This window comes from Aeromonas salmonicida subsp. salmonicida (genome assembly GCF_001643305.1).
GTDB lineage: Bacteria > Pseudomonadota > Gammaproteobacteria > Enterobacterales > Aeromonadaceae > Aeromonas > Aeromonas salmonicida.
The window spans coordinates 114,949-170,985 of record NZ_LSGW01000044.1 but is presented as its reverse complement, the minus strand read 5'-3'; the positions used below and the strand labels follow the sequence as shown (position 1 = coordinate 170,985).

The 56,037-nt window shown below is 59.9% G+C and carries 53 protein-coding genes, 2 tRNA genes, 2 pseudogenes and 1 other annotated feature (2 of these 58 cut by a window edge); of the genes and pseudogenes, 33 read left to right on the top strand and 24 right to left on the bottom strand.

Annotated elements, in window-relative coordinates; genetic code table 11:
* The 8 genes and pseudogenes from AXW79_RS04310 to AXW79_RS04275 all read right to left on the bottom strand — a co-directional run.
* Positions 1-1,492, bottom strand: the 5' portion of a protein-coding gene (locus AXW79_RS04310; protein WP_005311849.1) for a methyl-accepting chemotaxis protein. It extends 680 nt beyond the left edge of the window; only the first 1,492 of its 2,172 coding nucleotides appear in the window; the start codon lies at positions 1,490-1,492; its stop codon lies beyond the left edge, outside the window.
* 72 nt (positions 1,493-1,564) lie between these two features.
* Positions 1,565-2,137 carry a chemotaxis protein CheW gene (locus AXW79_RS04305; RefSeq protein WP_005311851.1) on the bottom strand — a complete coding sequence of 191 codons (573 nt, stop codon included), beginning with the start codon at positions 2,135-2,137 and terminating at the stop codon, positions 1,565-1,567.
* A gap of 12 nt (positions 2,138-2,149) precedes the next feature.
* Entirely contained in the window at positions 2,150-4,051 is a 1,902-nt protein-coding gene (locus tag AXW79_RS04300; protein ID WP_005311853.1) for a HAMP domain-containing methyl-accepting chemotaxis protein, read from the bottom strand.
* Between the two features lie 15 nt (positions 4,052-4,066).
* Entirely contained in the window at positions 4,067-6,280 is a 2,214-nt protein-coding gene (locus tag AXW79_RS04295) for a chemotaxis protein CheA (protein ID WP_005311854.1), read from the bottom strand.
* 26 nt (positions 6,281-6,306) lie between these two features.
* The gene (locus tag AXW79_RS04290; protein WP_005311856.1) at positions 6,307-6,633 is read right to left on the bottom strand and encodes an STAS domain-containing protein; all 327 of its coding nucleotides are present in this window, start codon (positions 6,631-6,633) and stop codon (positions 6,307-6,309) included.
* A 14-nt stretch (positions 6,634-6,647) separates the two neighbouring features.
* Positions 6,648-7,016 (bottom strand): response regulator, encoded by a 369-nt coding sequence (locus AXW79_RS04285; RefSeq protein ID WP_017412489.1) that lies wholly within the window; start codon positions 7,014-7,016, stop codon positions 6,648-6,650.
* Positions 7,017-7,025: 9 nt separating this feature from the next.
* Positions 7,026-8,239: pseudogene (locus tag AXW79_RS04280) on the bottom strand (methyl-accepting chemotaxis protein).
* Between the two features lie 267 nt (positions 8,240-8,506).
* Positions 8,507-9,595 (bottom strand): ketoacyl-ACP synthase III, encoded by a 1,089-nt coding sequence (locus AXW79_RS04275; protein ID WP_005311861.1) that lies wholly within the window; start codon positions 9,593-9,595, stop codon positions 8,507-8,509.
* A 238-nt stretch (positions 9,596-9,833) separates the two neighbouring features.
* On the opposite strand from AXW79_RS04275, the gene AXW79_RS04270 reads away from it, so the two are divergent.
* The 7 genes and pseudogenes from AXW79_RS04270 to AXW79_RS23565 all read left to right on the top strand — a co-directional run bounded on the left by AXW79_RS04270 (position 9,834) and on the right by AXW79_RS23565 (position 15,173).
* On the top strand, positions 9,834-10,775 hold the full coding sequence (locus AXW79_RS04270; protein WP_005311863.1) for a LysR family transcriptional regulator: 942 nt from the start codon (positions 9,834-9,836) through the stop codon (positions 10,773-10,775).
* A gap of 129 nt (positions 10,776-10,904) precedes the next feature.
* Positions 10,905-11,513: a LysE family translocator gene (locus AXW79_RS04265; protein WP_005311865.1), complete on the top strand. Its 609-nt coding sequence runs from the start codon at positions 10,905-10,907 to the stop codon at positions 11,511-11,513.
* A 190-nt stretch (positions 11,514-11,703) separates the two neighbouring features.
* A pseudogene (locus AXW79_RS04260) lies at positions 11,704-13,573 on the top strand (peptidase U32 family protein).
* A 180-nt stretch (positions 13,574-13,753) separates the two neighbouring features.
* Positions 13,754-14,083: a DHCW motif cupin fold protein gene (locus AXW79_RS04255; protein ID WP_005311867.1), complete on the top strand. Its 330-nt coding sequence runs from the start codon at positions 13,754-13,756 to the stop codon at positions 14,081-14,083.
* 39 nt (positions 14,084-14,122) lie between these two features.
* Positions 14,123-14,374, top strand: coding sequence for a DUF1272 domain-containing protein (locus AXW79_RS04250; RefSeq protein WP_005311869.1), 252 nt, complete (start codon positions 14,123-14,125; stop codon positions 14,372-14,374).
* Between the two features lie 133 nt (positions 14,375-14,507).
* Positions 14,508-14,798: a methyltransferase domain-containing protein gene (locus tag AXW79_RS23570; RefSeq protein ID WP_227534446.1), complete on the top strand. Its 291-nt coding sequence runs from the start codon at positions 14,508-14,510 to the stop codon at positions 14,796-14,798.
* A 132-nt stretch (positions 14,799-14,930) separates the two neighbouring features.
* Entirely contained in the window at positions 14,931-15,173 is a 243-nt protein-coding gene (locus AXW79_RS23565; protein ID WP_227534445.1) for a hypothetical protein, read from the top strand.
* Here AXW79_RS23565 and AXW79_RS04240 read toward each other — a convergent pair.
* Both AXW79_RS04240 and AXW79_RS04235 read right to left on the bottom strand, forming a co-directional pair.
* Positions 15,146-15,640: a methylated-DNA--[protein]-cysteine S-methyltransferase gene (locus tag AXW79_RS04240; RefSeq protein WP_005311871.1), complete on the bottom strand. Its 495-nt coding sequence runs from the start codon at positions 15,638-15,640 to the stop codon at positions 15,146-15,148. The two genes, AXW79_RS23565 and AXW79_RS04240, sit on opposite strands and share 28 nt — an antisense overlap.
* Positions 15,627-17,213 (bottom strand): AlkA N-terminal domain-containing protein, encoded by a 1,587-nt coding sequence (locus tag AXW79_RS04235; protein ID WP_017412487.1) that lies wholly within the window; start codon positions 17,211-17,213, stop codon positions 15,627-15,629. Before AXW79_RS04235 ends, AXW79_RS04240 begins: the two co-directional genes overlap by 14 nt.
* 170 nt (positions 17,214-17,383) lie before the next feature.
* Here AXW79_RS04235 and AXW79_RS04230 point away from each other — a divergent pair, with 170 nt between their 5' ends.
* Positions 17,384-17,785 (top strand): VOC family protein, encoded by a 402-nt coding sequence (locus AXW79_RS04230; protein ID WP_005311875.1) that lies wholly within the window; start codon positions 17,384-17,386, stop codon positions 17,783-17,785.
* A 69-nt stretch (positions 17,786-17,854) separates the two neighbouring features.
* Here the strand turns inward: AXW79_RS04230 and AXW79_RS04225 are convergent, their stop codons facing one another.
* The 4 genes from AXW79_RS04225 to AXW79_RS04215 form a co-directional block, all read right to left on the bottom strand.
* Complete coding sequence (locus tag AXW79_RS04225; RefSeq protein ID WP_005311876.1) at positions 17,855-19,333, bottom strand: carboxypeptidase M32; 1,479 nt, start codon at positions 19,331-19,333, stop codon at positions 17,855-17,857.
* A 132-nt stretch (positions 19,334-19,465) separates the two neighbouring features.
* The gene (smrA, locus tag AXW79_RS04220; RefSeq protein WP_005311878.1) at positions 19,466-20,047 is read right to left on the bottom strand and encodes a DNA endonuclease SmrA; all 582 of its coding nucleotides are present in this window, start codon (positions 20,045-20,047) and stop codon (positions 19,466-19,468) included.
* A 174-nt stretch (positions 20,048-20,221) separates the two neighbouring features.
* Entirely contained in the window at positions 20,222-20,407 is a 186-nt protein-coding gene (locus AXW79_RS21825) for a DUF3149 domain-containing protein (RefSeq protein ID WP_085941496.1), read from the bottom strand.
* A gap of 57 nt (positions 20,408-20,464) precedes the next feature.
* A complete protein-coding gene (locus AXW79_RS04215; RefSeq protein ID WP_005311881.1) occupies positions 20,465-21,427 on the bottom strand; it encodes a TraB/GumN family protein in 963 nt (320 codons plus the stop codon).
* A gap of 70 nt (positions 21,428-21,497) precedes the next feature.
* On the opposite strand from AXW79_RS04215, the gene AXW79_RS04210 reads away from it, so the two are divergent.
* A complete protein-coding gene (locus tag AXW79_RS04210) occupies positions 21,498-21,830 on the top strand; it encodes a DUF1904 family protein (RefSeq protein WP_005311886.1) in 333 nt (110 codons plus the stop codon).
* Positions 21,831-21,948: 118 nt separating this feature from the next.
* On the opposite strand, the gene AXW79_RS04205 is transcribed toward AXW79_RS04210, so the two are convergent.
* From AXW79_RS04205 to AXW79_RS04175, 7 genes are all read right to left on the bottom strand, one after another.
* A complete protein-coding gene (locus AXW79_RS04205; RefSeq protein WP_011899018.1) occupies positions 21,949-22,782 on the bottom strand; it encodes an SDR family oxidoreductase in 834 nt (277 codons plus the stop codon).
* 101 nt (positions 22,783-22,883) lie between these two features.
* Positions 22,884-24,320, bottom strand: coding sequence for an OprD family outer membrane porin (locus tag AXW79_RS04200; RefSeq protein WP_011899017.1), 1,437 nt, complete (start codon positions 24,318-24,320; stop codon positions 22,884-22,886).
* Positions 24,321-24,828: 508 nt separating this feature from the next.
* Positions 24,829-26,772, bottom strand: a complete 1,944-nt coding sequence (locus AXW79_RS04195) for a methyl-accepting chemotaxis protein (RefSeq protein WP_011899016.1) — start codon at positions 26,770-26,772, stop codon at positions 24,829-24,831.
* Between the two features lie 95 nt (positions 26,773-26,867).
* Complete coding sequence (locus tag AXW79_RS04190; protein WP_005311894.1) at positions 26,868-27,767, bottom strand: DMT family transporter; 900 nt, start codon at positions 27,765-27,767, stop codon at positions 26,868-26,870.
* A 100-nt stretch (positions 27,768-27,867) separates the two neighbouring features.
* Positions 27,868-28,914: a PQQ-dependent sugar dehydrogenase gene (locus AXW79_RS04185; RefSeq protein ID WP_005311896.1), complete on the bottom strand. Its 1,047-nt coding sequence runs from the start codon at positions 28,912-28,914 to the stop codon at positions 27,868-27,870.
* Positions 28,915-29,178: 264 nt separating this feature from the next.
* Positions 29,179-29,255: transfer RNA gene (locus AXW79_RS04180), tRNA-Arg, on the bottom strand.
* A gap of 50 nt (positions 29,256-29,305) precedes the next feature.
* Positions 29,306-30,460, bottom strand: a complete 1,155-nt coding sequence (locus AXW79_RS04175; protein ID WP_005311897.1) for a flagellar assembly protein FlgT — start codon at positions 30,458-30,460, stop codon at positions 29,306-29,308.
* A 194-nt stretch (positions 30,461-30,654) separates the two neighbouring features.
* On the opposite strand from AXW79_RS04175, the gene AXW79_RS04170 reads away from it, so the two are divergent.
* Both AXW79_RS04170 and AXW79_RS04165 read left to right on the top strand, forming a co-directional pair.
* Complete coding sequence (locus tag AXW79_RS04170; protein ID WP_005311899.1) at positions 30,655-31,275, top strand: FlgO family outer membrane protein; 621 nt, start codon at positions 30,655-30,657, stop codon at positions 31,273-31,275.
* A 16-nt stretch (positions 31,276-31,291) separates the two neighbouring features.
* Positions 31,292-31,720 carry an LPP20 family lipoprotein gene (locus tag AXW79_RS04165; RefSeq protein WP_005311901.1) on the top strand — a complete coding sequence of 143 codons (429 nt, stop codon included), beginning with the start codon at positions 31,292-31,294 and terminating at the stop codon, positions 31,718-31,720.
* A gap of 70 nt (positions 31,721-31,790) precedes the next feature.
* Here the strand turns inward: AXW79_RS04165 and pheA are convergent, their stop codons facing one another.
* Positions 31,791-32,963 (bottom strand): prephenate dehydratase, encoded by a 1,173-nt coding sequence (gene pheA, locus AXW79_RS04160; RefSeq protein ID WP_005311903.1) that lies wholly within the window; start codon positions 32,961-32,963, stop codon positions 31,791-31,793.
* A gap of 38 nt (positions 32,964-33,001) precedes the next feature.
* Positions 33,002-33,124, bottom strand: a sequence feature (Phe leader region).
* A 170-nt stretch (positions 33,125-33,294) separates the two neighbouring features.
* Here pheA and AXW79_RS04155 point away from each other — a divergent pair.
* The 21 genes from AXW79_RS04155 to galE all read left to right on the top strand — a co-directional run bounded on the left by AXW79_RS04155 (position 33,295) and on the right by galE (position 51,112).
* Positions 33,295-33,891, top strand: a complete 597-nt coding sequence (locus AXW79_RS04155) for an HAD family hydrolase (RefSeq protein WP_034282456.1) — start codon at positions 33,295-33,297, stop codon at positions 33,889-33,891.
* Between the two features lie 31 nt (positions 33,892-33,922).
* Positions 33,923-34,201, top strand: a complete 279-nt coding sequence (locus AXW79_RS04150) for a DUF6482 family protein (RefSeq protein WP_005311907.1) — start codon at positions 33,923-33,925, stop codon at positions 34,199-34,201.
* 44 nt (positions 34,202-34,245) lie between these two features.
* The gene (locus AXW79_RS04145; protein WP_011899015.1) at positions 34,246-35,106 is read left to right on the top strand and encodes an adenine nucleotide alpha-hydrolase family protein; all 861 of its coding nucleotides are present in this window, start codon (positions 34,246-34,248) and stop codon (positions 35,104-35,106) included.
* Positions 35,107-35,211: 105 nt separating this feature from the next.
* Entirely contained in the window at positions 35,212-35,760 is a 549-nt protein-coding gene (locus AXW79_RS04140; protein ID WP_005311910.1) for a DUF3157 family protein, read from the top strand.
* A gap of 189 nt (positions 35,761-35,949) precedes the next feature.
* The gene (locus AXW79_RS04135; RefSeq protein ID WP_005311912.1) at positions 35,950-36,579 is read left to right on the top strand and encodes an outer membrane beta-barrel protein; all 630 of its coding nucleotides are present in this window, start codon (positions 35,950-35,952) and stop codon (positions 36,577-36,579) included.
* 183 nt (positions 36,580-36,762) lie between these two features.
* A complete protein-coding gene (locus AXW79_RS04130) occupies positions 36,763-37,707 on the top strand; it encodes a YbgA family protein (RefSeq protein ID WP_005311915.1) in 945 nt (314 codons plus the stop codon).
* A gap of 61 nt (positions 37,708-37,768) precedes the next feature.
* Complete coding sequence (locus AXW79_RS04125; protein ID WP_005311917.1) at positions 37,769-38,668, top strand: MerR family transcriptional regulator; 900 nt, start codon at positions 37,769-37,771, stop codon at positions 38,666-38,668.
* On the top strand, positions 38,665-40,086 hold the full coding sequence (phrB, locus tag AXW79_RS04120) for a deoxyribodipyrimidine photo-lyase (RefSeq protein WP_005311919.1): 1,422 nt from the start codon (positions 38,665-38,667) through the stop codon (positions 40,084-40,086). The genes AXW79_RS04125 and phrB overlap by 4 nt, the downstream gene beginning before the upstream one ends.
* Position 40,087: 1 nt before the next feature.
* Entirely contained in the window at positions 40,088-40,516 is a 429-nt protein-coding gene (locus AXW79_RS04115; RefSeq protein ID WP_005311921.1) for a nuclear transport factor 2 family protein, read from the top strand.
* Positions 40,513-41,247, top strand: a complete 735-nt coding sequence (locus AXW79_RS04110; RefSeq protein ID WP_005311923.1) for an SDR family NAD(P)-dependent oxidoreductase — start codon at positions 40,513-40,515, stop codon at positions 41,245-41,247. The genes AXW79_RS04115 and AXW79_RS04110 overlap by 4 nt, the downstream gene beginning before the upstream one ends.
* Positions 41,244-42,503, top strand: a complete 1,260-nt coding sequence (locus AXW79_RS04105) for an NAD(P)/FAD-dependent oxidoreductase (RefSeq protein ID WP_005311925.1) — start codon at positions 41,244-41,246, stop codon at positions 42,501-42,503. Before AXW79_RS04110 ends, AXW79_RS04105 begins: the two co-directional genes overlap by 4 nt.
* A complete protein-coding gene (locus AXW79_RS04100) occupies positions 42,500-43,252 on the top strand; it encodes a DUF1365 domain-containing protein (protein ID WP_005311927.1) in 753 nt (250 codons plus the stop codon). The genes AXW79_RS04105 and AXW79_RS04100 overlap by 4 nt, the downstream gene beginning before the upstream one ends.
* Positions 43,253-43,373: 121 nt before the next feature.
* On the top strand, positions 43,374-44,630 hold the full coding sequence (locus AXW79_RS04095; RefSeq protein ID WP_005311930.1) for an SAM-dependent methyltransferase: 1,257 nt from the start codon (positions 43,374-43,376) through the stop codon (positions 44,628-44,630).
* 2 nt (positions 44,631-44,632) lie between these two features.
* On the top strand, positions 44,633-45,112 hold the full coding sequence (locus AXW79_RS04090; RefSeq protein WP_005311932.1) for a DUF2878 domain-containing protein: 480 nt from the start codon (positions 44,633-44,635) through the stop codon (positions 45,110-45,112).
* Positions 45,109-45,327 (top strand): TIGR02450 family Trp-rich protein, encoded by a 219-nt coding sequence (locus tag AXW79_RS04085; RefSeq protein ID WP_005311934.1) that lies wholly within the window; start codon positions 45,109-45,111, stop codon positions 45,325-45,327. The genes AXW79_RS04090 and AXW79_RS04085 overlap by 4 nt, the downstream gene beginning before the upstream one ends.
* Complete coding sequence (locus AXW79_RS04080; protein ID WP_011899013.1) at positions 45,284-45,826, top strand: chalcone isomerase family protein; 543 nt, start codon at positions 45,284-45,286, stop codon at positions 45,824-45,826. Before AXW79_RS04085 ends, AXW79_RS04080 begins: the two co-directional genes overlap by 44 nt.
* 14 nt (positions 45,827-45,840) lie before the next feature.
* Positions 45,841-46,383, top strand: a complete 543-nt coding sequence (locus AXW79_RS04075) for a DUF3833 domain-containing protein (protein WP_005311938.1) — start codon at positions 45,841-45,843, stop codon at positions 46,381-46,383.
* 131 nt (positions 46,384-46,514) lie between these two features.
* Positions 46,515-46,982, top strand: a complete 468-nt coding sequence (locus AXW79_RS04070; protein ID WP_005311940.1) for a Dps family protein — start codon at positions 46,515-46,517, stop codon at positions 46,980-46,982.
* Between the two features lie 217 nt (positions 46,983-47,199).
* Entirely contained in the window at positions 47,200-48,849 is a 1,650-nt protein-coding gene (hcp, locus tag AXW79_RS04065; RefSeq protein WP_005311942.1) for a hydroxylamine reductase, read from the top strand.
* 134 nt (positions 48,850-48,983) lie between these two features.
* Positions 48,984-50,003, top strand: coding sequence for a hybrid-cluster NAD(P)-dependent oxidoreductase (locus AXW79_RS04060; protein WP_005311943.1), 1,020 nt, complete (start codon positions 48,984-48,986; stop codon positions 50,001-50,003).
* An 83-nt stretch (positions 50,004-50,086) separates the two neighbouring features.
* A complete protein-coding gene (galE, locus tag AXW79_RS04055; RefSeq protein WP_005311945.1) occupies positions 50,087-51,112 on the top strand; it encodes a UDP-glucose 4-epimerase GalE in 1,026 nt (341 codons plus the stop codon).
* 180 nt (positions 51,113-51,292) lie between these two features.
* Here galE and AXW79_RS04050 read toward each other — a convergent pair whose 3' ends face one another.
* Positions 51,293-52,042, bottom strand: a complete 750-nt coding sequence (locus tag AXW79_RS04050; protein ID WP_005311947.1) for a DsbA family protein — start codon at positions 52,040-52,042, stop codon at positions 51,293-51,295.
* Between the two features lie 198 nt (positions 52,043-52,240).
* Here AXW79_RS04050 and AXW79_RS04045 point away from each other — a divergent pair.
* A tRNA-Ser gene (locus tag AXW79_RS04045) sits at positions 52,241-52,328 on the top strand.
* A 208-nt stretch (positions 52,329-52,536) separates the two neighbouring features.
* Here the strand turns inward: AXW79_RS04045 and AXW79_RS04040 are convergent.
* Positions 52,537-56,037 carry the final stretch of a GH36-type glycosyl hydrolase domain-containing protein gene (locus tag AXW79_RS04040; protein ID WP_011899008.1) on the bottom strand. The gene runs 5,010 nt beyond the window's last position, so only the last 3,501 of its 8,511 coding nucleotides appear in the window; its start codon lies off the right edge, out of view; the stop codon is at positions 52,537-52,539.

Sequence of the window (56,037 nt, the reverse complement as noted above, 5' to 3'; positions counted from 1 at the left end):
TCTGGGCGTTGTCTGTGTTCTGGTTGATACTGGCACTCATCTGCTCTATGGAGGCGCTGGTCTGCTCCATGCTGGATGCCTGCTCGCTGCTCGACTGGCTGATGGATTGGGCGGTGGCGCTGACTTGCTCAGAGGCGCTGGAGAGGTTGTCAGAAGCCCCTCTTACTTCTGTGACTATGTTGGTCAGCGAGACTATGGTCTGATTGAGGGAGTCCTTGGTGGTGCCGAACACACCGGGATAGTCGGCCTCGATCGTCTGGGTCAGGTCGCCCCTGGCCAGGCATTGCACCACCCTGATGACGTCGTTGAGGCTGGTGTCTATTACCTCGGCAATATGATTGATGCCTTCCCCCAGTGTCTGGAAGAAGCCGCTCTTGCCGGTCAGGTCCATGCGGCGGTGCAGCTCGCCCTTGATCACTGCCTGCACTATCTCCGACATTTCCCGCTCGATAGCGACCTCTTTGGTGCGATCCGACCACTCGACCACGGATCCCAACCGCTCGCCATCGTCGCCAAACACAGGGTTGGCGATGAGGGAGAAGGTGCGCCCGCCGAGCAGTATCTGGGTTTGGTAGGTGTTGTTCAGCTTGGCCAGCATGCTGCGTTGATGGCCGGGATTTTTGTGGAAGCTGTCGATGTTGGCACCCATCAGGGTGGCAGAGTTGAAGCTGTAGAGCTCTTTTTTAATGTCGGACTCGGCCTCGCTCAGCATTGCCCTGACAGACTCGTTCATGTAGATGATGTTGAGGTCTGTGTCGGCAATCATCACGTTGGTAGTTGCGCCATCGAGCGCCTTCTTGACCCGCAGGCTTTCGGCGGCGGCGAGCTTGGCCGCAGTGTTTGCCGCTTTCACCTCGTTTTCGATGGCGATCTCCTTGGTCCGGTCGGCCCACTCCACCACTGAACCGAGTCGCTCCCCGCTGTCGTTGAAGACTGGGTTGGCAATGAGGGAGAAGATGCGGCCACCGACCGAGATCTGCGCGCGGTAGGTCTTGTCCAGCTTGGCCAGCATGCTGCGCTGGTGGGACGGATCCTTGTGAAAGGTATCTATGTTCTTGCCCATCAGTTGTCTGGTGTCGAAGTTGGGCAGATCCTTGCGGATGTCGGATTCCGCCTGCCCCAGCATGGCGAGCACGGCTTCATTCATATAGACGATGTCGAGGTTGTTATCGGCGATCATCACATTGGTCGAGGCGCCATCCAGCGCCTTGCGTACTCGCAGGTTCTCGTCATAGAGCGCCTGATTGTCACTGATGGTAGTGAGGCTGCTGCTGAGCCGCTGCCCCAGCAGCGTGATCACGGCATTGAATTCCTGACAGAGTTCCCGCAGTGGGCCGCTGAGTGTGCCCGGTTCAAGCTGGGTTGGCAGGTCACCCTGCGCTATCCCTTGCTGCAGGGTGCGTGTGGCGCCTATCAGTTGGGTCAGTTCTGTTTGCAACAAGGCATGCGCGCTGCCGTTGCCGAAGAGATTGCCAAAGAATGATTGAGTCATGAGCCTTATCCTTGTGCGACATGCCATTGCTGTGTGGTGTGAGCGTCACCCTTGCTGTTTTTAATACCCTGCTTAAGGGGTTTGCACTCTGTGCTCCAGCTGTCGTTCCTGCTGCTGGGTCAGTTCGCTGAGTTGTGCCATTTCGTCGATGGAGAGCACCTTCTCGGTATTGATGAGAATGACGAACTTGCCATTCACCTTGCCCATGCCGGTAATGAAGTCGGCCCGGATGTGAGCCCCGAAGCTGGGGGGCGGCTCTATCTCGTCGCAGGGAATGGTCAGCACCTCAGATACCGAATCCACTACGACGCCGATGTCCTGATTGCCATGCTCCGAGTCATCCGGGTGTATTCCTTCGATGATGACGATGCAGCTGCGGCGAGTGATGCTGGAAGGGGCATTGCCAAAGCGGGCATTGAGATCCACCACTGATACCACAGCTCCCCTGAGATTGATCACGCCCCGGATGAAGCTTGGCATCATGGGGATAGGAGTGATGTTGCCGTACTCGATGATCTCTTTGACCCCGAGAATATTGATGGCAAACATCTCGCCATTGATCAGGAATGTCAGGTATTGGGCGTCGCCCTGATTGTCATGGGCCAGTGTGCTGGGGGGCGCGGCCACTTCGGTTGACATGCTCATGGGTCTCTCCGGTTAAAAGCGGACAAAGTCGGCTTCGTCAACCAGGGGTTGCGGCGCCGTGTTGCCGTGCAGCGGGTGTTGGGCAGGCATGACAAACTTGCCTCTGGGGGCCGAGCCTCTGTGTGAGTTGTCACTCGGCTTTGAGGGCTTGGCTAGGTTTGCCAGCGAGAAGAAATCCATGGTTTGCTGCAGCTCGTTGGCCTGGGAGCTCATCTCCTCGGCGGTGGCGGCGAGTTCTTCGCTGCTGGCCGCGTTCTGCTGGGTCACCTGGTTAAGTTGACTCATGGCCATGCTGATCTGGTTGGCGGCGCTGGCCTGTTCGCCGGATGCCGCATTGATCTCCTGCACCAGATCGGATGTCTTGCGAATGGAAGGCACTATCTTGTCGAGCAGGCTGCCTGCCTTTTCCGCGGTATCGACGCTGCTGGAAGAGAGCTCGCCTATCTCCTGCGCTGCTATCTGGCTGCGTTCGGCCAGTTTACGCACCTCGGCGGCCACCACGGCAAATCCCTTGCCGTGTTCACCGGCCCGTGCCGCCTCAATGGCGGCATTGAGTGTCAGCAGATTGGTCTGGTAGGCGATGTCATCGATGATGCTCACCTTGCGGGCGATCTGTTGCATCGCCGCCACGGTTTGTTGTACCGAGCGACCCCCTTCGGTGGCTTCAAGCACGGCGCCGCTCGCCATGTTGTCGGTATTCTGGTTGATGCTGGCACTCATCTGTTCGATGGAGGCGCTGGTCTCCTCGACGCTTGCGGCCTGTTCGCTGGTGGCCTGGCTGAGGGATTGGGCCGTGGTACTGACCTGATTGGAGGCGTTGGTGAGGTTGTCGGCGGCGTTGCGCACCTCTTCGATAATGGCGGTCAAGGCGTCTATGGTGCTGTTGAGGCCATCCTTGGTCTGACCAAAAATGCCCGGGTAGGGTTGTTCAATTTTCTGGGTCAGGTCTCCCTGAGACAGGGCGGTGGCGATGCGCATCACATCCTTGAGGCTGGTGTCAGTAACATTGGACAACTGGTTCAGCAACTCGGACAGGCGCTTGATGTACCCCTGCCGGTTGTCCAGCGCTATCTTGTAGCTGAAATCCCCCTTCTCGACGGCCGCTGTGACCAGGGTTTCAATGTCGTTGATGAGAGAGGTCAGCTTGTTGACCATGTTCTGCATGGCCATCAGCAGTTGGCCTGCTTCATCATGGGCACCAATGGTGATGGTGACATCCAGATTGCCTTCTGCCAGATGGTTGGCTACCTGCAGCGCCTGATTGATGGGGGCAATGATGCTGCGGATGAGGACGATGCCAAACCAGGCCGCTGCCACTATGCCTGCCGTTATCACCCCCATCATGGTGAGCAGCATGGTGTCATACCAGGATTGGGCCTGCTCATATTCGGATTTGGCGACATCCAGTTGCAGGTTGACCAGCTCGGTTATCTTGTTGCCGATGGGGTCGATGGAGCCATAAAGTTTGCCGTCAAAGTCATTGAGCGTACCTGTGATGACACCGCGTTGGGTTGAAAGAAATTGCTCCAGCTGGGAGATATCGCGATCCGCCGCGCTGAACAGGCTGCCCGCCTCTGCTGACAGTTTCTGTTCTGCACCCGTTAATTCGGTGGACTGATAGTGCTGCCACTCCTGCTTGATCTGCTGCTGGGCTTGCTGGATATGTTGCAGCGCCTCTTCGGCACTGGTGAGGCCCGCATTGGCCTTGTTGACGTTGTCTATGATGGCGACGGCGTAATTGTCGGAGATGGTTTTCAACTGCTTGAGCGGCACCACCCGGTCGTTATACACCCGCTGCAGACCCTTGTTGCTGCTCTGCATGTTGTAAAGTCCCAGCCCGCCCACCGCCAGCAGCACGCATAACAGGCAGAGCAAGATGGTGAGGCGCATTTTAATGGTGGAGTTTTTGAACATGACTGGCTCCTGGCGTTAATTGGCTCTTGGTTGGGTTTGCATGCGAGGAATGGCGTACTGGCTCAGCTGGCCTAGCTCTTGATCGATGGCATGTTGAATGAGGGAGGGGATGTCCAGGATCAGGGCGACCTCGCCACCCCCCAAAATGGTGGAGCCACTGATCCCCTGCAGGCGCTGAAACAGCTTGCCGAGCGGCTTGATGACGGTCTGGAACTCCCCCAGCAGCTCGTCGACCACCAGCCCGGATTTCTTGCCGCCGTGACTGACGACGACGATGTTTTCCCTGCGTCCTCTGGCCCCCTCGACGTCGAAGTAGTGCTGAAGCCTGACAAATGGCAGTACCTCGCCACGCAGATTGATGTAGTTGCGTCCCTGGGTGTCATCCAGTGCACTCTGGGTCAGCTCCACGCATTCGATCACCATGTCGAGCGGGATGACGTAATGGGTGGTGCTGACTCGAACCAGAAAACCGTCGATGATGGCCAAAGTCAGTGGCAGCCTGATTTGAACCCGGGTGCCTTGTCCCGGCTTGCTGTCCAGCTCGACGCTGCCGCGCAGGGCCGTGATGTTGCGTTTGACCACGTCCATACCGACGCCCCGGCCCGAGAGGTTGGTAACGGCCTCGGCGGTAGAGAAGCCTGCCTCGAAGATGAGCTGATAGATCTCCTGATCCGTCAATGTTGCGCCGGCGGCCACCAGCCCCCGCTCCTGCGCCTTTTGCAGGATCCTTGCCTTGTTGAGTCCGGCACCGTCGTCCAGGATCTCGATGACGATGCTGCCGGAGTCGTGATAGGCGTTGAGAGTCAAGGTGCCTCTTGCCGGTTTGCCTGCCGCGAGGCGCTGCTCGGCCGACTCTATGCCGTGATCCATGGAGTTGCGAACCAGATGCATCAGGGGATCGCCAATCTTCTCCACCACAGACTTGTCGAGCTCGGTATCTCCGCCCGTGATGACCAGCGCAATGTCCTTGTTCAGCTCGTGGCTGACATCCCGTACGACCCGCTGGAAGCGGTTGAAGGTGTCGCCGATGGGCACCATGCGCAGGTGCAAGGCCCCGTCCCGGATCTCTTCAACCAGCATGGCAATGGTGGAGTTGGCCTCCTGCAGCTGGCTGTCCCGCGAGCGCTGTGCCAGCAGGCTGGCACCCGAGCTGGCGACCACCAGCTCGCCGACCAGATTGATCAGCTCATCCAGTTTGTCGGCGTGCACCCGAACATAGCGTCCCTCCTTGTTTTTGTTCTCCTTGTTCTGGTTCTGTTTCTTGAGCGCCGCATCCACCACGACTCCGTCGACTGCGCCCTGAGCGACCAGTATTTCTCCCAGCTTGCTGTTCTCTGTTCGCTGGTCGTCATGCTGAGTTTGCAGGCCCAGTGCCAGTTCGCTAGCCGTCAACGCTCCTGTCTTGACCAGCAGTTGCCCCAGCATGTCGTTGTCTTCCGGCAATTCATTGATGAGGTCTATGTATTCAGCAATCTTGCTATGCGGGGGCAGTATGGTGATGCGGCAGTCGTCACGTACGAATTCAAACACATCGCTCAGGGTGCTCTTGTCGGCCTGGGTATCGACATCGAGTTCATAGCCGAGGTAGCAGGTTTCCGGATCAAAATGTTCCCAGTCGGGCAGGGTATCGTGGAGGGTTTCGATGGCGCAGAGGGTGCCGATGGTGCCGAGATAACGTAAAAACGAGGTGGGATCCATACCGTTACGCAGCACATCCGGGCCAAAGCGCAGGGAGATGTGCCACAGGGAAGTGGCGCTGGTGTGCCCCTCCTCCTTGCTGACCGGGTCTGGGATGGTTGACGCAGTGCGCTCCGGCAGCTGGCTCTGGCTGGCAGTTTGATGTCTGGCCAAGTTGAGCCTCAGCTGAGCGTCTTGCGCCAGTTCATCGTCCCCTGGCGCCGACCCTAGCTCTGCAACCAGATAGACCAGCCGCTCGATATGATCCCGGCTCTCCAGCAGATCCTTGATGAGCGCAGTCGTGATCCCCAGTTGCTGATTGCGCACCTGATCGAGCAGATCCTCGACTATGTGGGTAAAGCTGACGATGGGCTGCAAGCCGAACAGACCAGCGGAGCCCTTGATGGTATGTGCCGCCCGAAAGATGGCACCGATCAGCTCGCTGTTCTCCGGGTCGTTTTCCAGGGTCAGCAGGGAAGACTCCATCTCTTCCAGCAGTTCGCGTGCCTCGGCTATATAGGTTTGCAGGGCCTGATCAAGATTGATGCTCACGAATGCCTCCTTGTCACTGGGACTGCCTAGGCGTGATCTGCGTGGGGAATAAGGGTGGGATCGCCAAAGAAAGCAGCCAGCTGGCACAGCTCCAGCGCATCGAGCACCGCATGGCTATGCATGACCAGATGCAGCGGAGAATCTCCTTGCTGCATCGTTTTCTTGGCGGCCAGCAGCAGTTGCAGTCCGGCGCTATCCATCTCGGATACCCCAGAAAGATCCAGCTCCAGCGCCTGCTGGCGGTAGAGCAGGGGCGTGAGTGCCTGCTTGAGCTCGGCGGCGGTATAGATGGTCATCTCCCCCGATATTTTGACCAGGGTTTTGTGCTCACCCGTCTCTATGTGTAGCGGCATGGTCGCCTCCAGGCTCAGGGCATGATGAGTTTGGCGACGGCCGCCAGCATCTGGTCTGGCTGGAACGGCTTGACCACCCAGGCTTTGGCCCCGGCGGCTTGCCCTTCCTGCTTCTTGCTGTCCTGGGATTCCGTGGTCAGCATGATGACGGGGGTGAACTTGTAGTTGGCCAGTTTCTTGGCCTCCTTGACGAAGCTGATGCCGTCCATGTTCGGCATGTTGACGTCACTGATGATGAGATTGATCTTCTTGCCGTCGAGTTTTCTGAGGGCATCCTTGCCATCGCAGGCTTCCATCACCTCGTATCCGGCTCCCTTGAGTGTCATGCCGACCACTTGGCGAATAGTTGCCGAGTCATCCACGATCAGGACTGTTTTGGGTATAGTTGTCTCCTAGAAAAAAGTGACGTCTGTATTGCTGGATGCGTTGACCACAGTGGCTTGGCGGCGGCCGTGGTGAATGTTGCGTTGTTCATCGGTGGCATAGGAGAGCTCCATCTCAGCCAGCTGTCTGCATCGATCTGGAGGGGGCCGGATTGATGGGGCCGGTTGCGGGAAGAAACCAGGTGGTCATAGAGACTGTCCATGTTCTGGCGTACGTGGTTGAGTATTTGACTGACCCTATCCTGGAACTGTAACGACACTATGACATCGGAGATCTCCCTGTGGATCCCTGCGCTCTCGCTCTGCAGCAAGACGGCTGATTCCGACAGGCTGGTGGTAGCCATACGAAAGCGCTCCAGTACTTGCTCGATGGCGCGTTCAGAGTCGCTGACCGCGGCTTGGTCTCGTGCGGCGGCGCTTTCTGCTATCTGGAAGGCGCGGCCGATACCTGTGTTGATGGTGTCGACCTTGTCCGTCATCTTTTGGGCCGTCTCGCTGGAGAGGCGTGAGAGGGTGCGGACTTCGTCGGCCACCACGGCAAAACCACGACCTGCCTCACCAGCCCGCGCGGCTTCGATGGCGGCATTGAGCGCCAGCAAGTTGGTCTGGGAGGCTATCTTGGCCACGTCGAGCGCCATGGTATTGAGTTCTATGGTGTAGGCGGTAAGGGTCTTGATCTCTGCCAGCATGGCGTCGCGATTGGCCTGCGCCGAATGCATGATGGTGAGCACTTGATTGAGCTGGGCCTGACTCTCGGCCAGTACGGCGGCCATACCTGCCGACTTTGCCCCCCCCAGATCCCCGGCAGCATCGTGTGAGGCGGCTACTGCCTCTTCCAGCTTGGTGGTGAGCCCCGCAAAGCGCTGGGTCAAATCGATCATGGCCTCTTCGGTTTGCAGTCGAGAGTTTTCAATCTGTTGTGACCAGATGGGGACGGCCTTTTCACACACCTGCTCGAGCCCGATGATGGAATGGTTGAGCTGGGTTGCTGACCAGGTATGAGCCTGCTCCTCTTCGTGGGGTCTTGACTCCTGCTTGTTGTGATAGTGGTGTGAGTTCCACACGGCGGCGCCCAGCGCCAGCGCGCCGTTGGCAAGCAGATAAGGCAGGGGGCTGCCGGCCAGCACCAGCAAGAGGGTGCTGAGCAGGCCTATGCCCAGACAAGATGCCCAGCTCACCGGGTCCCAGAATGCAGTGGTCTCTGCCGTTTTGTGATCTGTCATACGCGAACTCATCCCTGCACGTGAGTTGAGATGGGAACCCGCCGCTCTCCCGCTGGTGACAAGAAGGATGAGCTGCGCCTGAACCCATAGTTACAAATGGCTCAGTAAGGTTAGCGCAAAAAAAGTACTTGGTTGCGAATTGGTCTTATTCGGGGGGGAGTACTGAGAAAACTGGAATATGGATGCGGTAGCGTGGTGATGATCTAACGAGCGGGAAGGCGGTAAAGGGAGAAGAGAGGAGCCTGATGATCAGGCTCCCGATGAGGATCAGGCCTGGTTGGCGTGGGCCTTCTGGCAGCCTTCGACGGCGTGGGCAATCAGCTCCAGCGCACTCTGGTCGCACGGGGGCAGTTCGGCATCGCATTGGCCGACAGGAGTAACGCGATCGCCCCATTTGATGATGGCGGCGCCCCAGGTCAGACCGGCACCGAAGGCGGCGGTGAGCAGATAGGAGTTCGGCTTGACGCGGCCTTGCTCCAGCGCTTCGCACAGGGCGATAGGCACGGTAGCGGCGGAGGTATTACCGTAGTTTTCGATGTTGACCATCACCTTTTCCATGGGGGCGTTCATGCGCTTGGCCAGAGTCTCGATAATGCGAATGTTGGCCTGGTGCGGCACTATGAGATCGACCTGTTCAGGATCTATGCCAGCTTGAGCCAGCACTGAGCTGGTGGCTTCTCCCATGCCGCGCACGGCGCGTTTGAAGATCTCTGGCCCTTCGAAGTTGAAGGTGAAGAGGCCATCGACATCGGCAAAACGCACTCGATCGGTACCAAAGTTCGGGACGTGCAGTATCTCCCGTGCTTCACTGTCACAGCCGAGCTTGTTGGCGATAAGGCCGCACTCCTGCTCGCTTGCTTCGATCACTACGGCACCTGCGCCATCACCAAACAGCACGGCAGTGTCCCGGCGTGCCCAGTCCAGCAGATAGGTCAGGCGCTCGGCGCCGATCACCAGCACCTTCTTCATCATGCCGGTTTGCACCAGCGAGGTGGCGACGGAGAGGGAGTAGACGAAACCGGTACAGGCGGCGTTGAGGTCGAACACGGCGGCGTTGACGGCGCCGAGCTTCTTCTGCACCGCAGAGGCCGCGCTCGGCAGCAGATTATCCGGGGTGGCTGTGGCCAGTATGATGCCATCGAGATCGCTGGCGTCGAGACCGGCACAGGCGAGGGCGCGACGACCGGCCAGGGTGGCGAGATCCGAGGTGCTGACATGGGAGATCCGGCGGGCCTTGATACCGGTACGCGGATAGATCCACTCATCCGACGTATCCATGATGGTGCTGAGGTCATCGTTGGTCAGCACAGAGGGAGGCAGACATTTGCCCCAACCGGTGATATTGGCGTATTTCATCTTGTTACCGCTTCTCAAAGTGGATCGCCCGCGGGCGGAAAATCGCGCAATTATGCCGCACGAGACAACCACTGTCATCTTGTGGTCATCGTTATCTGAAGGGTTACCTGAGTGGTCATCTGGCTGCAAGGCGGCTCGACAGGTGGCGTCTGTGGCCGAAAATAGCGGGAAATTTTGCTTAAAACGAAAGACGCCTCTGCCCTAAGATAGGGCTTTCCACCACGGATGGGGTCACCCCTTGCACAAAGCCAATCTCAACCTGTTGCCGACCCTCAAGGTGTTGCTGGAGACCCGCAACATCAGCCGGGCGGCGGAGCTGTTGCACCTGAGCCAACCTTCCATCAGCAAGCAGCTCGGCCAGTTGCGCAACGAGTTTGGTGATGAACTGCTGGTGCGTGAAGGGCAACGCTGGTTGCTGACGCCCAGGGCCGAGACGTTGGCGGCTCAGCTGTCTGACTCCCTCTGTGCGCTGGAGCGGCTCTATGAGGCGCCCGGGTTTGACCCTGGCCGCTGCGAGCGGGTATTCAGACTCGCCTCATCCGATTACGTGGCCCAGCATATTCTGCCGGATATCTGTGCGGCGCTGGCCAGGGAGGCGCCCCTGGCTGCGCTGGAATACAGTCTGTGGGACAAGCGCCAGCTGCCACAGTTGTGGCAATCCGAGCTGGATCTGGTCTCCACTATCACGGATCTGGTGCCGGAGCAGATCCGTGGTCTGCATCAGGGAGAAGATCGGCTGGTGGTGTTGATGGGCAGCCACCACCCGTTGGCGGGCAATCCTCTAGGCCTGGATGAGTATCTCGCCTGGCCCCATCTGCAGGTGAGTGGCGGCGGAGACAAGGACAGCCCGGTAGAGCAGGTATTGGCGCCGCAGGGGCTGCTTCGGCGCTGGTTTGCCCGTGTGCCTTTCTTTCAGGCTGCGGTGGAGGTGTTGCTGCGCACCGATTGCCTGATGACGACGCCTGCCCATATTGCCTGGCAGCTCTCCCGCGAGCACGGGCTCACCTTTCAGGATCTGCCGTTTGCGACTCGATCCCAGCAGTATCATCTGCTGTGGCATCAGCGCCATCATCAGGACCCTGCCCACAAGTGGTTTCGCGAGCTGGCTTACCCCTTCTTGCGGGAGCACCTGCAGCGCACCATTGCCGAGAGTCGCAAGCTGCTGGTTCGCGCTCGCTAGCCCAGTCAGTTGTACCAGGCTATAGCTATTGGCTATGGAATCTATTCACAACTTTCACTTCTGGCATAACAAGCCGCCCCTTACCCTGAGCCCAGGTATTTACATTCAGCGTGCAGACAAGGAAAGGGTATGGAATTGACGAGTTGGCTGGCACTGGCCGCGATCTGTGTAATGGGAGCCATCAGCCCGGGGCCGAGTCTGGCGTTGATCATTCGCAACACTGTGCAGGGTGGGCAGGGGCACGGAGTGGCGACCGCCCTCGGTCACGGCTTTGGGGTGGGGATCTATGCGCTTATTACTGCGCTGGGGCTGTCGGTGCTGATCACCCAGACACCGCTGCTGTTTGATCTGATCCGCTACGGCGGCGCCGCGTTTCTCGCCTGGCTCGGCATCAAGGCGTTGCTTGCCAAGCCCGTCAGCGCCAAGACCGAGGAGGTGGTTCATCAACTGCGTGGCCGTCAGGGGGCATTCGAAGGCTTTATGGTGGCCTTTCTCAACCCCCAGCTCGCCATCTTCTTTATCGCCCTGTTCAGCCAGTTTGTGCGGGCCGACACTGGCTGGAACGAGGGGGGGATCATGATGCTCACCGCAGGCGGCATAGATGCTGTCTGGTACGTGCTGGTGGCGCTGGTACTCTCTCGCGGCCCAGTGCTGGCCTGGCTCAAGGCCAAGTCCTTTGTCATCGACAAGGTGAGCGGTCTGGTGCTGCTGGGGCTGGCACTCAAAGTAGTGCTCTGAGGTTCGCTTGTCAGCGGCTCGCGCCATGAGGGCTGGGCCGCTGAACGATTTCCCGGCTCCACGGGCGGGACTGCGAGCGTCAGACGTTCAATCCTGTATTTCGCGGTGATCTTAAGCGGGATCAAGGCAAATCCAGGGTGACTGGCCTAGAGTGACGGGCATTTTCTGTCTGCCGATAGATTCAGAGACCATGCATCCACAGACTCATCACCACACACTGAAGCGCCTCGAACTGCTGGCTCCGGCCAAGAATCTCGCCTACGGCATCGAAGCGATCAACCATGGCGCCGATGCCGTCTATATAGGCGGCCCTGCCTTTGGTGCCCGCAGCGCGGCGGGCAACTCCCTCGACGATATTGAAGCGCTGGCGCGCCATGCCCACCGTTTCGGCGCCCGGGTCTTTGTCGCCTTCAACACCTTGCTGCACGATCACGAACTGGAGCAGGCCCGGTGCCTGACCCACCAGATCTACCAAGCGGGGGCCGATGCACTTATCGTGCAGGACATGGGGCTGCTGGCGCTCGATCTGCCGCCCATAGCGCTCCATGCTAGTACCCAGACCGACAACCGCACGCCACAGAAGGTGAAGTTTCTGCAGGATGTGGGCTTCTCTCAGGTGGTGTTGGCGCGCGAACTGTCCCTTGCGCAGATCCGCGAGATAAGCGCAGCGACCAATGTGCAGCTGGAGTTCTTTATCCACGGCGCGCTCTGTGTCTCTTACAGCGGCCAGTGCAATATCAGCCATGCCCGTACCGGCCGCAGCGCCAATCGTGGCGAGTGTGCCCAGCTCTGCCGGCTGCCCTGTTCGCTGCAAAAGCCCGATGGGGAAGTGCTGGTGGCCGACAGTCACCTGTTGTCGCTCAAGGACATGGATCAGACCGACAATCTGGAGGCGCTGATCGCGGCAGGCATTCGCTCCTTCAAGATTGAGGGGCGCCTCAAGGGGCTCGATTACGTCAAGAACGTCACCGCCTGGTATCGCAAGAAGCTCGACGCCATTCTCGACAGCCGCTCCGATCTGGTGGCTGCCTCGGCGGGTCGTTGCAGCTACAGCTTCGAGCCGGATCCGAAAAAGAGCTTCAACCGTGGCTCTACCGACTACTTCCTCCATGGTCGTCAGCAGGGGATCGACTCCACCCCAGAGCCCGAAATATGTGGGTGAACCGCTGGGGCGTGTCACCAGAGTCACCAAGGATGGCATCGAGATCGACGGCAAGCAGGTCACTCTCAACAACGGCGACGGTCTAGGCTTCTTCAAGCCGAACAAGGAGCTGGTGGGGATGCGCCTCAACAAGGTGGAAGAGAGGGCAGGACGTAAGCAGTTACTCTTCTCCGAGTCCATTCCTGGTCTGAAAGTGGGCACAGAAATCTACCGCAACCACGATCAGGCATTCAGCAAGATGCTATCAAGCGCGAGCGCGGATCGTCGCATCCGGGTCGATATGCAGCTCTCTGAATGCGACGAAGGGATCCGGCTCGATCTCACCGATGAGCAGGGCATCAGCGCCACCGTCCTGCTTCCCTGCGACAAACAGCCTGCCGACAATCCGGAGCGGGCGCGGCAACAGGCACGCGACCAGCTTGGCAAACTCGGCAATACCCTGTTTGTGGCGCGCAAGATTGAGTTGGCATTCACTTACCCGCTATTCATCGCCGCGTCCATGCTCAACGGTCTGCGTCGGAATGGCATAGCCGCGCTGGAGGAGGCTCGTCTTGCCAGCTACCAGAGGCCCGAGCGGCGCATTGCCCTGCGGGATGTCAGCTATCCCCAGCACCGCCTCTCCTACCTTGGCAATGTGCTGAACAGCGCGGCCGAGCAGTTCTTCCGCGAGCACGGGGTCGAGCGCATCGCTCCCGTCTATGAGGCGAACAAGGAGGAGGGAGAAGTGGTGCTGATGATCACCAAGCACTGCATCCGCTACAGCCAGAACCTCTGCCCGAAAGAGGTGCCCGGCCTCAAGGCTGAACCGCTGGAGCTCAAGATGGGCAAGGACAGCTTCCGCCTGCGCTTTGACTGCCACCGCTGCGAAATGCAGGTGATGGGGAGCCTCAAGCGTTAATGGCCCATCAAGATACCAGACGGGGAATGCCACAGGAGTGGGTTTGATGGCAGTATAAGACGCTCGAGAGAGGGCCCGCTTGCCCGAGATGCCGCGGTCAATGGCTGGCATGGCGATGCCTTCTGTGGGGGCAAGCGAGTCGTCCTTGGGATCCCCGTTTTTTCGACAAATGGAGTTGTGATGGAAATCAAAGACCTGCCGTTTTGCACGACCCGTTGGGCCGATATCGAACCGACCGAGCACAAGGGGGAAACCGGCGTCGCCCGTTGGCATACCCAAACCTTTGGTGCGCTGCGGGTTCGGATGGTTGAATATTCTGCTGGCTATCTGGCGGATCACTGGTGCAGTAAGGGCCACGTCCTGCTCTGCATCGAGGGAGAGCTGCACACAGAGTTGCAGGATGGCCGCGTCTTCACCCTGACGGCGGGCATGAGCTATCAGGTAGCCGACAACGCCGAGCCCCATCGATCCTTCACCGAGCAGGGCGCCAGGCTCTTTATCGTCGACTGAGCCGCTCACCTTCTTCTGCTGCCACTGAGGCCAACCACCATGCTCGAACTCAGGCCCAACTGTGAATGTTGTGACAAGGACCTGCCCGCCGACACCGGGCTTGCCTATATCTGCTCTTTCGAGTGCACCTTCTGCGCCGATTGCAGCGAGCACTATCTGCAACTGACTTGCCCCAACTACGGCGGCGAACTGGTCAGGCGTCCCCGCCGCCCCACGGCCAAGCTGGCGAACAGTCCGGCTTCCATCAAGCGAATATTCAATCCAGCCCTGAGAAACAAGAGAGATAGCTAGCGGCGCTCCTGGTCGCCGTTCCCTGGTCGTCTCGTGGGCGGCGTACAAGGTCTGAACCCTTGCGTCATCATGGCGCTTTACCTTCTCCCGACAGGAGCCCGTATCAAGGGTTTCAACGAGCAAGGAGGGGCAGATGGTGGAACGATTCAAAGGTGACGGGGCACAAGATTATGATCAGCGCATCTCGCGGCTGGTACCCGGTTATGCGCTGCTGCATCAGCTCAGTGCGGCCCAACTGATGACGAGGCTTGGTCCTCGCGCCCGTGTGCTGCTGGTGGGGGTCGGCACCGGCAGTGAACTCTTGCTGCTTGGACAGTCCTGTCCCGAATGGCAGTTTATTGCCCAGGATATTTCGGCGGACATGCTGGCACAGGCCCGCCAGCGGGCGGAGCTGGCAGACATGGCCGAGCGGGTCACATGGTAGGAGGGGCCGCTACCGGCGCAGAGCCTGCAGTGTGACGGTGCGCTCTGTCTGCTGGTGCTGCACTTCCTTCCCTTTGAGCAAAAAACGGCGCTACTGCGAGATATTGCCCGTCAGCTCCGGGCGGGATCTCCCTTGCTGATGGCCGACTTGATGGCGGCGCAAGATGACACCGAGCGAGCGGTTATGGGCCTGCAGGCCCATCTGGCCGGTTTACCGCTCTCGGCCAGCGAGCAGATGATACAGCGTCTGGATCGGGACTTTTTCCCCTTGAATGAGGACCAAACCCGGCAACTGCTGGGGGCTGCCGGGTTTGGCACTGGCTGGCGCTATTTTCAGGCGCTCGGTTTTCATGGCTGGTTGGCTGAACGTGACTGATCACATTCCAGCGCCAGCAACTGCTGCTTGATGGGCAGCCCGCCCGCATAACCGGTCAGGCTGCCGTTTTGGCCTATCACGCGATGGCACGGCACTATGATCGAGAGCGGATTGCGACCGTTCGCCGCGCCCACTGCCCGTACCGCCGCCGGTTTGCCGATGGCGCGGGCGATATCGCCATAACTGCGGGTCTCGCCATAGGGAATGTCGCACAGTGCCTGCCATACCGCCTGCTGAAAGGCGGTGCCGTGGGCGGCGAGCGGCAGGGTAAAGCGCTGCAGACGCCCGGCGAAATAGGCGGCAAATTCGGCAAGATAGGGGGCGAGCGCTTCACTGTCTTGTTGCCAGCCGCTCATATCGGGCAGTGCCCGCAGGCCAGCCACAAAGTCCACGTGCACCAGGCCGCGGGCGTTGATGGCGACCAGCAGTTCGCCGCAGTCTGTTGGCAACACGTCATAGCGGATCATGGGTTATCTCCTCGTCATAGCGTTGGGGCGGATTGCTCCCCGTTGTGGGTGAAACCAGGCTCGCAGTGGGGGTCGATGGCTGCTTGATGAGCAGTGCCGGTTGTTCGCTCATGGCGTGCCACAGCCAGCTCGCGGCATAGCCGCGCCAGGGTTGCCATGCTTCGCTTTGTACCAGCACCTCCTTCACTGGCAGCTTGTCGCCGCCCCCCAGCGCCTTTTGCAGCACCAGATCGGAGGCGGGGAAGGCGTCCGGATCCTGCCCGCAGCGTAGCCGCCAGTAGGCGACCGTCCAGGGGCCTATGCCCGGCAAGGCCAATAATTGTTCGTCGCTGGCCGTGTTCAGGGAAAGCGTACCGCTTGCAAGCGCAGCGGCGAGCCCTTGCAGCGTGCGGATGCGACTGCCGGGCATGCCGATGCCGTCGAGATCCAGTGCACACAGCTGCGCTGGTGTGGGCAGTTGGGCCACGCCGAATTGCGCCTCGGTACGCGCCAGCAGCCGACCCATGATGGTGATGGCGCCCTTGACCGATACCTGCTGGCCAACAATGGCGCGCAACATCACCTCGTACTCATCCCAACCGGCGGGCAGTCGCACCCCGGGCCAGCGTGACTGCAAGCGGGCCAGCAGCGGATCCTGGCCGAGCCGCTCGCCGATGCGCTGCATGTCGGCATCGAGATCCCACATGCGGCGCACGCGATACAAGAGATCAGGCAGTGCAGCGGGCGGCAGATCATGCACTGTGAGCCTGATGCTATGGCCCTTGCCCTGCTCGATGCGGATCCATCCAGACTGATCGCCGACCCTGTGGCGCCGTTCATACACATTTCCATCAACCCGCTCCAGCCCGGGGATGGCCCGTAGCCGATAGAACGCCAGCATGGCCGCCACATCGTAGGGCGGGCGATACGGCAATTGCAGCGTGAGTGCAGCGCCACCTTCCGCCGCCCCCTCATTCCCTTGCTGTTGTCGCAGGGCTCTGGGCGCGAGGCCATACGCCTGGCTCCAGGCATCGTTGAAGCGGCGGATGCTCGCAAAGCCTGCCGCAAATGCGATATCCGTGATGGGCAGTGCAGTTTCGGTCAGCAGCCGTTTCGCGAGCAGCAGGCGGCGCGTCTGCTCCACCTGTTTTGGCGAGGCACCAAGGTGCTGTTCGAACTGGCGGCGCAGCGTGCGCTCCGTGATCCCGGCCTGCTGCGCGAGCATTGCGAGCGTTGTGTCTGCCAGCTCGCCACGTTCGATCCGCGCCAGCAAACGGGCGAGTCCGGGCGGCAGATCGCCGCTGGCGGAAGGGGCCAGCTCGGGGCGACAGCGCAGACATGGGCGCAGACCATGCTGCTCGGCGGCGGCTGCGCTTCGGAAGTAGCGCACGTTGTGCTCGTGCGGTGGCCGAGCGGGGCAGACGGGGCGGCAGTAGATGCCGGTGGAGAGCACGCCGGTAAAGAAACGGCCATCGAAGCGCGCATCGCGGGCGAGGCGGGCTGCATGGCACTGTTCGCGGCTGAGGCTCGGGATCCCTTCATCCTGAGGGTTGTCACTGACGGGCTGTGGGGTCATGGGATGCAAGCTCTGCATTGGGTGTATGGCTGAGAGTAAGGGGGAGTGGGCGCAGTGACTAGCCAGAAACGGACAGGAATTGAAATAAAATTGTCGTCGGGAGAGAGCCGATGACGAGATTGAAAGCGGTCGAACCGGGCGGGCAAGTGTGAGAATCTGGGGTGACAACATCCAAGGAGGATTGCACCATGCCCGGACCCGCTCGCGCCGGCGCCCTGATCTACGCCAGGGATCTCGGCCTGCTGACCCATTTCTACCGCACCTTGCTGCAGATGGATATTCGCAGTCAGGAAGCCGGCTTAGTGGTGATGGAAAATCACGACATCCAGTTGCTGATCCACGCCATTCCCGAGTCGATTGCCTGTGATATCGATATTCAGGTGCCACCGATCCTGCGGGAAGAGGGGGCGATCAAATTGTTCTTTACCGTGCCAAGCCTCGCCTGGGCCGAGGCGAAGGCGGCCGACCTCGGTGGCGGCCTGTTGCCGCAGCAGTGGCAGGGACCTGGCTTGGTACTGCGCAATGCGTTCGATCCGGAAGGCAATATCCTGCAATTGCGCGAGCTTCTCACCACCCCCGACCCGCTGTGATGGATTGCCCATAAAAACGGGACAGTCTCGCTGCCCCGTTGCCCTCTTCATTCGCTGTCGCCGCATCCGTTATTTCAGATAGCGCTGCTCCAGATGCTGGCGCAGCCAGCGCGGGTTCAGCGCCTCGCCAGTCGCACGGCGAATGAGCTCATCCGTGCTGTGCATACTGCCCTGTGACCAGATGTTGCGACCAAGCCAGGCGAGCACCTCCGGCAGGCGGCCCGCCTCGATCACGCTGCTCATGTTCCCCAGCTCTTTCTCGAGGGCAAAACGCAGCTGCGCCGCATACATGGCGCCGAGCGTGTAGCTCGGGAAGTAGCCAAACGAGCCGTCTGTCCAGTGAATGTCCTGCATGCAGCCATTCTGGTAGTTGCCCTGGGTGGAGAGGCCGAGCCACTGCTGCATCTTGGCATCCCACAGCTCGGGCAGATCCGCCACCTCGATGCGCCCTTCCATAAGGTCACGCTCCAGCTCGTAGCGCAGGATCACGTGAGCCGGGTAGGTCACCTCGTCCGCATCGACCCGGATAAAGCCGGGCTCGACCCGGTTGTAGAGCTTCACCAGGTTCGCCGGCGCAAACGCCGCCTGCTCGCCAAAGTGGGCGCGAATGTGCGGTGCCAGCAGCGCCAGGAAGGCCGCATCGTGGCCGAGCTGCATTTCGCAGAACAGGCTCTGGCTTTCGTGAATGCCCATGGATCGCGCTTCGGCCACCGGCTGGCCCAGCAGCTGGCGCGGCAGCCGTTGCTCGTAACGGGCGTGGCCGGTTTCATGCACTATGCCCATCAGGCTGGAGACGAATTCCTGCTCGTTGTAGCGGGTGGTGATGCGCACGTCGGTCGGCACGCCGCCACAGAAGGGGTGGCTGCTCACATCGAGCCGACCGTGGGCGAAATCAAAGCCGAGCAGCCCCATTACCTCCTGGCCGAGCGCCTGCTGATTTGCGATGGGGAAGGGACCTTGCGGGATCAAGATGGATTCATATTTCTGCTGTTCACTCACTTGCTGGATCAGGCCGGGCAGCCAGCCAGTGAGATCGCCGAAGATCTGATCCAGCCGCGCGCTCGTCATGCCGGGTTCGTACAGCGCCAGCATGGCGTCGTAGGGGCGTACATCAAGCGCCTCGGCGCGAAGGCGCGCCACTTCCCGCGACAGGGCCACCACTTCCTTCAGATTGGGGGCGAAGCCTGCCCAATCGTTGTTTTTGCGTTGGCTGCGCCAGGCGTGCTCGCACTTGCTGCCCGCGAGGGATAAGGCCTCGACCAGATCCGTGGGCAGCAGGCTCGCATCCTGCCAGTGGCGTTTTATCTCGGCGAGATTGGCGCGCTGAGCGTTATCCAGCGGCTCGCTTTCGGCCTTGGCTATCCAGTCGCCAAGCTCGGGGGCTGTGCGTTTGTGGTGGATCAGCACGCCGAGTTCGGCCATGGCCTCGGCGCGTGCCTCGTTGCCGCCCTCCGGCATCATGGCGGCCTGATCCCAGCCGCAGATGGCGCTGAGGTGGGAGAGCCGGTACAGCTGTTGCTGATGTTGTTCAAGTTTTTGATATAACATGGGATTGTCCTTGTTATCGTCCCTGATGGTATGCACCCCGTACCTGGCATGATCGGGGCCGATCGATGCTAACACTGCCATCGCGCGTTTACCACCCTGGCTGAAGGGGCCTGACCAGATGACGGTTGCTGACTAGCCGAGCCGCTTCTGGTGTCGCTCGCGGTTCTCCGCCTTCTGGCGATCGCTTTTTCGCAGCAGCACATAGAGGGCGCCGCTGCCACCGTGGCGGCGCTCTGCGCTGTGGATGGCCATGACGGCGGGCAGTTGCGGCAACCAGGCGCTGACATAGCTCTTGAGCAGGGCTCGCGGCGTGCTGCGCTCCCCCTTGCCGTGCAGGATCAGCAGGCAGCGGATGTCCCGCACCTCGCAATCCGCAATGAATTGCACCAGCACCTGACGCGCCTCATTAAGGGTCTTCTGATGCAGGTCAAGGCTCGCCTGCAACTCATATTTGCCGAGTCGCAGCTTCTTGTAGACCCCCTCCTGCACCCCATCGCGCTTGAAACCGATGATGTCATGGGGATCGAGCATCTCCACCGCCTCCATGGTGAGGTGGTCGAGTGCCAGTTGCTCGGCGGTAGCCGCCTGACGGCGGGCCAGTTGCGCTTCCGTCGGGACGGGTTTGCCCGCAGGGGAATGGATATTGTCGCTGCGAATGGGGCGCACATCGGCCACTTCATTGCGAAACAGTGAGAGTTCGTCGTTGCAATACACGGCAGGCTCCCCGCATTGGAATGAGCGGGCATTATAGCGGGCGGGGGCGAGTCAGAAAATGGCGGCCAGCATCGGCCGGCTGATGCTGGCCGACAGGCAGGCACTATTGGCCGATAGACAATGCCAGCCAGGAGACATGGGCAGGCGATCGGGGGGATCGCCTGACGCAGGGCGTTACTGCTCTTCTTTCGGCGGCTTGGCGCTCATCACCTTGTAGATGAAATAGACCGCATAGGAACTGATCAGCAGGAAGGTGCCGATAATCACCAACATGGACATGAGTCCCACGCTGTTGCCGAACATCAGGTTCATCCAGAATTCCATCTCACACACTCCTGTCATCCCATTGATGACAGGCATGATAGATACCTCTTTGGGCCTGATGGGATGATCTCGATCAAGTCCCCTTGCGGTTATTTAATCGGCAGCCTGATCTGTGAGCCGCCTCCCATTCGGCCCAGTGCGTGTTGGGACAGTCCCCCGGTTTGGCAGGGCCTTCACGTCATACCCTGGTCGTTTACTTAGCGGCGTGACGCGCCACCCTTGCTGCTCCAGCAGGGCGATCAGGCCCTGGTCGCCGTAAAGGTGCAGGGCGCCTACCACGATAAAGCTCTCGTTTGGCAGGGTTGGCCACTTTTTCAGCCAGTTGTGGTTGCGTTCCGCCAGCAGGGTTTGCTCCAGCCAGGCTTGCAGCTTGGGCGGCGCCATCTCCGCTTTCAGCAGGCTGACGAGGGCGGCCTGATCCCCGTCCTGCCAGGCTTTCATCACATCGCGAAAGCCGGTTTCCAGCTGGGGCAGCTCATCCAGGGTGGTGGATAGCATCAGCGTCTGGTTGTCGCCGACGCTGGCAAGATAACCGAGCTGTTCGAGCAGGGTCTCGAAGCCCACTATGGGCTTGCCACTCTCGGTGGCACGTTTGGCAAAGTGCTGATCCACCCCGAGTGCACTGCTGAAACCGGTGCGCTCGAGTGCGGCCTGGGTCAGGGTGATGGCGGCAAACCAGGGGCGCAGCGGGGAGAGCATGGTCTCGGTCAGGCCGTTCTGACCGGCGGCTATGATGGTGCGTCGGTAGAGATCGGCTGAGACATGATCCTTGAGCGTCTTGCCATCGGTCAGACGGGTGATGGTGCCCATATCCTGCCACTGCTCCTCACCTATGTGGGTCAGGTCAGCTTCCATCACCAGGGCATGGCTCTGTTGCCAGGCACGCTCTATGGGGTCGGGCAGCGGATAGAGGGAGGGTTTGCCCGCATGGATGGAGCCCAGCAGCCAGTGCTGCTGGTCGCCCTTGTTCACCCGATAGAAGGCGGGATCGGCAAAGGCGGTCAAAGGCAGCAACAGGCAGAGCAGGAAGGAAATCAGCGTGCGATGAAATCTCATGAGGCACCTTATGTGAGCGGATTGAGTTCTCTATGATAAGTCCTCATTCGTCACAGCCAAGAGGTTTCCCATGCCCCATCTTCGTTTTAGGGCCGTTTCAGTCGATACCCTCCAGCAGATCAGCACCCCTTTGTTGGCTGAGCTGTGCGCCCTCACTGGCGGCAAGCCTGAATTTGTCACCCTGGAGTGTGTCGACAGCAGTTGGGTGCGCAATGGTGCGATCGAAGCTGGCTTCCCGTTTGTGGAGCTGGTCTGGTTCGAGCGGCCGCAGGCGATGCAAGATGCCGCTGCTGCGCTCATCACCCGCCACCTGAAGGCGGTGCTGGGGGAGCAAACTTATGTGGTGGTACAGGTGCTGCCCATCGTAAAAAGTCACTATTACAGCAACGGTCAGCACTATTGAGGGGAGTATCGACGTTCATCCTGGCTGCGGGACAGATGGCGGGCAAGGGGCAGACGGGGGTCACATCATCAACCGCAGGGCGAGCAGGCGGTGCCACTCACCCTGTGTGAATCAAGGATCAGGCCGACTTGGAGAGGATCCGGTCAAGCCAGCTGCTTGGCAGCAGGCGGCGCAGTATCGCAAACAACCGGGTCGGGAAGGTGACAGGGTAGCGATGCTTGGGGCGCTTGCTCTGCAGTGCATGGAGCAGTGGCGGAATGCAGGCATCGCTTGGCAGCGTGAAGCCGCTGGTGGCCCCCTCTTTTTCCAACCGGGTCAGGGTCTGGCGATAGGCGCCCTGATGACGACTCTGGGCCGGATCGATATGGCGCACGAAGGCGGCGTGGGCATTGGCACGAAAGCGGGTATCGATGGGACCGGGTTCGATCAGGCTGATGTGCACGCCGCTTCCCTCAAGTTCGAGGCGCAGGGTGTCGGTATAGCCTTCAAGGGCAAACTTGCTGGCGTTGTAGGCGCCGCGATACTTCATGGCCACCAGCCCCAGCACCGAGCTGTTCTGCACTATGCGCCCCTCCCGGGCTGCCAGCATGGTCGGCAGTATCTGGCGGATCAGGTGATGCCAGCCAAACAGATTGGTGTCGAACTGGGCCCGCAGCGCCTCTGTGGGCAAGTCTTCCAGTGCGCCAGGCTGGCCATAGGCACCGTTGTTGAACAGGCCGTAGAGACGGCCTCCGGCCAGCTCCAGTGCCTCGGCAGCACCCTGCTCAATGCTGGCGGTATCGGCCAGATCCAGTTGTACAGCCAGTAAACCCTGCTGTTGCAGCTGTGCTACATCGTCGGCCTTGCGAGCGGAGGCGATCACGGTAAAGCCGTGGTCACCGAGCGCCTTGGCGGCGGCGAGGCCTATGCCACTGGAACAGCCGGTGATGAGCACGAAGGGGTAATCATCCATGGTGGCGGCCTGAGTGTGGCCAAGGTGGGCATGGTAGCCTGAGTGCGGCCAAAAAGAAAACCGGGCCAAGGGGCCCGGTTTGCTGAGGTTGCACCGCCTGCTTACAGTATGGTGAACGGCATTATGATGTGGAACTTGACGTCATGCTCGGAACTGAACATGTTCGGATAATACCAACTCCCCTTATCGTCTTGTTCGTTGTTGTAATCTGTGTAGTGCAGTTTGAACAGGGTGCCTTTCAGCTTGCCATCTTGCACCGTGTACATGACGTCGAAGTTGGCCGCCCACTCTGTGCCATCAGTACGAGTACCATCACCGTTTTCTGCATCCCAACCATAAGCACCAGAGACACCGACGGACCAGCCTGGTGCACCTACTAGATCATCCAGCGAACGATTTACACCAGCAAATAATGCTTTTTCATTATTGTGGTTCCAGTCAGAACGGGAATCCCACCAGATTTCGTTTGCGCCCTGGGAGTTGCCGTAGCCACGGGTCAAGCGGGGCAGGTAGTTGCCGAGGTCACCTTCAGCTTTGGTCCATAAACCTTCAATACGGAAGCCGTAAGGCCCTATGGCCCAACCAGCAGTCAATGCTTGCTGCCAAGCTAAACCGTCATAGTCATTGTTATCGGTGTCAGAGCCATAAAATTGATAACTGGTATTAAGACCACCGAGCACATCAAATTTCTGGGCAAGTTTGAAATGATAGCTATCCATATAGCCTTCAGACTGACCATATGAGCCTGTTACAGCAGTACCGTTTTCGAAGGTATAACGGGCTGCCAAGCCATGGATGTAGTCAATCTGGTTAGCATCTGAATATGAGTCTGATGCATACGGGTTGCTTTTGGAGAAACCATTGGTATTTCTAAACCAAGGAGCCTTGTATTCGTCTGCAATAGCATAGGTGAGGTAGAGACCACCGAAGTTTCCCTCGATTTGACCACCACGGTAGGTACCTGGCTGATAAGACCAGTTCACGCCTAATATGCCTGGTACATTCAGTTGAGTAAAACCACCTTTTGCAGTAACTGCACCATCCATAAACTTAAGTTTCAGTGCGGCAGTCGAGAGGCTGGCACCATTTTCAGACAAACCGTCACCACCAGCCCCCCAACTGTTACCCCAGAAAGAGAACTCATTTTCTTCGTTAACACCATTACTTTCGTCAACAGCCAAATTAGCGGCACCAAAACCACCGATATCTATACCGACAACATCCCAAGCGTATCCAGAGTTAAAATTCAGGGCAAGCTGAGCTGTCGAATGGCTCAGGTTGGAGTGATACTTGCCATCCTGAGCAGGCACATATTCGCCTTTGTCGTTGTAATGCGCATCCTGAGCTTGTTTGCGATCACGTTCGCGCTGAAAGTAGAAAACTCCGCCGCTCAGCTTGGCATCATCAGCAAAAGCCTCATATGACTTGCCATAGGTCGGGCTCATCATATCCTGGGCAGCAAATGCCATACCGGGGGCTACCAAGGCGGCAACAACAGCTGCGCTCAATGCGGCACGCTTGAAGATCACTTTTTCCATTTTGTATTGCTCCTGATTTTATGGACTTAGCTTTTTGTCCGGCAGTCAGGCAAGGGCCCGCCGCTCGGTATTGGCATTGCAATCAAGACCCCGTAGGGCAAAAAATTCTTTCTATGTCGGCTGCGGCCGCGACGTCTTGGCACATCTGCGGTGGTGCAGTTCTGTTCATCACATCATTTATTTTTTATGTTCCGATTCTTGGCTATCGGACAATTCCAAGAGTACGTTCGCGGTGCGAAATATCAATGGAAAGTTCCCACCAAGTTTCAAAAATATGACCGAGTGCAAATAATCATGGATCTTGGTGTGGACACTCCCAGCCCACTCATATCGCAGCTGATAGCGTTTTCAAGTGAAATGACCTGCCGGTGTGGGCGGATCTCTTACAAGGGGCATAACTTTTTTCGTTAACCTGCATGCAACAGATAATTTTGTGGCACAAAAAAAGATATGCCCCCGCGTCGGGACGCGGGGGCAGGGCGTTGGGGAGGGGAGTCCAGCGGCTGATTCAGGCCTGATGGCCGAGAATGCGGGGGATCTGGCTGGCTTGATGATGGATGTGTTCAGACACCTGAACCGAGAGCCGGCTGCCCTGGCGGGCGTGCTGGCTGATGCGAGCGATCAGGTCGGCGAAGCTGGCCAGCTTGTGCTCCTGGCTCTTGGCGTTGTCCGCCCCTTGCAGGGCGATGACGGCTGTGCTGCGCGCCATCTCTCTCACCGCCTGGGTGGTCTGGCGCAACTGCTCCGCCTGCTGGCGCTGGGCGGCTGCTTCTGTGGTGATCCGCGCCAGCACAGTGCCGAGTTGATCGCCGGATTGGGTGAGTCGCACCAGGATCTCGGTGATCTGGCCAAGGGAGCGCTGGGTATCGGCGGAGAGGTGGCGCACCTCGTCGGCCACCACCGCAAAACCGCGCCCCTGCTCGCCGGCCCTGGCCGCTTCGATGGCCGCATTGAGCGCCAGCAGGTTGGTTTGCTGGGCGATGTGGCCTATCACGTCGACGATGGCGGTGACGTCATCCACCGAACGCTTGAGCTGGGTCAGGGCGACGTCGCTTTCATCGATGGCAAGACCGGTCTGGGCGGTGGCCTGCAACATGCCCCCTACCAGCAGCTCGCTCTGGCTCATGGAGTGTTCGTTGTGCTGGGCATGCTGCGCTATCTCGGCGGCCACCTGATGGACCTCGCCGGCCAGCTGGTTCAACTCGCTCATCATCAAGTCGCTCTCGTCCACCGCCTGCTCGGTCGTGCGGGTGCTGTGGTGGATCTCTTCGACCTGATTGACCATGCCCTGCAGGCTCAATGAGACCGCCGACAGTTGGCCCTCTTTCTGCTGCTGATCCAGTTGCAGGCGAACGATGAGCCGGTTGTAGCTCTCGACTATGTCGCTGAGTTCGTTGCGCTCGCGCCCCGGGGGCAGGGTTTCGGCCTGGCCTGTTTCGTCAAGTTGCAGAAAAGCACCGCGCAGCCGCAGCAGCGGTTTGACCAGCCAGCGACGCTGCACCAGTGCAAACAGCAGGGCGACCAGCACCAGACAGAGCGCCAGACTGCCGAGGATGAGAGCCAGCTCCTGGTTGACGGCCTGCCGCCCGGCGGTGAGCTGCGCCCCCATCTCCCCGCTTGCTTGCAGCATGCGAGTGATGTCCTGTTGCACTGCCTGGTGAGCCGCCTGTTGTTGTTGCAGCGCCTTGCGGCTGTTTTCCAGCTCTTGCGGATAGCGCTTGAGCAGGGAGAGCAGTTCGCTGCGCGGCTGGGCGCCGAGCTCTTTGCGCACCGGTTCGCCCAGGGTGAATTCATCGGCGGGGGGGGCCTCAAACAGGCTAAGCGGCGGCAGGGCGGCCAGTTGCTCAGCCTGCTTTTGCAAGGCGGCGAGCTCGAATTGCAGCCCCTCCAGCAGTTTGGGGCTGGCCTGCTCCATGTAGTTCTGGCGCAGGTGGCCCAGCCCCGGCAGGGCAGCCAGCAGATCGGCCGCCCCTTTGCGGTAAGCCTCGGCACTGGCCTGATCCGTACCCGGAACCATGGCTCCCTGCTGGCCGTAGCGCAGCAGCGCCCTGGCCTGGGTGGTCAGTTCGTTCTCGGCATTTTGCAACAGCCACTGGCTGTTGCCAGAGAGCTTGCCCGCCGCCAGATAATCGCCATCGATACGCTCTCCCATCTTCTCGAGCAGGGCGCGCAGCGGGGCTGTCAGCTGTTCATCCTGCTGTGCCAGTTGGCCGAGCGCCAGCTGACGCACCGTCTGGGCTTCGGCCAGGCGCAGGGGATCGCCGCTGCTCAGGTAGTCGCGCAAGGTGCCTTGCAGGGTATCGGTCAGCCGTTGTTGCAGCCGTTCATGTTGATGCTGGGCTTGCTCGGCCTGATCCAGCTGTTGCCAGCCATGAAACAGGGCGCCGACCTGTACGCCAGCGACCAGCAGCAGTACCAGGGAGGAGAGGGAGGCATAGTGGGCAATTTTCACGTCAGGATTCCTGCTTGAGCCAGGGGACTGGAAGTCGCCGTGAGCTTAAGCAGGAAAGATGGCGTTTTTATGACATCCGGTTCATGACTGCGAAGTCATGACAATGATGATGCGGGCTCCTCCTGCTTGCGGGCCGCAGGTGACTTGCCCAGCATGCCAAGCAGGGCCCCACCCATGATGAAGGCACCGGCCAGCAGATGGCGGGAAGTCAGCTCCTCTCCGTTGAGCAGCACCAGCAACAGTGTACTCAGCAGCGGTGTCAGGTAGGCAAGCGCCCCGATGCGGCGCGGATCCCCGTCCCGCAATGCCAGATACCAGGTAACGAAGGCCGCACCCATGGGGCCGAGGGCGAGCCCGACGATGAGCCACCAGTCGTCGGCGGGGATCTGCGCAATGGGCAGCGGCCCTTCCAGCCACCAGGCGAGCAGCAACGCCAGTAGTCCGGCGGGCAGGCAGGCCGCAGCCGTCACCACGGCCGGTGCAGGTGGCAGACGGCGGGAGAGCACCGAATAGGCCCCCCAGATGATGGCGGCACCCAGTGCCAGCAGGTAGCCAGGCAGATAGGCGACCTGCAGTTGCAACTCGCCGTTGACCATCACCAGTACGGATCCGGCCAGACCGAGCGCGCCGGCCAGCAAGTGACGGCTGTGCAGCGGGTGACCGGGCAGCAGCAAGGGGGTGAACAGTATGATGAAGAGGGGCCAGAGGTAGTTGATGAGGTTCGCCTCCAGCACGGGGGCGTGCCGAAAGCTCATGAACAGCAGCAGGTGATAGAGCAGCAGCGCTGTGATGGTCACCAGCCAGCTGACCGGACGGGCCCGCCACTGGCGCCAGAACGGCAGGGCGCCGACGCCACAGAAAAACAGCACCAGGCCCACCAGCACCAGTGGCGACACGCTGGTGACCCGGGAGGTGAGCGCCGCCAGCGAGGCCCACAGCAGTATGGTCAACAGCGCAAGGCCGGTGGACTTGTCCCACCACGAAGAACCCGACATCCAACACTCCTTTGCAAGATGAATAAGATGAATAAAAAGAGGGCCAGTCTAGCAGACTGACCCTCCCTCCTGACCATCCCTGTTTTGGTCTGGTTGTCGACTATTTACTGGCGGAGCGCTGGATCACTTCCCCCGCTTTTTCGATATCCCTGCCGACACCACTGACGGTGTTGCAGCCCATCAAGAGGGCGCAGCAGAGCAGCAGCCCATATTTCATCTTGTCTCCCTCCATCTTCAGGCGCAACAGGGCCTGACCCCGCAAGGCACCGACCAGCAGGTCTCCCTGCCACGCCTTGAATAGGGTGCCTTGATAAAACGTCATGCCGGAGGGGGCGATGGAGGGGACCCAGATCCACTTCGGCGGCACCATGCCGGGGGCCGCAGTGCCCGAACCAATTTTGCCGCCGCCATACTCTTCGCCAAAACTGACGCTGGGCCAGCCATAGTTGCGGCCGGGCTGGATCAGGTTGACCTCATCGCCGCCCTGGGGACCGTGTTCGTGGGCCCAGAACTGGCCTGTGACGGGGTGCAGGGCAGCCCCCTGCATGTTGCGATGACCCAGACTCCAGATCTCGGGCAGGGCTCCGGCGTGCTGCACAAAGGGGTTGTCTTGTGGCACCCGGCCATCGAGATGCAGGCGTATGGTCTTGCCCAGGTGATTATCGAGGGACTGGGCCTGATCCCGCCCCCGATAGCGGTCTCCCAGCGTGATATAGAGGTAGCCATCGTCCCCCGTCAGCAGCCTGGAACCAAAGTGGGCACTCCCGCCCATTTTCGGCTGCTGGCGAAACAGCAGTTGCCACTGGTGCAGTTGGTCATCTTGCAATCTGGCACGGGCCACTGCCGTGCCAGCACCGCCCTGACCCGGTTCGCTGTAGCTCAGATAGATCCAGCCCTCCTTGTCCTGGGCCAGGTCGAGCAATCCCCCCTGGCCGGCATTGGCGATGGGAGGCAGTCCCTGCACCGCATGGCGCTTCCCTTGCGGGTCGATGCGCAGCAAACGGCCTGTCCGTTCGCTGATCAGAAACTCCCCGCCAGGCAACAGCACCAGACCCCAGGGATGGGAAAGCCCCTCGACCAGCGGGGTCAGGGTGATGGCCCGGACAGGCGCTATCAGACAGAGCAACACTACCAGCAACCTGAACATGTGGGCCTCCTTTACAGCGAGCGGTCAAAATACAGGTTTCCGGGTTGGGTCAATATCGCTGAACATCGCTGAAGTATAGAGAGACGTGACAGAAGAATCAGGAGCAATGCGCCCTGTACGAGCCGGGATTTAGGGAGTGTCTGTCAGATGTCTGGTGTGTGTTGACGAAGAAGGGGAGTGAAAGGTTTGCGCTTTTGGGTTGACGATGAAGAGTTCATACAACAAGGGGTTGGCACCATGACGATGCCAACCCCTTGTTTTATATGGTGCTCCCGACTGGAGTCGAACCAGTGGCCTGTCCCTTAGGAGGGGACCGCTCTATCCTACTGAGCTACGGGAGCTTTGTGGCGGGCATTATACAAGAAGCCGCTCCCTTTTAAACCCTTGATTCTTATTCCAATACTGCCAGATCCCCGATCTGGATGTTAAACGGTGAATATTTGTTCTGGCTGCTGATGATGGCGCCATCCTCGAACACCTGTACCACTTCGAACAGGCCGTCGGCCGGGTTGCGCATCATGCGGGATTTGCCGTAAGGATCGATGAAGTCGGCGCTGTGCTGGATGCGGTACTGATCCCCCAGCCTGACGCCGTTGCGTCGGCCGAGATTGATGTGGGGGCCCCGCTCGTTCTGACCTATCACCCGGGCGGTAACCGGGGCACAGTTCAGTTGGGCAACCAGATCCTGCACCGCTTCCTGCAACTGATAATTCACCTCCTGGCCATAACTCGATTGCCAGAACTGGCCGCTGCTGCTGCCGACCTGATCCCGCTTGCCGAAGGTCCAGTTGGCACGCCCCTGATACTCCTTGCGGCTGATCAGGCTGCCGTTGATGCCATCGAACAGGTAGAGCTGCATGCGAAAATTGCGGATAGGGTCTTCATACCAGCTGGTCAGCTGGTTGCCCTGAGGCTCGAGGGAGAGGTCGTCTATGCTGCCGAGCACCAGATACTGGCTGTCGGTGCGCAGGCTGAGGGCCTTGATCTCCTCCAGGGCGCTGCGATCCCCCTGTTGCAGGTGGAGCGGGTCGATGCGCAGGTTCTCGTCCAGCCACTGACGGGCTGCCACGCCTTGCGGTGCGTTGGCCAGGGTCTCGAACATGCGGCGTGACAGGTTGGCAGGCATGTCATCGAGGGCGCCATGGCTCGCCTGATCCGGATAGCGCAGCCGCAGCCTGACCAGTGTCAAATCCTTGGCGTAATGCTGGGTCTGGCAGATCTGACGTTCGGCCTGGATATCGGCCTGTACCGTGATGTACATGCGGCCGTTGCGCACCTCTTCCCGTTTGAGCCGGTACTGGCGAATGTCGCCACCGGAGCGGATCTGGATCTGCTCGGATCGCAGGCTGCCGTTTTCCAGGCGCTGTATGCTGGAGACGGCAGCGCCGCTCGCCAGCAGGGCCTGGCGCAGGGCGTCGCGGGTCGCCTGCTCACGGGCATAGGCCTCGTCGCCCCCCAAAATGGCGGCACTGCCCTGGGCTTCGATAAGCTCGGCCCGGGCTGACAGGCTGGCCAGCAGCAGGATTAACAGCAGCGGTAATTTCATGACAAACACCTTGAATATGCGGGTCGGCGCATTCACTCCTGTCGAAGTGACGGCGCCGGCCGATACAGACCACAGAACCGTGTCAGTTGCACAGCACACTGCAAATCAAAAGCAAGATTCATGCCTCATTCCTGACTCAAGCTTTGGCCGGTCGAACCGATAACGAATCAGGTGCAGATACAGGAAAGGTATCCATGAACAAACTCATCACGGCGTTGGCCCTTGCGCTGGCCCTGACCAGCTGTAGTTCCGACCCCATCAATCGGGATCAGGGTGACCCTCGCCAGGCCGCTGCTGGCATGGAGCTCAACTGGCTGGTGGCCCGCATGACCGATCAGTTGATGGAGCGCAAGTCGCTCACGACCCTGACCGAGCCCATCGCTGTCTCCTCCTTCGTCGATCTCGATACCCTGCAGGACACCAACTGGATGGGGCAGCAGATTGAGGAGAGCTTTATTTACGAGCTGAACCGCCGTGGGGAAGTGGTGGTGGACTTCAAGATGACCGGCAGCATCAAGGTAACCCCTCAGGGTGACTTCGTGATGAGCCGCAATTACAAGGACCTTTCCCCCCGTCTGCCCATCTCCCGCATCCTGACCGGCACCTTCAGCCGCAATGGCAAGGGGATCCTGGTCAATGCCCGCATCATAGATCTGCGGACCAAGATGGTGGAGACCACAGCCCAGAGCCTGATACCGCAAAAATACCTGTTTGGCGCCAATAATTCGTTCGGCCGGGCCTCCATCAACCGTGGTTATCTGATGCGCGATAGTCAGGCGCGTCCCGGCGGCCATCTGGTCAACCTGACGCCCTGATATAGGAGTGATCACAATGAAAATCCTGTTTGGATGCCTGCTGGCCCTGCTGCTGACCGCATGCAGTGGCAATCGGGTGGTCAACTACGGCGGCGGCAACAACAAGCCCGATGACTTTCCGGTGCTCAAGGCGGTCGGATATGCGGTGATCGATATCCAGCCCGGCCCGTCCCAGTCAGAGAAGATGCTGCAAGCCATCCGGGCCTCCAAGATGGATGCCTACCGCGAACTGGCCGAGCAGCTTAACGGCCAGCAGGTGCGCGGGCAGAGCAGCTACAAGGACCTGACTCAGACCTCCAATTCGCTGGATGTGTCCGTGGCCGGCATGGTGCGCGGCGCCCGGGTGGTGGCCTCCTATCCCCGTGGCAATACCTATGCCACCGAGATGGAGCTCGATACCCGTGCCCTCTATAACATCAACCAGTTGATGGCGGGTCAGTTCTGACGGCGTGCCGAGCTGAGGTAAAAACAAAAAAGGCGAACATAATGTTCGCCTTTTTTGTTTGCAGTTACGGTCAGTTGCCCATCAGGACCGGCGGCACTGTGGTCGGCTTGACGTCTTCGCTCGGGTAGCAGCCGAGCACCTTGATGTAGCGGGTGAGCTTGGTCAGCTCGATCAATGCGGCTTGCATGGCCGGCGTCTGCAGGTTGGCGGACACATCCAGATAGAACATCTCTTCCCAGGGGTTGCCCTGTACCGGCCGGGATTCGAGCTTGGTCATGTTGATCTCGTTGTTGCGCAGCACCAGCAGCGCTTCCACCAGGGAACCCGGTTTCTGGGAGGTGGACATGATGAGGGTGGTCTTGGCCGGAATTTGCGGCGCTACGTCGATGGGCTTGCGCGCCACTACGATGAAGCGGCTGTAGTTCTCCTTCTGGTTGGCGAGCTGTTCGGCCAGCACGTTCAGGCCATAGAGCTCACCGCCGGCTGCGCTGCCGATGGCGGCGGCATCGGGGCTGGCCAGCTCTTTCACCTTCATCATGGCGCTGGAAGAAGAATCGCAGATCTCGTGGCGCGCCCCTTCCAGCTTGCTCAGGTAGTGGGAGCACTGCTGGAACACCTGAGGGTGGGCATAGAAGGTTTTGATGCGACCCAGCTCGGTCGGCACTGCGGTGAGGATGCAGTGCTCTATGGGGTAGGTCAGCTCACCGACGATGGAGAGGCTGGTGTGCTGCATCACATCGTACACCTCGTTGATGGAGCCCGAGCTGGTGTTCTCGATGGGCAAGACGCCAAAGGCAGCGCGCCCTGACTCCACCGCATCCAGCACCTCGCGGAAGTTCTGGCAATTCACCTCTATCACCTGATCCTTGTAGCGGGCCAGATACTTGCGGGCCGCCAGGCTGGAGTAAGAGCCGTGCGGGCCCAGATAGGCGACGCTGGTCATGGGCTCCTGCTGCTCCGGGTTGATCAGGCTCTGCAGATAAGCCTGCTGGGAGAGCACCGAATCTTCGATGATGGTGTGGTAGATGCGGGTGATGTACTGGGCATCCAGCCCCAGCAGCCGGCCCTGCTGGATCAGGGCGACCAGCAAGTCCTGCTCGCGCTGGGTATCGCGAATGGGACGGGGATTGGCCTGCTTGGCACGGGCGACCTCGATACTGAGAGTCTTGCGCTTGGCCAGCAGGGCAAGCAGCTCCTGATCCAACCGGGTGATGTCTTGTCTGATCTCGTCGAGCGTAGCCATGATTGTTCCCTATCCAAGTAATCGATTGTTGTAGCTGCAAAAAAAAGCCTCCACTAGGGGAGGCTCGATTCGTCTTTGGTTGCTGTTCACGCGACGACAGGGCCTTCCCTCATGTGGGCCGGATAAACGAGAAAGCAAAGAAGAATGGTGCGTGCATAGGTCTTGTCCTGAAAATATCGTCATAACCATTAAGGGATTTGGACCCTGGATGCAAGTAAAACTTGCCCGTGGGGTGCGAACGGAGCAGGGTATTTGCTGGCTCTGGCCGGGGCGCTAAAGAGCTGGATTGGCACTGTCAGCCTAGCGGCAGAGGCATATGGAGGAAGTGAACATGGCGATTATTTTCGATCTGGGGCGGGTGGTGGTGAGTTGGGATCCTGTGGCCATAGTGAGTTCGGTGCGAGGACCGGACGGCGCTGAGGCGCTGGCGGAGCGGCTGTTCAACCACCCGGACTGGCTGGAAGTGGACAGGGGCACGCTGTCACTGCATACCATGGCCCGTCAGGCGCAGGAGCGTACAGGTTTGTCAGCGGCAGAGAATCTCACCATTTTGCAGGCTGTGCCCGCTTCGCTCTTGCCGGATCCCGCTATGCTGACCCTGATAGCCGAGCTGCATGGTGCAGGCCACACTCTCTATGCGCTCTCCAATATGGGTCATGCCAGCATCGACTGGCTGGAGCAGCAGCCGTTCTGGCGCTTCTTCAGCGGCAAGGTGGTGTCGGCGCGGGTGCGGATGATAAAGCCGGAGCCGGATATTTACCGCTACCTGCTGGTGTCGTTTGATTTGAAGGCCGACGAGTGTCTGTTTATCGATGACAGCCCCGCCAATGTGGCCGCTGCCGAAGCGCTGGGGATCAGGGGCATGGTGTTTACCGATGCGCACAGCTGTCGTCAGCAGCTGTTATCGCTGGGCTATCTGCCCGGTTGAGCTGACTGTCAGGAATGCTCGAGGAGAAGTCATGGAGCATGGCCGGTTTCGCAATTGGTTGAGTCACTATCCGGATGCCGGCTTGCTGATTGCCTGCAAGGATGGCAGCGGTTACCAGCTCTGCGTCGATGTGGATGGCGAGATGCAATGTCTCACCGACAGTGAGGGGGCACGGCTGACATTCGGCTCCCTCGAACAGGCCGAAGGCTTCTTGCGAGCACATAGAGTGCATCAGGCGAAACTGCGGATTTATGACTCCATTCAAGATGAAAATGAAGATAATTGTCATGAAATTATAATTAAATTCTGATTAAACTTGTTTTTTAAGGGTGTATTCAGGATTGCACCGGCACAATGGCCGCCAATTCATCATCCGGTGCTGTCGTTATGGCTGCCAATATAGTTGTGCTGAATCGAGGATTTCAGACCAGGGAACAGTCACTTATCGAGACCCTGGCCAGTTACGGCGAGCTGGTGGTCTCCTTTTCTGGCCGACTGGAATCCTGCTACAGCATGGATTTGTGCCGTGCCAGCGGCGTCCGGATCCGGGCCATCACTCTGGACAGCCCGACCCGCCACCGCAAGGAGATAGCGCGGGCCAAGCGCTATTGCCAGCGCTACGGTATCGAGCAGATCGTCATCAAGACCGACGAGATGATCTTCTGCGATCATCTGCGTCACCTCAACGAGGTCATCGACCCTGTGCGCTATATATGCCACCTCATGGCGCAGGAAACCGACTGGAGCCATCTGCCCATGCTGTTGCCCGCACCGGTCGAGGAGCAACAGGAGTACCTGCGTCGTTTTGGCAGCCTGCCGGCCAACACCCTCTGGCTGTTTGCCGAGCAGGGCATGACCCACAGGGATTTTCGCTATGGTTTCAACAAGCGACAATTGGGGCGCTGGGGCAAGAGTGCCTATGGCTGCTTGAGCCGCCGTTTCTCCGATCCCGAGCTGGTGGACAAGCATCATCTGCGGATGGTGGACATGGCGGAGCAGATGCTGGCCGACATGGGGCTGGAGGAGGTGCAGGTGTTCTTTCATACCCTCTCCGATCAGGCGACCACCCTGGCGCGGGTGAGGGTGCCACCGAAGCTTCGTGCTCAGGCCTTTGATCTGCAACCGGATATCCTTAATGCCCTCAAGAGCACAGAGTTCGATCTGGTGACCCTGGACATGGTGCAGGAAGAGGAGCGACAGGAGTCTCTGCGCTGAGACGAGCGCCACGGCAGAGGACAAGAACGTGAGTCGTGTCATAGGCAAGCCGGAGCCGACTCTTTATACTGACGCCCTTTTCCATCGACGCCGAGCCATCATCCTATGAAACCCTTGTCCCGCCTGCTGGTTGCCCTCTGCCTGTCCCCCTTGTTGGCTCAGGCCGCCCCCATGACCCAGGTGACCCTGCCGGATGGCCGCCAGGTGCAGCTCAACGATGACTTCACCTGGGAATATCTGCTGATCAAGCCGACGGCGAGCGGCGAGAGGGCCACGGGCTCGGTTGCCGTGCCTGTGCTGACCGAGCAGGCGATGACCAATCCGGATCTGCTGGCTCAGGCGGTCAAGGACAGCATCGGCGTCAAGCTCGACAAGGTCGAGGGCACGGATCCCTTGTTGCTGCAATTTACCGTGAGCAACACCGGCACCCGCAGCGTGGTGCGGGTGCGTGGCACTGTCACCCTGTTCAGCGAACAGGGTGCGCAGCTGGCCAGACAGGAGGCCCGTTTCTGGGTCGGCGAGAACCGTCTGCCGGAATCCTATCTGCGCAAGGGGCAGCAGCGTCCCTCCCTGGTGCTCGAGATGCCGCGCCCGGCCGGCCTGACCGGCAAACCCCTGGTGCGGGTCGAGATTGAGGAAGTGGAGTTTCGCTAAGCCCTTGCCAAACAGGCTCCATAACGGAGCCTGTTTCAGTTCAATTGTTAACCCGGTAACCGCCAGCAACAGTTGCTTACATCTGACATGATTTGGCAACAGCTTGCCGCTCGGTATTCTGCACGCCCCTCGGCACAATGACTCCATTCCAGCTAGGTCTCAACTAGCTCAACACGAGGAGTCATCAAAATGAAAAAAGTTGCACTTTCTGTTCTGGTTCTGGCCGGTTTCGCTTCTACTTCCGCTCTGGCACAGGATGCCTTCAGCTACGCCAAGGGCGGCCTGACCTGGGCCCACACCAAATCCGACTACATCGGTGGCAAAGACAGCAACAACCGCGACTTCGGTGGTCTGAACCTGGACGTCTCCAAGAGCTTCGGTTCCAATTTCTATGGCCGCATGGGCAGTGAATACACCTCCCGCAACGACGGCAATGACAGCATGGGCATCTCCAGCCTGGGTCTGGGTGTCTACACCCCGCTGAGCACGGGTCTGAACCTGTACGGTGAAGCGGGTCTGATGGGTTACACCATGGAGCGCCAGCAGGCTGCCAACGTGAACAACACTGGCTGGGACAACATCAACCGCAAGAACAGTGGCAGCATGTATGGTGAAGTGGGCCTGCGCTATGACATTGGCGCCGTCGAGCTCTCCACCGGCTACCGTTACGCCAACATGACCGACGACATGCAGGACTTCAAAGTGGGCGCCGCCTACAAGGTGAGCCAGAACCTGGCCCTTACCGCCGACTACACCTATCGCAACTGGGATCTGCAAAAAGGTTCCATCTCCAGCCTGGGTGTGAAGTACAGCTTCTGATCTTCCCTCCCGTAGTGTCTTGATTGCTTGCCCATGACGTCAGTCATGGGCTTTTTGGTTTCTGGTGATCCAGATGTCGCCCTTGCGCCGTATTCAGTCCGCAATAGTTATACAGCTTCCATTATTTTGTATAACTGCTATAACTGCTATAACTGAATCAAGGCTTATACAAGGAGTGCCAACATGTACAAGATTAAAGTCGGTATCAGTGCCTGCTTGCTGGGACAGGAAGTGCGGTTCGATGGGGGCCACAAGCGCTCCAGTTTCTGCGAACGGGATCTTGGCGCTCACTTTGACTATCACCCCGTCTGTCCCGAGATGGCCATTGGTTTGGGATCGCCCCGCGCCGCCATCCGGCTGGTCAAGCGCAACGGCGAAATACGCGCCGAGGCGAGCAACGGCAGCTTCGATGTCACCGAACAGCTGATCGCCTTCAGCGAGCAGAAGGCTCGCCAGCTCGACTTCATCTCAGGCTATATCCTCTGCGCCAAGTCACCCAGTTGTGGCATGGAACGGGTGCGCATCTATGGCGCCAACAACGAGGGGAGTGCCAAGGAAGGGATTGGCCTGTTTGCCAAGGCGTTGATGGAAGCCAATCCCCTGCTGCCGGTGGAGGAAGACGGTCGGCTGTGCGATCCCATACTGCGGGAAAATTTCGTGCTGCGGGTCTTCGCCTACCACGACTGGCAGCAACTCTGCGCTCAGGGGCTGACGGCCGCGGCGCTGATCCGGTTCCACTCCCGCTACAAGTATCTGGTGCTCTCTCACGCCACTACCCACTATCGGGCGCTGGGCAAACTGCTTGGCAACCTCGGCAAGGTCAACTTGCAGGAGGTGGCCGACAGTTATATCAAGGGGCTGATGACAGCGCTGACCCTGAGAGCCAATCGCCGCAGCCACACCAATGTGCTGATGCACCTGCAGGGCTACTTCAAGCGGGTATTGACTCCTTCCCAGAAGCAGGAGCTGGCCGAGACCATCGACAAGTACCGTACCGGCATTTTCCCGCTGCTGGTGCCGCTGACCCTGATCCGCCACTACCTGCGCGAATACCCCAATCCCTATCTGTCCGGGCAGGTTTATCTCAATCCTCATCCCGATACGCTCAAGCTGCGCTACGGGCTCTGATCCCTGTTTTGCGACCCCGGCCCCTTGGGCCGGGGCGCCCCATAGATTGATGGAAGTCGTTATGTCTGACCAACCCAAACAAGATGATGTCACCCAGCCAGATGAGGGGATCTATCCTATCCGCGACGTTTCCCGCCTGACCGGTGTCAACCCCGTCACCCTGCGCGCCTGGCAGCGCCGTTACGGCCTGGTGCAACCGGCCCGTACCGAGAAGGGGCACCGCCTCTACAGCGAGCAGGATATTCGCCAGATTGGCGAGATCCTGAGCTGGCTGGAGCGGGGGGTGAGCATAGGTCAGGTCAAGGGACTGTTGAGTGAGCCTCAGACCCAGCTGGTCAGCGATCACTGGCAGCAGACCCTGGAGCAGATCAGCCAGGCTGTGCTTGGTTTTAATCAGCGCAAGGTGGAGGCGCAGCTTAACGAACTGCTGGCGAGCTACCCGTTCGAGCTGGTGCGCAACCGGGTGCTGCAACCCTTGGTGGATCAACTGCTCGGCCTGTGGCGTGAGCGGCCCGATGGCGAGCTGCTGCAACAGGTCTGGCTGGGCTGGCTCCATACCCGCTTCGCTCGCCACCTCATCGAACAAGAGAAGGGACGCCCGGTTACCCTCGCAAGCTGGGGGCAGCTTGGTCCCCTCGACTTGGTCTGGAGCGCCTATGAGCTGGTAAGCCAGGGTTATGAGGTGCAACTGCTGGGGGCCGTCGAGCCCAGGCTGGCCACCTTGCTCGAAGGACGTGCTACGACGCCCTGGCTGGTGTTGCTGGGTGCCGGACTTGGCAAGCAGGAGCTGACCGCCAGCTGGCCCGATGGTACTTGTCTGTTTGGTGAGCTGGGCAGTCTCTATGACGCCCAGTGGCTGGCGACCCAGGGGTGGCAGCCCACCCTTGCCGACTGGCTGGCTGCACAGTCGGCAGAGACGCCAGTCCAGGGTAAGCGCACTCGCGGGAGGAAGGCATCATGAAGCTGGTCTGGTTTCGCAATGACTTGCGCCTCGCCGACAATCCGGCTTTGCGACACGCTTGCGCCGAGGCGGGAGAGGTGGCAGCCCTGTTTGTCATCTCTCCGACCCAGTGGCAGCAGCACAAGATGGCCCCCATCCGTCAGCAGTTCCTGTTGGCGCAGGTGGATGAGCTGGGCAAGGCGCTGGCGGCGCTCGGCATCCCGCTCCATCTGCTGCGAGTGGAGACCTTTGCCGAGATGCCAACGGCGTTGGCGAGCCTCAGCCGCGAGCTGGGTGTCAGCCAGCTGTATGCCAATCAGGCCATCGAGATCGACGAGCAGCGCCGCGACCTGGCCGTCAGCGCCATGCTGGCCGAACAGGAGGTGAGCTGCCACTGGTTCAACGGCTGCTGCGTGCTGCCACCGGGACGGGTGCTGACCGGGTCGGGGGAGATGTTCAAGGTCTTTACCCCCTTCAGCCGCGCCTGGCTCAAGGCGCTGGAGGAGGATGGCTTCGTCATTCATCGCGCTCCCGCTCCGCGCGCCGAGCCGCTGCCGTGGCAACCGTTGACCGAGAGGGAATGGAGCTATGGGGCGCTCGGCGAAGTAACGCCGGATCCCCGCTGGCCAGTGGGAGAGGCGGAAGCTCAGCGCCGTCTGCACGCTTTTCTGGAACCGGCGGTGCTTGACTATGAGGAGACCCGGGACTTTCCGGCGCAGGCAGGCACCTCCATCCTCTCGCCTTATCTGGCCGCTGGCATCATAAGTCCGCGCCAGTGCGTCGGGGTGCTGCAACAACGGCTTGGCCACCGGCCTCAATCCAAGGCGCAACCCGGTTTCGTCTGGCTCAACGAACTTGTCTGGCGCGAATTTTATCGTCATCTGCTGGTGCTGGTGCCAACCCTCTCCATGAACCTGCCCTTCAAACCCGAGACAGCGACCTTGCCCTGGAGCTGGGATCCCGTGGCCTTTGCCGCCTGGTGCGAGGGACGTACCGGTTATCCCATCGTCGATGCGGCCATGCGCTGCCTCCATGCCACCGGTTGGATGCACAACCGGCTGCGGATGATAGTGGCGAGTTTCCTCACCAAGGATCTGCATATCCACTGGCGCCTCGGGGAAGATTACTTCATGAGCCAGCTGATTGACGGCGATCTGGCGGCCAACAACGGTGGCTGGCAATGGGCCGCAGGCACGGGCGCCGATGCGGCCCCCTACTTTCGGGTGTTCAATCCCACCACTCAGGGGCAACGATTTGATCCACAAGGAGACTTTATCCGTACCTGGGTAACTGAACTGGCCGATATTCCCGCCGCCTACGTGCATCAGCCCCATGACTGGTTGAGACTCAAAGGAGGAAGGGGGTATCCGGCACCCATGGTGGATCACGCCCTTGCACGGGTGAAAGCCATCGAGATGTTTCGAAATCTGGAGAAATAGGATGAAGGAGCCGCTGGCCCGCTTTATTGCCCTTTACCAGCAACTGGACAAGCAGCAACTGCACCGCTTGCCAGAGGTTTATGCCGAGCAGGTGATCTTCATCGATCCGGCGCACCGCATCGACGGGCTGGCCGCGCTCACCGACTACTTTGCTGCCATGTACCAGCGCCTCGCTTATTGCCGCTTCGAGATAACCAGCCAGCAGCAACAGGGTCGTGAGGCCTGGATCAGCTGGGTCATGACCTTCTCTCACCCAAGACTGGCCTCGGGTCAGCCGGTGAGGGTTGAGGGGGCCACCCGGCTTGAGTTCGACGACGCAGACAAGGTGTGTCTGCATCGCGACTACTTCGATCTCGGCGCCATGCTCTATGAGCAGTTGCCGCTGCTGGGCGCCCTGGTGCGCACCATCAAGGGGAGGTTGGGATCATGAGCGGACGTGTACTGATCACGGGTGCCAGCTCCGGGCTGGGTCGCCAGTTGGCGATGGATTACCGGCAGGCGGGCTGGCAAGTATGGGGTTGTGGTCGCGATGGCGAGCGGCTGGCGCAGTTGGCCCGTGACGGCATCACCCCCTTGCAGTTCGATGCACGGGATGCGGCTGCCATGGCAGAGGTGGCGGCCAGCTTGCCACCCCTCGATCTGCTGATCCTCAATGCGGGCAACTGCGAGTACATGGATGTGGCGGATGGCTTTGACGGCGAACTGTTCGCCAGGGTGATCGAGACCAACCTCATCGCTACCGGCCATGCGCTTGCCGCCTTTTTGCCGCTGCTTGGCGAGGGCGCGCGGCTCGCCATCGTCAGCTCGTCGGTTAGCTGGTTGCCGCTGCCAAGGGCCGAAGCCTATGGCGCCTCCAAGGCGGCACTCGACTATCTGGCCGCTACCCTGCGACTCGATCTCAAGGCCAGGAGAATCGCCGTGACCCTGATCCGCCCCGGTTTTGTACAGACGCCGCTTACCGCCAAGAATGATTTTCCCATGCCTTGTCTGGTGCCGGTGGAGCAAGCCTCCCGGCTCATCATGACCGGGCTTGCTGCGGGTCGGCATCAGATCCACTTCCCCAGCCGCTTTATCTGGCTGCTGCGCGCGCTGGGGGCGCTGCCGGTGTGGTTGTGGCTGCGCCTTGGCAGCTCGCTTGTTTCGAAAGGACGCCATTCATGAAGAAAAAGATTGCCATCGTCGGCTCGGGTATCTCGGGCCTCACCGCCGGTTTTCTCTTGCACAGGTTGCACGACGTTACCCTGTTTGAGGCCGCGCCCACTCTGGGCGGCCACACGGCTACCGTCGATGTGAACCAGGGTGGTCGCAGCTATGCCATCGACACCGGCTTTATCGTATTCAACGATCGCACCTATCCCAATTTCCTCAAATTGCTGGAGCGGATCGGCGTGGCGCGCCAGGACGCCGAGATGAGCTTTTCGGTGAAAAGCCCGGAGGGGCTCGAGTACAACGGCCACAACCTGGATACCCTGTTTGCCCAGCGCAGCAATTTGCTGAGCCCGGGTTTTTACCGCTTCGTCGCCGAGATCCTGCGTTTCAACCGGGAAGCGCGCGCCTGGCTGGCCGACAGTCAACGGCAGCAAGATAGTCCTGAGCTGACACTCGGGGATTTCTTGCTGGTGGGGGATTTCAGTGACTACTTCGCCCGCCACTACATTCTGCCCATGGGGGCGGCCATCTGGTCATCCACCTTGGCGGACATGCGCGCCTTTCCCCTTGGCTTTTTCCTGCGTTTTTTTGCCAACCATGGCCTGCTCGATGTGGCCAATCGCCCTCAGTGGTACGTGATCCCCGGCGGCTCGCGGGAGTACATAGGCCCGCTGACCGCAGGTTGGCAACAGCAGATCCGCCTCGCTTGCCCGGTGCAGGGGATCCGGCGCCTGGCCGAGGGGGTGCTGATCCAAAGCAGCTATGGCGAGGAGCAGTTTGACGAGGTGATCCTCGCCTGCCACAGCGATCAGGCGCTGGCCCTGTTGCAGGATGTCAGCGAGCGGGAGCAGGCGATTCTGGGCGACATGGCCTATCAGGCCAACGATGTCTGGCTCCATACCGATGTCAGCTGTTTGCCCACTCGCCGCAAGGCCTGGGCCAGCTGGAACTATCAGCTGGACGGGGACGACGAGGCGCGGCCGCTGGTGAGCTACAACATGAACATATTGCAGGGGGTGAATTCACCGCAGCCCTTCTGCGTCAGCCTCAATCCCAAAGGAAAGGTGGACGAGAGCAAGGTGCTGCGCCGCTTCGTTTATCACCACCCTGTGTTCAATCAGGCATCCATCCAGGCGCAGCAGGCGCGCCTGGAGATCTGTGGTCAGCATCACACCCACTTTTGCGGTGCCTACTGGTACAACGGTTTTCATGAAGACGGGGTGCGCAGCGCACTGGACGTCGCCAGACGCTTCGGAGCCGAGCTATGAGTGCTGTCACCATGGCTCAGACAGTCAGCGCCATCTGGCAGGGCTCGGTGCGCCATCGCCGCTTTGCACCCAGGGCCCACGCCTTCTCCTACAGCCTCTTCATGCTGGGGCTGGATCTTGACGAGCTGCCGAGCCTCAGCCAGGGGCGCTGGTTCGGCGTGGAGCGGGCTGGGTTGCTCTCCTTTCATCGCAAAGACTATCTCAAAGGCAGCGAGGGGAGCCTCAAGCAGGCGGTGTGGCACAAGGTGGCAGAGCTGGGGGGCACAGCCGAGCCGGACGGGCGAGTGCTGCTGCTCGGCAATGTACGCTGCATGGGCTTTTACTTCAGCCCGGTCAACTTCTACTTCTGCTACCGGCAGGGTGAGGCGCGTTACCTGCTGGCCGAGGTGTCGAACACCCCCTGGAACGAGCGTCACTATTACCTGCTGGATCTGGCGGCGCTGGCGCCCCACGACAAGGATTTTCACGTCTCCCCGTTTATGGGGCTGGCCATGCGCTACCACTGGCGCATTCGCCCACCGGAGCAGGAGACATTGATCCACATAGAGAGTCATCCCCAGTCCGGCGAGGCCAAGTTGTTTGACGCGACCCTGGCGCTGAGCCGCGAGCCCCTGTCCCGCAAGGGACTGATGGCGCTGCTCGCTCGCTGGCCCTGGATGACCCTGAAGGTGCTGCTCGGTATCTACTGGCAGGCCCTGCGTCTTTTTATCAAGCGAACACCTATTTTCAGCCATCCGGAGACGCGCTAATGGAGCAGATACAATCCACTCCCGCAGCCTCAATTTCCTATCCGGAGGCCAGCTCAATTCATGAAGCAGATTCAATTCAGACTCTCTGCCACTTATTCTTCAGCCATCCGGAGACTCGCTAATGGAACTGGTGCAATCAACAAGTTCGGCCTCTTTCATCGATAAAGGCGCAAGGCAACTGCTGCTCAAGCTGCTGGGGCGTCTCGAGCACGGTCAACTGCTGCTGCGGGACGGCAGCGATCGTCATAGTTTCGGGGTGGCGGGCACTGACCTGCACGCCGAAGTGGTGGTAAAGGATCCGGCCTTCTATCGCCGCTTGTTGCTGGGAGGCAGCATTGCCGCCGGTGAAACCTGGGTAGAAGGGCTTTGGACCAGCCCGGATCCGGTGGCGCTGGTGCGCTTGCTGGCCCGCAACATGTCACTGCTCGACAGCCTGGAGCGGCGGCTCAGTTGGCTGAGTTTCCCCTTCAACAAGGCGCGCCACTGGCTCAATCGCAATACCCTGACAGGTTCACGATCCAACATCGCCGCCCACTACGATCTGGGCAATACCCTCTATCAGGGTTTTCTCGATAGCCATATGCAGTATTCGAGTGCCATCTATCCGGGGACAGAGTCCACTCTGGAGGAGGCACAGCAGGCCAAGCTGCATACCATCTGCGAGCGCCTGGAGCTGGGACCGGACGATCACCTGCTGGAGATAGGCACAGGCTGGGGCGGGCTGGCCATTTATGCGGCCCGTCACTATGGCTGCCGGGTGACCACGACGACCATCTCCCAGGCCCAGCATGACTATGCGCGCGAGTGGATCGAGCGTGAGGGACTCGGGGATCGCATCACCTTGCTGCTGGAGGATTATCGCAAACTGGAGGGGACCTTCGACAAGCTGGTCTCCATCGAGATGATAGAGGCGGTGGGCCACGCCTTCCTGCCCGATTACTTCCGCCAGTTGTCACGTTTGCTCAAACCCGGTGGCCGCCTGCTTATTCAGGCAATCACCATTGCCGATCAGCGCCACGCCCAGTATGTGCGCAGTGTCGACTTCATCCAGCGTTACATCTTTCCGGGCGGCTGCCTGCCGAGTGTCTCCCAGATGGCGGGACTGATTGCCCGCGAGACCGACATGCAGCTGGTGCGGCTGCATGATCACGGTCATCACTATGCCCGCACCCTGGCGCACTGGTGCGAGCGCTTTCTGGCGCTGGCCCCCGAGCTGCCCAAGCTGGGTTACAGCCAGGATTTCATCCGGTTGTGGCACTTCTATTTCGCCTATTGCGAGGGGGGCTTCTGGGAGCGGGCCATCAGTCTGGTCCAGCTGGAGGCGGCCAAACCAGGACCAACGGGCTGGCGGGGTGATGTGCCAGTGAGCGGTCACTGACCATGTGGCAGTGGGCCCATCTGCTGGGGTTCAACCTCTACTGGCTGCTGGCGGTGAAATGGCAGCAGCCGGGTCCGCTGCTGTTGATGCTGCTGCTCCACTTCATCTTCTCACCAAGCCGCAAGGGGGATCTGCGGCTATTGCCGGTGGCCCTGGCCGGTTGTCTGCTCGATGGCCTGCTCTGGCAACTGGGGCTGTTTCAATTCCCGGCTGGCTTTCCTCTCTGGCTGGTGCTGCTGTGGCTGGGATTTGCCTTGAGTCTCAGCCATGGACTGCGCTGGTTGCGCCCCTTGCCCCGCTGGCAGCAGGCGCTGTTTGGCATGGCGGGTGGCGCCTCCTCCTATGTGGCGGGAGCGGCCATGGGCGCAGTACACTTACCCTGGGGCATCTGGATCAGCACAGCGCTATTGGCGGTGATCTGGATGTGGTGGTTACCCGTACTCCTGTGGGTAACGGTCAAGCTTGAGGGTGAATCAAGATGAACACCTTTTCGACCGACGCCTTGTTGTTTTCCAAGTGGACCAAAGAGAGCCAGCACGAGCTGACCGAGCGTTACTATCTGGTGGTTGCCTGCCAGCGTGATGCTCAGGGGCGATTGGCGCGCGTGGTGATGCAGGATATCAACACCTTGCTGGAACAGGAGATGGATTGGCATGAACTGGAAGATCCCGCGAATTGGCACATGGGGTGGAATTAGCCTCCTGATTGCCGCGCTTGGCGCCATGATGGCACTCTCTGCACAGGCCTCTGCCGCCCCCTGGCAACAGCTGCGCACGGTCGGACAGGGGGAGATGAACTGGCTCTGGTTCAAACTCTATGATGCCACCTTCTACAGCCAGAGTGGCCGCTATCAGCCTGGCCACTATCCTCAGGCACTGACCCTCACCTACGCCAGAGATATCGAACGGGATGACCTGCTGACCGCCACCGCAGAGGAGTGGCAACGGCTGGGGCTTGGCAGCGAGACGCAGCGCCAGCAGTGGCTTGGGCAACTGGCAGTCTTCTGGCCCGATGTGGCGGCGGGGGACACACTGACCTTCTATGTGGATGAAGCCGGGGTTGGCCACTTCTGGTGGCAGTACAAACCCCTCGGTACTCTTCCTGATCCACAATTTGCGGCCGCCTTTCTGGCCATCTGGCTTGCCGACAACAGTCGCGATCCTGCCCTTACCCGCCGCCTGCGCGGCCAACTCTGATGCTGGAGTACTCAATGTCTTTCTATCGTTGCTGTCGTTTTCTGCTCTTGTTGCCACTCCTGTTGCTCACTGGCTGTGGTGCCAGTTTGGATGACTATCGCGGTCAGGGGCCGAACTGGGATCTCGCCCGTTTCTTCAATGGCAAACTGGTGGCTCATGGCCTGGTGACAGACCGCAGCGGCGAAGTGACCAGTCGCTTTCGGGTCGAGATGGTGGGGCGCTGGCAGGATGGCAAGGGCGAACTGTTTGAGCAGTTCTACTTTGATGACGGCCGTCAGCAGACCCGGACCTGGTTTTTGAGCAAGGGGGCCGATGGTCACTGGCGCGGTACCGCATCCGACGTAGTGGGGGAGGCGGTAGGCAAGACGGAAGGTTTTGCTCTCAACTGGCGCTATCAGCTCGATCTGGTACTGCCGGATGAGCAGGTGGTGAGGGTGAGCTTTGATGACTGGATGTACCTGCTGGATGAAGATCGCCTGATCAATCGGGCCGAGATCAGCAAATTCGGCATTCATCTGGGCGAGGTGATCCTCTATATCGAACGCACCGAAGGGTGATAAATCTGGATAATCAGCGGGTTGTCACACCAGGCGATAGCCATTCCCTATCAATCACTCAGGTAGCAACGATTACCTCTTGAGTCTGAATGGCGTTAATCTGGCTCCGTCGTCAAATCTGGAGGTGAAACATGAAAAGTCCGATTGGTCTTGATACCGTTCAATCACAAGCCCTGGCCGCCGAGCTGAACAAGTTGCTGGCCAGCTACCAGATCCTCTACATGAACGTCCGTGGCTTCCACTGGAATATCCGCGGCAATCAGTTCTTCGAACTGCACCTGAAATTTGAAGAGATCTATAACGATCTGCTGCTGAAGGTCGATGCCCTGGCTGAGCGCATCCTCACCCTGGATGGCGTGCCCATGCACAGCTTCAGCGACTACCTGAAAGTCTCTGCCATCCCGGAGCAGAAGGGGCTGCATGACGGTCGTGCCTGTGTCGAATCCCTGCTCGAGAGCTTCCGCGAGCTGCTGGTCGCCCAGCGCCGGATCCTGGGACACGCCGCTGAGGCCGGTGACGAGGGGACGGCATCCATCCTCTCCGACTATGTGCAGCAGCAGGAAAAACTGGTCTGGATGCTGCGCGCCTATCTGGCCTGACCGCTTGTTGATGTGAGTTTTGTTGTAAACCTGAGTTGTCTCTCCTTTTATCCACCCGCTTATCCACCCGCTTGCCGCCCTGTTTGGGCGGCTTTTTTGTTTTTGATCTGCATCAATGAAAACTTAATTGGCAAATTGAATGCCTATTAAGTTTTTGGCGAGGGGCATAGAATCGCCACAAAACAAGTAACTGAAATGTCCAATTAGGAGAGGCATGATGTTTTGTGTGCAATGTGAACAGACAATTCGTACCCCGGCAGGCAATGGCTGTGCTTATGCACAAGGCATGTGCGGCAAGACGGCCGAAACCTCGGATCTGCAGGATGTGCTGATCTATGCGCTGCAGGACCTCAGCGCCTGGGTGCTGGCCGCCCGCGAGCACGGCGTCATCGATAACGAGATCGATGCCTTCGTGCCCAAGGCCTTCTTCGCCACCCTCACCAACGTCAACTTCGACTCCGCCCGCATCGTTGCCTATGTCAACCAGGCGTTGGCGCATCGTCAGCAGCTGGTCGACCGTCTGGCTGCACTGGCGGTGCAAGTCACCGGCTTGCCCGAGGCCACCGGCTTCGAGCCGGGTGACGAGCTGCTCGCCCAGCTGGCCCATGCGTCGCAAACCGCGGTCAATCGCGGCAAGAGCGAGGTGCACGAAGACATCATGGGACTGCGTCTGCTCTGCCTCTACGGCCTCAAGGGGGCTGCCGCCTACATGGAACATGCCCGGGTACTGGGTCAGCAGGATAGCGAGGTAGCCGCCGAGTTCCATCGCATCATGAGCTGGCTCAGCACTGACCCGAGCGAGCTGGATTCCCTGTTCAAATGCGCTATGGAGATTGGTCTGCTCAACTTCCGTGTCATGGAGATGCTGGATCTGGGCGAAACCACGGCGTTTGGCCACCCCGAGCCGACCCAAGTGCGCGTCACACCGGTGCCGGGCAAGTGCATCCTGGTCTCCGGTCACGACATGGTGGATCTCAAGCTGATCCTGGAGCAGACCGCAGGCACTGGCATCCATGTCTACACCCACGGCGAGATGTTGCCGGCGCTGGCCTACCCCTTCTTCAAGCAGTACCCGCACCTAGTGGGCAATTACGGCTCCGCCTGGCAAAACCAGCAGAAGGAGTTTGCCAACTTCCCCGGCGCCGTTGTAATGACCTCCAACTGCATCATAGATCCCAACGTGGGCGACTATAGCGACCGCATCTTCACCCGCTCCATCGTCGGCTGGCCGGGCGTGACGCACCTCGAAGGGGACGATTTCTCCGCAGTGGTGGCAAAAGCCTTGTCGCTGGACGGTTTCAAGCACACAGAGCTCGAGCACTTCATCACCATCGGCTTTGCCCGCAATGCCCTGATGCAGGCCGCCCCGGCAGTGATTGAGAAGGTGAAAGCGGGTGAAATCAGCCACTTCTTCCTGGTGGGCGGTTGTGACGGCGACAAGGCTGAGCGCGCCTATTTCACCGAGTTTGCCAAGGCCGCCCCCAAAGACAGCCTGCTGCTCACCCTGGGCTGCGGCAAGTATAAGTTCAACAAGCTCGATTTTGGCAACATAGGCGGCATTCCCCGTCTGCTGGATGTGGGTCAGTGCAACGATGCCTACTCCGCCATCCAGCTGGCGCTGGCGCTCTCCGAGGCGTTCGAGTGTGGCGTCAATGACCTGCCGTTGACCCTGGTGCTCTCCTGGTTCGAACAGAAGGCCATCGTCATTCTGCTCACCCTGCTGGCGCTCGGTGTGAAAGACATTCGCACCGGCCCGACCGCACCGGCCTTCCTGACCCCGGCCCTGCTCAAGGTGCTGGAGGAGCAGTTCGGCCTGAAAGGGACCACCACGGCCGAAGCAGATCTCGCCGAGATCCTGGCTGCCTGAATCCGGTGATCGCGCAGGCCGTGCCGGCCTGATCATCTCAGCATGTTGTAAGCCTTTGGCGAGCCTGATGGCTCGCCTTTTTTTCAAAGACTCGTGTTTCAAAAAAACATGTTTTCAAAATGAGGAGCCTTGTGATGACCTCCACCTCTCTCACCCTGCGCTGCATCGGTCGTCGCGCCGACACCCATGATGTGGTGAGCTGGCAGTTCGCGCCCGTTGCAGGAAGCCTGCCTCCTGTGCTGGCCGGCCAGTGCGTCACTTTGCACACAGAGATAGACGGCCAGCCCATGTGCCGCGCCTATACCCTCTCCTCCAGCCCGCAGGATGCGTGCTGGCAGGTCACTATCAAGGATGTGGGGCTAGTCTCCCATCATCTGCACCAGAGTCTGCAGGTGGGGGACGAGATCCGGGTCGACGGCCCCTTCGGCGATTTCAACCTGACGGCGCTGCCCTGCGAGCGGCCGCTGCTGCTCAGCGCCGGCTCCGGCATCACCCCCATGTGGGCCATGTTGCGCGACGAGCTTGCCAAACGGCCTGAGGCGGACATCCGCTTTATCCACAGCGCCCGCTCGCCAGCGGATGTGATCTTCGCAGATGATCTGGCTGCGCTGGCCGAATCTCATCACGGCGTGCGCTACGCTTTAGTGCTGGAGAAAGTACTGGAAGAAGCGCCGACGGCTTATCCCTGGGTTGGCCGACTCAGCCCGGACATGCTGAGGGAATTGGCGCCGGACTTGCACAGCCGCCACGTTTACCTGTGCGGCCCTGCACCTTACATGGCGGCGGTGAGTAGCATGTTGGCGGAGCTGGGGTTGCCAGCGGAGCAGTTGCATCAGGAGTCGTTCGGCCTGCCTGCTGTTACATCGGGCGCGGCGCCGGTTGCGGCCGCCAGCGACCATTTCTGGCTGACCCTCAAGAAAAGCGGCAAGAAGGTGAAGATACTGCCGGGCCAGACCCTGTTGGCCGCACTGGAGGGGGCTGGCGAGACCATGATGGCCGCCTGCCGCGCCGGTGTATGTGGCGCCTGTCGCTGTAGCACGACCGGCGAAATTGAGCGCCAGAGCGTGATGACGCTGAGTGCACAGGATCTGGAGAGCGGGGTCGTACTGGCCTGCTCCTGTACCGCCAGGGGGGATGTCAGCCTCGACTATTGATGGCTTCATTGGCATCTCAAGCTTTTCCCGATGACGCAGGGCAGGTAGACTCTGCCCAGTTTCACCAGAACACGGGATAAAAAATGACAATATTGGTCACGGGCGGTGCCGGTTACATCGGCTCCCATACCCTGGTTGAGCTGCTCGGCGCAGGGCCGCAAGTGGTGGTGCTGGACAACCTATCCAACTCCTCCCCCGAGTCTCTCAAACGGGTCGAGCGGATCACCGGCAAGCCGGTTACCTTTGTTGAGGGAGATGTGCTGGACAGAGCCTGCCTGCAGCAGCTGTTTGCCGCCCACAAGATTGAATCCGTGATCCACTTCGCCGGTCTCAAGGCGGTGGGGGAGTCGAGCCAGATCCCGCTCACCTATTACCAGAACAACATCACAGGCACACTGGTGCTGTGCGAGGAGATGGCAAAGGCGGGCGTGTTCCGGCTGGTGTTCAGCTCGTCGGCCACCGTGTATGGCGATCCTGCCTCTGTGCCGCTGCGGGAAGATTTCCCCACCAGCGCGACCAACCCCTATGGTCGCTCCAAGCTGATGGTGGAAGAGATACTGCGTGACTTGTCCAAATCCGATCCCCGCTGGGCCATAGTGCTGCTGCGCTACTTCAACCCGGTTGGTGCCCACGAGAGCGGCCTCATCGGTGAAGATCCCAACGGCATCCCCAACAACCTGCTGCCCTATATCAGCCAGGTGGGTGTCGGCAAGCTCAAGGAGTTGGGGGTGTTTGGCAACGACTATCCAACCCCGGATGGCACAGGCGTGCGTGACTACATCCACGTGGTGGATCTCGCCCTCGGCCATCTCAAGGCGCTGACCCGCATCGCTGCCGATACCGGTGTCTTTACCTACAACCTGGGCACAGGCCAAGGCTATTCCGTGCTGCAGATGATCAGGGCGTTCGAGGCGGCCAGCGGTCGCACCATAGCGTACCAGATCAAACCGCGCCGCCCCGGTGACATAGCCGAATGCTGGGCCGAGCCGCACAAGGCCCGTGACGAGCTGGGCTGGCAGGCGGAGCGCGGGTTGGAGCAGATGATGATCGATACCTGGCGCTGGCAAAGCCAGAACCCGAATGGCTATGGTCCTGCTGCGAAGCCGTGATCAAGGATCATGCGCTGCTCGGGAGCCTCATTTATTCATATAAACTCCTGTCCCTGCGCTGCTCTTCGCCTTGCTGACAGCTCCTCGCGACGGCCCAGGAGTTCTGAGGGCTAAAGCCTGAATGGCAAAACGCCCCGGCATCGCAATGCCGGGGCGTTTTTTTATGTGCGAAGGGCCTAGTTACTGAATGCTCTTGCCCGCTCGCACATCCTTGATGAAGCCTTTCAGGCTCGCCAGATCGCGGGGTGCGCCACGCAGTATCTGGTCACCTATGATGAAGGCCGGTGTGCCTGAGATACTCATGGCTTCGGCCAGCGCCCGGTTGGTGCCGAGGTTCTGATCTATGCTGCCGTCCTTGATCTTGGCCTCGACCTTGCTCCAGTTCACCCCGGCCGCTTCCGCTAACTGCTTCACCTGGGCTTCATCGGACAGCGGGCCCTGATGGGCATACAGCTTCTCGTGGAAGGCCTGGTACTTGTCAGGTTGACCCAGTTGCACCGCCAGCGCCGCCCGGGCGGCGAAGTAGGAGCTCTCGCTCAGGATGGGGAACTGCTTGTAGATGTAGCGGATATCCTTGTCTTCACCCAGCAGTTGCTTGATCAGCGGATGGGCGCGCTTGCAGTAACCGCAGTTGTAATCGAAGAACTCGACCACGGTCAGGCTGCCCTTGGGGTTGCCGCTCTCGGGATCCTTATTGGAATAGAGCTGCTTGGCGTGCGCCTCGATCAGGCTTTTGTCGTTGGCCGCCTGCTGGCTCTCCTGCTTGGCACGCAGGGCATTGGACATCTCGACCAGGATCTCCGGATTCTTGACCAGATAGTCGCGCACGATTTGCTCGACATCGCTCTTGGTCAGCTCGCTTGCCTGAACCGGCGCCGCAAGCAGGGTGGCGCCAGTCAGGGCGCAAAGCAGGGCATGTTTGATTCTCATAAGTCCATCTTGCTGGGAATTTCGTGATGGTCACTATAGTGGGTGAGTCTGTTTTCAAGTCAAGTTATCTGGTTGAAAAAGCGCTGTTTCTGCCCGTTTTATCGACTTTATGCGTCATTTAGCCCAATAAATCGGCAAACGAACCAAAAGGGGATTTACAAGCCGGATCGCCATGGGTAATATTCGCCGCACTGTCGCGGAGGGGTGGCAGAGCGGCTGAATGCACCGGTCTTGAAAACCGGCGATGGGCGACCATCCGTGGGTTCAAATCCCACCTCCTCCGCCATCCACATAGCCCAACTGATTGATTCGGTTGGGATTTTTTGTATCTGCGATTCTGGGTGTGCCATCGGATAGCCGGGATAGTCTTACGTAGACACGTCCCAAACTTACGCATAAAAGACTCTGACTATCAGTAATCAATGGCACATAAAAATGAAAAGCGGCCCGGGAGCAGGCCGCTTTGTCTCTTCAGTTTGTTCACTCAGACTCTGTTATTGCACCGCCAGGGTAATGTCAATCCTGTGGTGCCCGTCGATCAGTGGTACGCGAAATGGTGAGCCGCAAGGCTCCATCAGCACACCATCGAGTCGGATTGTGTCTGCTTGCAGCCCCGATAACACCTCTGTATTCACCGCTATGTTGTAGTGGGCGGCATCAAGGGTGATGGTTGCGCTAAATCCGGGCCAATGCGCGGGCAAGTTGGGGGCGATGAGCAACAGCTGCCCCTCACGACGGATCCCCAATATGCCTTCGATACCGGCCTGATACATCCAGCCTGACGCCCCCGTGTACCAGGTCCAGCCGCCACGACCGTTGTGCGGCGCGACTGAGTAGATATCCGCAGCCATCACGTAAGGTTCAACCTTGTAACGCTCGACGGCCTCAGGATCCAGAGCATGGTTGATGGGGTTGAGCAGGCAGAACAGGTCATAAGCCTTGGTGCCTTCTTTGAGGCGCGCGAAGGCGAGGATGGCCCAGATGGCGGCATGAGTATACTGGCCGCCATTTTCGCGCAGTCCGGGCGGATATCCGCGAATATACCCCGGATTCTGGGTCAGCTTGTCAAACGGTGGACTGAACAGCAGAGACAAACCCTGATCGTATTTGATGAGGTGTTGCTCCAGGGATTGCATGGCTATTCTGGCTCGGGTCGGGTTGGCCGCACCGGACAGGACGGCCCAGGATTGTGCGATGGAGTCTATCTGGCATTCGGGGCTCTCTTTTGCACCCAGCCAGCTGCCGTCATCGAAGGTCGCCCGGCGATACCAGGCTCCATCCCAGGCTTTGCGTTCCAGCGCGACCCCGACCCGGTTGGCATGAGCCAGCCAGAGCTCGGCGCGCTTGTCTTGACGGGCGTGGGCCAGAGGTGCAAACAGACTGATGGTGCGCAGTAGCAACCAACCTAGCCAGACACTCTCCCCCTTGCCTGCACTGCCGACCTGATTCATCCCATCGTTCCAGTCACCCGAGCCCATGAGTGGCAGACCATTGCTCCCGGTGAGCGCCATGGCTTGATCCAGGCAGCGGGCGCAATGCTCATACAGGGAGGCTGACGTTTCGGATACTTGTGGCAGGAAGAAGGCATCCTGCTGCTCCGTGCCCAGTGCCGGGCCTTCCAGAAACGGGATCTCCTCATCTAGAATGCTGTCATCGGCACTGCTTAGAACGTAGGTGGCCGTGGCGAAGGCCAGCCAGACCCTGTCATCGGAGATCCGGGTGCGCACACCCTGGCCCGAGTGGGGCAGCCACCAATGCTGCACATCCCCTTCAATAAACTGGCGAGCGGCCGTGCGCAACAAATGTTGCCGTGTGCTCCGGGGGTTGGCAAAGCTGAGTGCCATCCCGTCTTGCAACTGGTCGCGAAAACCGTAAGCGCCTCCCGCCTGATAGAAGGCAGAACGGGCCCAGATCCGGCATGCGAGCGTTTGATACATCAGCCAGCCGTTGAGCATTATGTCCATGGCCCTGTCTGGGGTCTTGACCTGAACGGCCCCGAGCAGTGACTGCCATTGAGCCTCCACCTCGTCCAGCACCACATCGAGATCATGACGATAGCGGGTGACGAGGGCACGGGCTTGTTCGGTTGAGCCTGCCTGACCGAGCAGGATCACAAGCTCAAGGCTCTGGCCCGGGGCAAGATCAACATGGGTTTGCAGCGCTGAACAGGGGTCAATCCCGGCCCCTGTGCTGCCAGACAAGGCTTTATGGCTTGCCAGCGCCGCAGGAGAGGCGGGTTGACCACGGTATCCCAGGAACTCACTGCGATCGGCGGTCCAGCTCGTTTGCTGTCCCCCCAGATCGAGGAAGGCTACCCGGCCAGGGAAGGCGGCATTCCAGGGGTTGTGTGCCAGCATGGCCCCCGTCTGTGCATCTATCTGGGTCGTGATAAAGGGAGCTGTGACGCTGCGAGAGGCGCCCAACACCCATTCTACGTAACAGGTCACTGAGAGACGGCGGGGGGCATTCGTCTGGTTGCGCAGTGTCAGGCGGGAGATCTTGACGGGATCCGCTACCGGGACATATTGCAGCAACTCGCTATGGATGCCGTGAACCTGATGCTCGAAACTGCTGTAACCGTAACCATGACGAGCGATATAGGTACCGCCATCACGAATGGGCTGAGCGGTCGTCGTCCAGAGATCAAGGGTCTCTTCATCGCGTATATAGATGACTTCACTGACGGGATCCGTCACAGGATCATTGGACCAGGCGGTCAGCTGGTTCTCTTTGCTGTTGTCTGCCCAGGTGTAACCACTGCCTTCGGTGGATGCTTGAAAGCCAAACTGCGGATTGGCAATCACGTTGATCCAGGGGGCGGGTGTGGTGTGACCCGCGCTGAGCAAGGTGACATATTCACGTCCGTCTTTGGCAAACCCTCCCAGCCCATTGAAACACTCCAGCTCGGGATGCTGTAAATGTTTGCTGGCGCTGATGTGGGGCGCCCTGAAGACAGGTGAGGGTTGCGGTGACTGGGATGTGTCTGGCAGACGGGTCAGTTGCTCCTGCAGGGAGCCACGGCGAGCGACCAGTACGACCCGCGCCGCCGCATACAGCAGTTGGCAAACCTCGGCATTCATCAGATCGGTGCGCACCGTATAGACGGAGCCGCGGGCCAGCTCGCTATGGAAGCGGGGTCGGGACTGGCTGCTGCGCACGGCTGTCTCTATGCCATTTTGCAGATCCTGCACATAGGTGGCTGCGTGCTCATTGACGATCACTAGGTCGACGGCCAGACGTTTCATGCGCAGATATTCATGGGTCAGCAGCAGTTCGCGTACCTGAGCCAGATCCTCTATGTCATCGATGCGCAGCAGCATGATGGGCAGGTCACCTGAGATGGCGAGCTGCCAGAGGGCGGATTGCAGTGCCAGCCCATGCAATATGGTGTTCGATGAGGCGCGAAAGCGCGAGTCAGCGTAGAGCAGGGGAGCGGCGAGCCGCTGGAAGTTGGCCGCATCCGCCGCCTGAATATCCAGATGGTGCAACTGCACCTGTGCCTGGGTCCATGCCAGCGTCTTGGCCCGTTGGAAGGCATGGCGGTTGTGGTGCTGATCGATGAGATCGAGCAAGGCCTGCCGCGATGAAGCCACCAGCGTCCAGAATGCAACCTTGGTACTGCTGCCGGGCAAGACCTGTACCTGCTGGCGCAGCGAGAAAATGGGGTCGAGCACTGTGCCCGTTGTGTTGGACAGGGCAACATCCCGCTGCAAGGCATGGGCCGAGGCCAGGGTTCGACCCTGACCAATAAACCGGGCACGATCGGATTCATATTGAAGCGTACCGGCCAGCTGCTCCTCGACAATGATGAAGTGAGCGGCCCAGATCTCGCTGTCTTCCGGTGTTCTGGGGCGCCGGGTCGCAATCAGCGCGCCCAGCTCCGCCAGAAATTCGGTGACCACAAAGAGCTTGCTGAAGGCGGGATGCGCCCTGTCAGTTTCCGGTGTGGTCAGCACGACCTCGGCGTAAGAGGTGAGCTCGATACAGCGGGTGCT

What these genes read in the sequence shown, in the direction of transcription:
- AXW79_RS04305 (WP_005311851.1), bottom strand. Translation starts at nt 2,137, where the DNA reads ATGAGCATGTCAACCGAAGTGGCCGCGCCCCCCAGCACACTGGCCCAT.
- AXW79_RS04300 (WP_005311853.1), bottom strand. Translation starts at nt 4,051, where the DNA reads ATGTTCAAAAACTCCACCATTAAAATGCGCCTCACCATCTTGCTCTGC.
- AXW79_RS04290 (WP_005311856.1), bottom strand. Translation starts at nt 6,633, where the DNA reads ATGCCGCTACACATAGAGACGGGTGAGCACAAAACCCTGGTCAAAATA.
- AXW79_RS04275 (WP_005311861.1), bottom strand. Translation starts at nt 9,595, where the DNA reads ATGAAATACGCCAATATCACCGGTTGGGGCAAATGTCTGCCTCCCTCT.
- AXW79_RS04265 (WP_005311865.1), top strand. Translation starts at nt 10,905, where the DNA reads ATGGAATTGACGAGTTGGCTGGCACTGGCCGCGATCTGTGTAATGGGA.
- AXW79_RS04255 (WP_005311867.1), top strand. Translation starts at nt 13,754, where the DNA reads ATGGAAATCAAAGACCTGCCGTTTTGCACGACCCGTTGGGCCGATATC.
- AXW79_RS04250 (WP_005311869.1), top strand. Translation starts at nt 14,123, where the DNA reads ATGCTCGAACTCAGGCCCAACTGTGAATGTTGTGACAAGGACCTGCCC.
- AXW79_RS23570 (WP_227534446.1), top strand. Translation starts at nt 14,508, where the DNA reads ATGGTGGAACGATTCAAAGGTGACGGGGCACAAGATTATGATCAGCGC.
- AXW79_RS04240 (WP_005311871.1), bottom strand. Translation starts at nt 15,640, where the DNA reads ATGATCCGCTATGACGTGTTGCCAACAGACTGCGGCGAACTGCTGGTC.
- AXW79_RS04235 (WP_017412487.1), bottom strand. Translation starts at nt 17,213, where the DNA reads ATGCAGAGCTTGCATCCCATGACCCCACAGCCCGTCAGTGACAACCCT.
- AXW79_RS04230 (WP_005311875.1), top strand. Translation starts at nt 17,384, where the DNA reads ATGCCCGGACCCGCTCGCGCCGGCGCCCTGATCTACGCCAGGGATCTC.
- AXW79_RS04225 (WP_005311876.1), bottom strand. Translation starts at nt 19,333, where the DNA reads ATGTTATATCAAAAACTTGAACAACATCAGCAACAGCTGTACCGGCTC.
- AXW79_RS21825 (WP_085941496.1), bottom strand. Translation starts at nt 20,407, where the DNA reads ATGCCTGTCATCAATGGGATGACAGGAGTGTGTGAGATGGAATTCTGG.
- AXW79_RS04215 (WP_005311881.1), bottom strand. Translation starts at nt 21,427, where the DNA reads ATGAGATTTCATCGCACGCTGATTTCCTTCCTGCTCTGCCTGTTGCTG.
- AXW79_RS04210 (WP_005311886.1), top strand. Translation starts at nt 21,498, where the DNA reads ATGCCCCATCTTCGTTTTAGGGCCGTTTCAGTCGATACCCTCCAGCAG.
- AXW79_RS04205 (WP_011899018.1), bottom strand. Translation starts at nt 22,782, where the DNA reads ATGGATGATTACCCCTTCGTGCTCATCACCGGCTGTTCCAGTGGCATA.
- AXW79_RS04200 (WP_011899017.1), bottom strand. Translation starts at nt 24,320, where the DNA reads ATGGAAAAAGTGATCTTCAAGCGTGCCGCATTGAGCGCAGCTGTTGTT.
- AXW79_RS04190 (WP_005311894.1), bottom strand. Translation starts at nt 27,767, where the DNA reads ATGTCGGGTTCTTCGTGGTGGGACAAGTCCACCGGCCTTGCGCTGTTG.
- AXW79_RS04185 (WP_005311896.1), bottom strand. Translation starts at nt 28,914, where the DNA reads ATGTTCAGGTTGCTGGTAGTGTTGCTCTGTCTGATAGCGCCTGTCCGG.
- AXW79_RS04175 (WP_005311897.1), bottom strand. Translation starts at nt 30,460, where the DNA reads ATGAAATTACCGCTGCTGTTAATCCTGCTGCTGGCCAGCCTGTCAGCC.
- AXW79_RS04170 (WP_005311899.1), top strand. Translation starts at nt 30,655, where the DNA reads ATGAACAAACTCATCACGGCGTTGGCCCTTGCGCTGGCCCTGACCAGC.
- AXW79_RS04165 (WP_005311901.1), top strand. Translation starts at nt 31,292, where the DNA reads ATGAAAATCCTGTTTGGATGCCTGCTGGCCCTGCTGCTGACCGCATGC.
- pheA (WP_005311903.1), bottom strand. Translation starts at nt 32,963, where the DNA reads ATGGCTACGCTCGACGAGATCAGACAAGACATCACCCGGTTGGATCAG.
- AXW79_RS04155 (WP_034282456.1), top strand. Translation starts at nt 33,295, where the DNA reads ATGGCGATTATTTTCGATCTGGGGCGGGTGGTGGTGAGTTGGGATCCT.
- AXW79_RS04150 (WP_005311907.1), top strand. Translation starts at nt 33,923, where the DNA reads ATGGAGCATGGCCGGTTTCGCAATTGGTTGAGTCACTATCCGGATGCC.
- AXW79_RS04145 (WP_011899015.1), top strand. Translation starts at nt 34,246, where the DNA reads ATGGCCGCCAATTCATCATCCGGTGCTGTCGTTATGGCTGCCAATATA.
- AXW79_RS04140 (WP_005311910.1), top strand. Translation starts at nt 35,212, where the DNA reads ATGAAACCCTTGTCCCGCCTGCTGGTTGCCCTCTGCCTGTCCCCCTTG.
- AXW79_RS04135 (WP_005311912.1), top strand. Translation starts at nt 35,950, where the DNA reads ATGAAAAAAGTTGCACTTTCTGTTCTGGTTCTGGCCGGTTTCGCTTCT.
- AXW79_RS04130 (WP_005311915.1), top strand. Translation starts at nt 36,763, where the DNA reads ATGTACAAGATTAAAGTCGGTATCAGTGCCTGCTTGCTGGGACAGGAA.
- AXW79_RS04125 (WP_005311917.1), top strand. Translation starts at nt 37,769, where the DNA reads ATGTCTGACCAACCCAAACAAGATGATGTCACCCAGCCAGATGAGGGG.
- phrB (WP_005311919.1), top strand. Translation starts at nt 38,665, where the DNA reads ATGAAGCTGGTCTGGTTTCGCAATGACTTGCGCCTCGCCGACAATCCG.
- AXW79_RS04115 (WP_005311921.1), top strand. Translation starts at nt 40,088, where the DNA reads ATGAAGGAGCCGCTGGCCCGCTTTATTGCCCTTTACCAGCAACTGGAC.
- AXW79_RS04110 (WP_005311923.1), top strand. Translation starts at nt 40,513, where the DNA reads ATGAGCGGACGTGTACTGATCACGGGTGCCAGCTCCGGGCTGGGTCGC.
- AXW79_RS04105 (WP_005311925.1), top strand. Translation starts at nt 41,244, where the DNA reads ATGAAGAAAAAGATTGCCATCGTCGGCTCGGGTATCTCGGGCCTCACC.
- AXW79_RS04100 (WP_005311927.1), top strand. Translation starts at nt 42,500, where the DNA reads ATGAGTGCTGTCACCATGGCTCAGACAGTCAGCGCCATCTGGCAGGGC.
- AXW79_RS04095 (WP_005311930.1), top strand. Translation starts at nt 43,374, where the DNA reads ATGGAACTGGTGCAATCAACAAGTTCGGCCTCTTTCATCGATAAAGGC.
- AXW79_RS04090 (WP_005311932.1), top strand. Translation starts at nt 44,633, where the DNA reads ATGTGGCAGTGGGCCCATCTGCTGGGGTTCAACCTCTACTGGCTGCTG.
- AXW79_RS04085 (WP_005311934.1), top strand. Translation starts at nt 45,109, where the DNA reads ATGAACACCTTTTCGACCGACGCCTTGTTGTTTTCCAAGTGGACCAAA.
- AXW79_RS04080 (WP_011899013.1), top strand. Translation starts at nt 45,284, where the DNA reads ATGAACTGGAAGATCCCGCGAATTGGCACATGGGGTGGAATTAGCCTC.
- AXW79_RS04075 (WP_005311938.1), top strand. Translation starts at nt 45,841, where the DNA reads ATGTCTTTCTATCGTTGCTGTCGTTTTCTGCTCTTGTTGCCACTCCTG.
- AXW79_RS04070 (WP_005311940.1), top strand. Translation starts at nt 46,515, where the DNA reads ATGAAAAGTCCGATTGGTCTTGATACCGTTCAATCACAAGCCCTGGCC.
- hcp (WP_005311942.1), top strand. Translation starts at nt 47,200, where the DNA reads ATGTTTTGTGTGCAATGTGAACAGACAATTCGTACCCCGGCAGGCAAT.
- AXW79_RS04060 (WP_005311943.1), top strand. Translation starts at nt 48,984, where the DNA reads ATGACCTCCACCTCTCTCACCCTGCGCTGCATCGGTCGTCGCGCCGAC.
- galE (WP_005311945.1), top strand. Translation starts at nt 50,087, where the DNA reads ATGACAATATTGGTCACGGGCGGTGCCGGTTACATCGGCTCCCATACC.
- AXW79_RS04050 (WP_005311947.1), bottom strand. Translation starts at nt 52,042, where the DNA reads ATGAGAATCAAACATGCCCTGCTTTGCGCCCTGACTGGCGCCACCCTG.